We start from the raw sequence: 56,038 nt of genomic DNA, 5'->3' as shown, positions 1-56,038 counted from the left end.
CACCACTCCGAAAAACACCGTTTAGCGGTAAATCAAGGGCTTGCCTGTTTTCTACGGCTGCAATCTCCCTACCAATGCGGCTTAAGGCGCATCGGCGGGGATTTATTCGGGGGATTTATTCGGCTTGGCTGCCGTGGATTTGCGGATAAATCGGCTCGCGTGGATTCACACGCTGATACTGCCAGCCTTTTTCATGGCAATAAGCCATAGCGGCGGCTTCTGCCTGCTCTTCGGTATCGGCGGTAAATGGCCGCCAACCGTTTTGCTGCCAAACGGTATCGGGGCGCAAATGATACGGCGGCAATACGCAAACGGTGTAGCTGGTTTCGATTGCGCCATCATCAGGGAAGTAGCTTTCTTTGCGGCCATAAGCGGGGGCAATTTGATTTTGATTCATGGTTACACCGCCTTTCTTTCGATTTTAAACAGCTCTTTTACCTGCCCGATAATGCGGATTTGATGCGGCTCTACCGTGTGGCTCGGATAGGCGGGGTTATCGTTGATTACCCATAATTTGCCCGTGGTGGCCGCGCCTATGCGGCAGATTGCAGGGGGATAGTTGCCATTGTCGAGTAGATACAGGCCGTCTGAATTTTTGCCGATTCGGGCGGTTTTTTCGTTCATCTCATGCGCTCCCTTAGCTATTGGCGGCTTGTTGTGCCAGCCATTGCTTCACTTCACCAGCCACATAGAAGCGGCATTTCGTGCCTGTGATTTGGCGGCTCTTCGGAAAAATGCCTTGTGCTTCCAATCGGCGGATTTGACTGCCTGACAAGCGCGTAATCCCACGGCGATTTTTCACTTTGCTGGTTTCCAATTCGGCCATTGTTAATTGCGCATCATCGGAAAGATTGTTGAGGTTGATTTGCTGCATGGTTTATCTCCATCCGTTACAGCCAGCGGGTTGCTGGTGTTTCTCATGCGCAAAAAGATACCGCCCTCGTGGGGCGGCTTTTCCGATTTCGGTTTTTAGTTTTCCGATTTCGGTAAATTAAATTGCTGTTTTCTGTTTTCTTGCTATTAAGTCGGGCAATCCATCAAGGTATTTTTTTACTGTTTCAGAATCTATGCTAACTCCAAGCGCTTCAATTTCTCGTACTATTTCAGATGAGACGCCTCTTTTCTTAGGGTCGATTCCTGCTTTTGAACATAATCCAGCAATAATTATTAGCATTGAATTTCTAGTGCTTGAATTTTCAGGGTTAGAATCTCTATGATTTAGCCCTTGTATATATTTTCTGAAATCTATTAAATCGTCCTGCGAGCAAACAAAATTAGCAGCTTGAAAATCATTTATCCCTCCTGATGGATAGTGCCACGGCATACTAATACCACTTTCATTCTCCTTATATCGAGTGGCTTGAACTGAATACAAATCTCCTTTTTCGTCCAGCGCAAAAAAACCATCAATATCTATCAAGTCGGGCGTTTCCATGCCTTTTTCTTGGCAAAGTAGGAAATCTATATCAAGTTTTTCATTGCCATACATCGCCAATTTAAAAATACCACCTACACGGCATTCTTCATCTCGTGCATACACTTTGCCATTAGGTAGAAATAATGCGCTGCTGGTAAATTCGCAAACAGGTAGTTTGCTAAGAAATAATTCAAATGCTGTTTCTTCGTCTTCTTTTCCCAATGCTTTCTCATACTCGGCAAATAGTTCATGTACATAAGGATACTGTTTTGTTCCAAATTGTTTGTCAAGCGATAATCTTAGCATTACAGTTTGAGAGTCAATTAATTGTTTTTTATGACTTTCAACATCATCAATGTTGCAAATATATTTATATTTAATTGCTGTTTCGGGGGCGCTGAATCTTATTGATAATTGTAAATGCCCCTCTAGACAAACCTGATAAACATCTCCTATTGACACGTCATCATCAAAATCCATGCTTAGACTTTTTGCCGTTTCTTCAATAGTTAACCACTTTTTTAATTTAGAAAAATTTATCATTGTTGAACCTTGCATAGGCCGTCTGAAACCTTGTTAACTTGCTTGGTATCCAAATTCAGTAACCATCAATTCTTGGTTACTTGCTTGGATACCACTTGGATACCGCCCATAATTTCCACATTTAAATATCTGCTTGATGCTGTCTGAAAAGCCTGCAAGATTTAATCTCAATCCGCTTTCAGGTAGCCTTACCCTGCATACTCAAACGGATTAAGCAGCTTTGCCCCTGTGCGTTCAAAATCGGCTGTGTTGCGCGTTATCAGCGTGTAGTTGTGCTGTATGGCCGTTGCGGCTATCCAAGCATCGTTATCAGGGGCTTTATCGGGTATGTGCAGCTTGGCGCATATGGCGGCGGTGGCTTCGTCTATGGGCAACACGCGGCCAGCAAATGCGGGTTTGACAACATCATTCAGCCATTGCCGCAATATCGTGCCTTGCTGGCTGTTTTTGCGCTCTATGCCAAGAATGCCCCGCTCTAGTTCCATCATGACAATGGCGCTGGTGTACAGGTTGTTGCTGTCGGTGTGTGCCAGCCATGCGGTCGCGCGCTTGTCGGCTTTATCGGGGCGGCGTGTTTGGCTAATAATGTTGGTGTCGAGCAGATACATATTCAGTCTTCCCCAAACTCAACAGGGCGGCGGTGGGCGGTGCTTCGCGGCGGTATATCCAGCTCTATATCGGCCATTGCTTCGGCAAGGGCGGGGGCGGCTGTAAGCGCTTCTAACGCGCTTTGCGGCTTGCCTGCCAGCTTTTGATAATCGGCATAGCTCAATAGCACATGCACCAGCCTGCCCCTGTTGGTGATAAACACAGGGGCTTTGTCGGCTTCTTTTTGTGCGCGGTTGGTGTGCTGGTTGAATTCGCGGCTGTTCATGGTGTAGGGCATGGCGGCGGCTCCTTTGCTTTGATGTTTCTACATGCCCGATTATTCTACAATATGCCAGCATGTGCAAATGGCAATAAAAACACCAGCGGCGGGGGCTGGTGTCGGCTGATTGATTGGCGTTATGCAATGGCCTGTATGCCTTTGGCCTTTACCAATGAAAGCAGCTTTAAGGCCGCGCCGCTTGGTTTCTTTATGCCCCGCTCCCATTCCGAAACTTGGTTTTTACTGATATTCAGATAAATGGCGAATGCCGCTTGGCTCAATGCTTCTTTTTCGCGTATGGCGCGTATGGCTTCGCCGCTCAATGGTTCGATTTCGGTCAAACAGGATTTATCAAATTCCCGCATGGTGGTTTTGTCGATTACGCCCACTTCGTGAAGCCCCTGCATGGTTTCGTGAAGCATTGCGCTGATTTCGCTTTTGTATTTCATGGCTGAATCTCCGTTAATGTTTCGTTCGATTTGGCGGCGGGGCTGGTGTTGTGCTTTCAGACGGCCTTTTATCGGGCTGTATCGGGGTAGGTGCTAAATTCGTTGTTATCGCCGCTTAAAAGCGCCATTAACCTAGGGTGGATAAACAGCTTGTCACGCCCAATCGTGATTTCATTCAATACGCCGATTTCAGCCAATGCCTGTAAATACCTTGATGCGGTTTGCCGTTTGGCAATGCCTGTTTTTTCAAGGTTGGCAATGCGGGTATAGGGTTGTTCAAACAGCAAGGCCACAAGCTCATGACTGTAAACAGTCGGCAAGGCCGTCTGAATATAATTGCGGGTATGTTCTGCCAGCTTCTTGATGGCTTCGATTTTGGCTATCGTCCATTTTGCAGTATCTTCTACCCCTGCCAGCATGTATAAAATCCATGCTTCCCAATTGCCGTTTTCGGTTACGTCCAGCAAAAGGCGGTAGTAGTCTGTTTTGTGTTCAATGATATAGCGGCTCAAGTATAGAATCGGCAAGCTAAGCAGCCCCTTTTCAATCAACAGCAAACTGTTCAATACGCGGCCTGTACGTCCGTTGCCGTCTGAAAAGGGGTGTATGGCTTCAAACTGGTAATGTGCTATTGCCATAATTATCAGCGGGTCAAGGTCTGTACTTTGGTGTATAAACCGCTCCCAATCGGCTAATTTTTCGCGTATTAACTGCTCGCCTGTAGGCGGGGTGTAAATGGTGTTGCCGCTGCCATCGGCGCGCAAAGCTGTGCCGATTGTTTGGCGGATTTCCATATTACGGCCTTTGATTTCGCTGCATACCAGTTTGGCGGTTTGCGTACATAGCGGCTTAATGTCGAGTGACTGAAAGCCTGAAAACAATGCGCTTCGGTATCGCATGGCTTCCTTGGTTGCAGGGTCTGCTGCTTGGCTTTCTGTTTGCATGTATTGAAACAGTTTATCGGTGGTGGTGATGATATTTTCAATTTCCGAACTTGCCCGTGCTTCCATGGTGGGCAAGGTGTTAATCAACATGCTTTGATTAGGGATTAATTCAGCGGCCTGCTTCAGTTCTGCCAAGGCGGCGCGGGCATTGATGCACTGTTTTAATACAGCCTTGCTTTCAATATCGTGTTTTGGCGGCAAGGGTGGTAAATGGTTGTAGGGCTGTTCTGCATTCCAAGTATTCATGTTTATTAAATGGCAAAAAATAAAGATGTTCCAAGTATATGTTTACCGTGTGTACATGTCTAGAAAACATGTTTAAAAAATGGCAGTTTGTAAACATATGCTGCATTTGCCAAGTGGCGGCTGTTTCAGACGGCCTATTTATTGCCGTCTTTCAAGCTGTCCAAATAATCGGCATAGGCTTGCATCATGGCGGTGCGCTGCTCTAGATATTCCGCTTTGTTGTAGGTTTTGCGTGTTTGGTTTGGGTCTTTGTGGGCAAGCTGCCGTTCTACCCAGTCGCCGTTAAAACCCTGCTCATTCAGGGCGGTGCTGGCAATATGGCGGAAGCCGTGCATAGTCTGCTTGTCTTTGTAACCCAATCTGTGCAGCGCCTTGCTTGCCGCCGCTTCGCTAAATGGTTGCCCTGTGCCCTTATTCCAAAACACATAATCATAATGGCCTGTTATCGGCTTCATCTGCTCAATCAGGGCGGCGGCTTGGCGGCTCAATGGGATAAGGAAGTCAAGCCCGTTCTTCATTCGTTCGCCTTTCCGCTCGCCCTCACCGCTTTTCTCCCAAATGCCATTATCCCAATCCAGCTCTGCCCATTTCATCATGCGCAATTCAGCGGGTCGCGTGAACACATAGGGGGAAAGCTTCAGCAAGATGCGCACTTGCGGCGTGCCTGTGTAGCCGTCTATATCGCGCAATAGCTGCCCGATTTCGGCAGGGTCGGATAAATGATGAAAGCTTTGCTGTTTCACTTGTGCCAGCTCTCTGCGAAGTTCGGCGGCGGGGTTGAATACACATATCCGCAAACGCACGGCATAAGAAAACACCTGATTCACCACGTCATACACTTTGTGGGCGGTGTCGTATTTCCCCGCCGCTTCCAGCCTTTGCAGCAAGCTCAATACTTCCAGCGGCATGATTTCGGCAATTGGCCGCTGCCCTATATCGGGGAATATGTGCAGTTCAAGGCTGCGTAAAAGGCGGTGGGCGTGTTCAGGCATCCACTTATCGGGCTTGGCTTGCTGGTCGGCATGCCATTTTCGGGCAACCGCTTCAAAGCTGTTCAATGCCTGATTGCGCTGTTTGATTTCCTGCTCTTGCTGGTGTTGCTTCGGGTCGATACCTTTTTCAAGCAAGGCGCGTAGTTCTTCACGTTTCACACGGGCTGCTTTCAGGCTTACATCGGGATAGATGCCAAGTCGGATTTCTTCACGCTTTTTGGTGTGGGGGTGGTAGTAGCGAAGCCGCCAGTATTTGCCGCCTTTGCTATCGGCCTGCAACGACAAGCCGTGGCCGTCTGAAAGCTGGTTGATGCCTTTGGCGGGTAGGGCAAGATTTTTGCATTGTGAATCAGTAAGTGGGGTTATGGCTTTCGGCATGGTTTTTCTGCCTTGTTTTTATCGGTTTTAGGGGTAATATTTAAAAACGCTGTAAGCCTTTATCCATCAGGGTTTCAGGCTGTTTTGGGGTGATTTGGCTTTAAAATCGGGCTGTTTTTCAGGCATTTTCAGGGGCTTTTTGCGGGGGTTTTGCCCGATATTACCCCAAGAATTACCCCATGAGCTATGAAAACTACAGCACACGCCAGCACATCATAGGCAATAAAAAACCCCTAAAATCTTTTAATTTCAGGGGTTTATGGTGTGCCAGCATATTGCTGAAAACATAGGTTGGTGGAGGCGGGGGGAATTGAACCCCCGTCCGAAAGTCCTCTACAAAGCGTTCTACATACTTAGTCGGTCTATTTGAAGTCTTGCTTCCATTCCGCCGGCAGACAGGCTGTTTGGAAGCCAGTTACCTTAAATCTTATTCCGTGCCAAGTAACCCGACACGAAACCAGCCCATGTAAATAACGTTGCTGTAGGTTTTACCCTACGCAGCCCATCGGCCAACTGCTGCAACGGCAGGCCTTAAGCGGCCAGTGCGTAAGTTTCGTCGTTTGCGACTATTTAAGTTCAGTGTTTTACGGGAATCTGAGACCCCGGTATGCCCGCATCTGCTTCGCAACCCCCGTCGAAACCAAGATCGCCCCCAGATAGGAATTTTTAATTATACGCGTTTGGCCGGATAAATGCCACCGATACTTTCAGACGGCCTATCGGTTATAATGGCCGTCTGAAAAATAGGGCGGACAAGCTTATGTATGATGTAAACACGCAGGATGTGCGGCGCTTTTTTGCGCAGGTGTGGCAGCAGCGTATGCTGCCTTTGCAGCTGGATGCCTTGCAGCAAAAGGCGTTGCGCATTATCGAGGCGCACCCTGAATACCATCATTATCTGGATAATATTGAAGATTATTTGGAAAAAACGTGGACGCCTGAAGCTGAGGAAACAAACCCTTTTCTGCATATGTCGCTGCATATGTCGATACAGGAGCAGGCGGGCATTGATCAGCCGCCGGGCATACGCGCGGTGCATGAGCAGCTTTGCCGCCGCCATAATGGTGATTGGGTGCGGGCGGAGCATGAGATGATGGAGGCGCTGGCGGAAACGATTTGGGAGGCGCAGCGTTTCGGGCGCGGTTTGGATGTGAATGCATATATTACACGCCTGCGCCGGCTGGTGGGTTTGGGCCAGGAAGACAATGCGCGCATCAATCCGCATGAGGTGGGGCTGTCGGATAAAATCAGCGGGCGCGATTGAAATCGGTTTGGTTTTATAGTTGGTTTGATGATTATTTAAAGGCCGTCTGAAAGATTTGTTTCAGACGGCCTTTGTGTGTTTGTTGTTATGTTTATTGATAGAAATCGGTATCGATACTTGAAATATTAAAGCGCGGCGTTATAATTGTGTTTTACGAATTTTAACAATGAGAGAAGAAAATGTCGGATTTCAGAATTTATGGTGAAAGCGCGCCTGATTTGGTGCCGGATAGCGAGGGCTCGCCCAAGCTTTTGCGCGAGCCGCGCCGCTTGGCTGCATCGGCGGGTGCGGCTTGGATAGGGCAGGCTTGGGGGCTGTTTACCCGACGTTGGGGCCTGTGGGTGGGCATGTCGTTTGTGATGCTTTTGATTACCACCGTGGTGTCTATGCTGCCGCTGGTGGGCTTTTTGAGCAATTTTCTGACTTTGTTTTTTGCGGGCGGCATGATGCTGGCTGCGGCGGCGCTGGCGGAAAATGATGATTTGGAATTTGTGTATTTGTTTGGTGGTTTTCAGCATAAATTCAAAGAATTATTTATTTTGACGCTGCTGTATTTTTTGGTGCTGCTGGTGGTGGTGTTTGTGTTTGTGGTTGTGATGTATTTAACAGGCACAAACATCAGTGATTGGGATTCGGAGCAGCCTTCTGTGGCAGCGATGGCGATGTATGGCGGGATTATATTGGCAGGCTTTGCTGCGCTTGTGCCCGTGTCGATGATGATGTGGTTTGCTACTGTGTTGACGGTGCTGGATGATGTGGCGCCGTGGCAGGCGATGAAAATGAGCTTTCAGGGCTGCGTGCGCAATATTTTGCCTTTTATTGTGTATGGCTTGGTGTGGCTGGGGCTCTCTTTGGTAATCGGTTTGCTGGCGATGGGTTTGGTGATGCTGTTTGATTGGGTTTGGCTGCCGTTGGTGGCGATGTCTGCATTGATGATATTGGTGGTCACGCCGTGGACGATGCTCACGGTTTATACCAGCTATCGTGCGGTGTGGACTGAGCCGCCGTTGTAATACCAATCCAAAAAAATAACCTAACTTCGTTGTCTCGCCTTGCCGTACTAGTTGTACTGTCTGCGGCTCGCCGCCTTGTTAGCTTACTTTTTTGAATTGGTATAAGGTGTGCGGTAAATGATAAAAGGCCGTCTGAAAAAAGTTTCAGACGGCCTTTTTGAATCATGCGTATGGTTGTGTTTGCCATTCAAGCTGCACGATTTTATGCCTGCATTTTCAGCCAGAAAAACTGGCGGCAGGTGTTGGCAAAGGTTTTTTGCTCGGGCGCGATATCGGCTTCGGGCGGGTGCTGCATGATGCGGTAGCTGATCCACATCGGCAGGCAGGCGGGGGCGGCTTCGGGGGTGCCTTCGTAAAGGTCAGTTTCGATGCGGTATTGCAACACGGCACCGTCGCTGAAGTGATACCGTGTTTCGCTGAGCACTTCTTCATCTTCATCGGCCGGCGCGATTTCTTCTTTACGCACCACCACGGCGGGGCTGCTCAGGCCGTGGGCAGCGCGGGCGTAGTCTGCCAGCGGTTTATTCGGCTTCATCTATCCAGGCTTGCTGGATGGCTTCGAGAATGCGCTCGCCGCTGCGGGCGGGGTCGTCATCGAAATCGGGCAGCGCCATCACCAGTTCGCGCAAGTGGGTGAAGCGGATGGTTTTCGGGTCGATGTCGCCGTGGGCATCGTATAGCTCTTCGGCGATGCGTTGGGTGTCGGTCCATTTCATGATGTGCGCTCCTTTTATACTGAATGTTGTTTTTATCTAGGGCATCCTGACATTTCGATTTACGGGTGTATTTCGCCCCTGAAAATACATCTGTTGCGTTAAAAAGCCTCGCAAGATGTTCAACCTTGCTGCGTTTTTTTGCCTTGCATCTGCATTCTCAGGAACAAAATCCCCTCATAAACGAAATGTGAACAGACCCTTAGGCCGTCTGAAAAAGTTTCAGACGGCCTGCGTGTTAATGGTGTTCGCGGGCGTGGTTGATGGTGTATTTGGGGATTTCCACCACCAAATCTTCATCGGCCACTTGGGCTTGGCAGCTCAGGCGCGAATCGGCTTCGAGGCCCCAAGCTTGGTCGAGCAGATCTTCTTCGAGCTCGCTGGGCTCTTCGAGGCTGTCGAAACCCTGGCGCACAATCACATGGCAGGTGGTGCAGGCGCAGGATTTTTCGCAGGCGTGTTCGATTTCGATGTCGTTGTCGAGCAGCAAATCGCAAATGCTTTGGCCGGCGGGGGCGTTTTCAATCACTTTGCCTTCGGGGCAGAGTGTGGCGTGGGGGAGAACGGTTACTTTTGGCATGTTGTGTCTTTTATTGTGAGTGCGGTAAATGGTTTAAATCAATGCGGATAAACCGGCTTGGGTTTACAGGTTTTCCACGCTTTGGCCGGTGAGGGCGCGTTGGATGTTGCGGTTCATGCGTTTGGCGGCAAAATCATCGGTGGCTTGCGCCAGCGCGGTGGTGGCGGCGCGGATCTGCTCGGCGGTGTGGCTGCTCAGGTTGGTTTGCAGCTTGCTGATTAGCGCTTGAATATGGGCAAGCGCGGAGGGCTCCAGCAAATCGCTGTCGAGCGCCAGCGCGGCAGACACGGCGGCAATCAGCCCTTCTGCTTCCACTTGGGCTTCGGCGCGCGCGCGCGCGGCCATGTCTTCACCGGCGTTGTTCATGCCTTCTTTGAGCATGCGGGTGATGGTTTCATCATCGAGGCCGTAAGAAGGTTTCACTTCGATTTGCGCCTGCACGCCGCTGGTTTGCTCGCGGGCAGACACGGAAAGCAGGCCGTCTGCATCCACTTGGAAGGTAACGCGGATGCGTGCGGCGCCCGCCACCATGGGCGGAATGCCGCGCAGGGTGAATTTGGCCAGGCTGCGGCAATCGCTCACCAGCTCGCGCTCGCCTTGCACCACGTGCACGGTCATGGCGGTTTGACCGTCTTTAAAGGTGGTGAAATCTTGCGCGCGTGCGGTGGGCAGCGTGCTGTTGCGCGGAATCACTTTTTCGGCCAGGCCGCCGTAAGTTTCGAGGCCGAGCGAGAGCGGGGTAACGTCGAGCAGCAGCCATTCGTCGTCGTTTTTATTGCCGGCGAGCACATTGGCCTGCATGGCGGCACCGAGTGCCACTACTTGGTCGGGGTTGAGGTTGTTGAGCGGGGTTTGGCCGAAAAACATGGCCACGGTTTGCTGCACATGCGGCATGCGGGTGGCACCGCCCACCATAATCACGCCTTTGATGTCGGCTTTGCCCACGCCGGCATCTTTGAGCGCCTGCTTCACCGGCTCGATGGTTTTGGCCACTAAATGTTGGGTGAGGTTTTGAAACTCCTGGCGGGTGATGTTGCTGCTGATTTGGCGGCCGTCTGAAAGCGTGGCCTGAATGGTGGCGCTGGATTCGGTGGTGAGCGTTTCTTTGGCGGCGCGCACGAGGCTGAGCAAAAGCTGGCTGTCTTGCTCGTTAAGCTGCGAGAGCTGGTTTTGCTCAAGCAGATGGCAGAAGAGGCGGTGGTCGAAATCATCGCCGCCCAGCGCGCTGTTGCCGCCGGTGGCTTTCACTTCAAACAAACCTTTGGTGAGCTGCAACACCGACACATCAAACGTGCCGCCACCCAAATCGTATACCACAAACGTGCCCTCGGCGCGGTTGTCGAGGCCGTAGGCAATGGCGGCGGCGGTGGGCTCGTTGAGCAGGCGCAGCACATTGAGGCCGGCCAGGCGCGCGGCATCTTTGGTGGCTTGGCGTTGGGCATCGTCGAAATAAGCCGGCACGGTAATCACGGCACTGGTGAGCGGGCCGCCCAAACGCTCTTCGGCGCGTGTTTTGAGGGTGCGCAAAATTTCGGCCGACACGTCAATCGGGGTTTTATTGCCTTGGCGGGTGTGCAATTCAATCAGGCGCTCGTTGTTGCCGAAGCGGTAGGGGAAATAATGGTTGTCGGCTTTGAGGTCGGCCAGGGTGCGCCCGATCAGGCGCTTGGCCGAGCTGATGGTGTTGACCGGGTCGATTTTCTGCGCTTTGAGCGCATCATGGCCCACTTCCACGCGCGCATCTTCGCAATAGCGCACCACCGAGGGCAGCGTGGCGCGGCCTTGCTCATCGGTGAGGCAAACGGCGCTGCCGCTTTTGACGGCGGCCACCAAGCTGTTGGTGGTGCCCAAATCGATGCCTGCGGCGAGGCGGTGTTGGTGCGGGGCGGCGGCGAGGCCGGGTTCGGCGATTTGCAATAGTGCCATATTATTGTATGCCTTTGGGTGTTCGGGTTTGTGGGGCATATTCTAGCAGATTTGGCGCGCATAGTTGAGTGGTTTTGTCGGAATTGTGCCCGCGCGTTGGCAGGCCGTCTGAAAATTTGTTGCCGTCGGAAAATCCCGCTACAATCCGATGTTAACAAAACCCGCAGGGAGCCGCTGTGCAGCCACTTGATTATTGCCGCCAAAAAGCCGCCGAAAGCCGCTCGAGCTTTTTGGCTGCGTTTCGTTTTTTGCCGCAGCGCCGGCAAGATGCCATGACGGTGCTGTATGCGTTTTGCCGCGAGCTCGATGATGTGGTGGACGATTGCACCGATATGCAGGTGGCGCAAACCACGCTTAATTGGTGGCGCGCCGATTTGGCCAAGGTGTTTGACGGCGGCGCGCCCGAGCATCCGGTGTGCCGCGCGCTGCAAGGCGTGGTGGCGGAATTTGCGCTGCCGCACGATGAGCTGGCGGAAATCATCGAGGGCATGCAGATGGATTTAACCCGGGCGCGCTACGCAAACTTTGCTGAATTGCAGCTTTACTGCCACCGCGTGGCCGGTGTGGTGGGGCGGTTGATCACGCGCATTTTGGGCTTTAGCCGCCCCGAAACATTGAATTATGCCGATAAAATGGGCTTGGCTTTGCAGCTCACCAATATCATCCGCGATGTGGGCGAAGATGCGCGCAACGGCCGCATTTATCTGCCGATGGAAGATTTGCAGCGCTTTGACGTGCCCGCGCAAACCATTATGCAGGCCGCGCCCACGCCGCAATTTGCCGAATTGATGGCGTTTCAAATCGCGCGTGCGCGCGCCATTTATCGCGAAGCGCTGGCGCTGCTGCCGGCTGCTGATAAAAAGGCCCAAAAAATGGGCTTGATTTTGGCGGCGATTTATTATGCGCTGCTCAACGAAATCGAGCGCGACGGTGCGCAAAACGTGTTGAAATACAAAATTGCCATTCCCGGCCCGCGCAAAAAACGCATCGCCCTGAAAACCTGGCTGTTTGGATTTAAACCATGAATGTTTTAAGCAAGCAACATCAAACCCGCCCGAAAATCGCCGTGATCGGCGCGGGCTGGGCGGGCTTGTCGGCAGCGGTGCATTTGGGCAACAAAGCCGAGGTGCATGTGTTTGAAGCGGGCAAGCAGGCGGGCGGGCGGGCGCGCACGCTGGCGGCCGGGCGCGGTGATTTCAGCTTTTTGGACAACGGCCAGCATATTTTAATCGGCGCTTATCACGGCGTGCGCACGCTGATGCAGCAAATCGGCGTGCCGGAAAACGCGGCTTTTGTGCGCTGCCCGCTGCAATGGCATATGGCCGACGGCATGCAGTTTAAGGCGGCTTCGCTGCCCGCACCGCTGCATTTGTTGGCCGGCATTTTGTGTGCCAAAAAGCTGGGCTTTGCCGATAAACTGCGCCTGCTCGACAGCATGCGCGCTTTGCAGCGGCGCCACGGCTTGAACCCGCCCGACATCAGCGTGGGCGAATGGTTGGGCAAGCGGCACACGCCGCGCCGGCTGGTGGCCGAATTTTGGCAGCCGCTGGTGTGGGGCGCACTCAACACACCGCTTGAGTCGGCCAGCCTGAATATTCTGGCTAATGTGTTGCAAGACGGGGTGTGGGCGCAAAAAAGCGACAGCGATTATCTGCTGCCCAAGCTTGATTTGGGGCGCATTATGGCCGAGCCGGCTTTAGGCCGTCTGAAAAAAAGCGGTGCGGTGGTGCATTTGGAAAGCCGCGTGGGGCGTTTGCAGCCGCTGCCGAGCGGGCAAATCGAAGTAAACGGCGCGGCTTTCGACTGCGCTGTTTTGGCGGTGGCACCTTATCACGCTGCGACGCTCTTGCCGCCTGACACGCCGGCAAACATTCAGACGGCCTATGCCGATATGCAGTATCATGCCATTACTACGGTATATTTGCGTTATGCTGCGCCGCTGAATCTGCCCGCCGCCATGACCGGCCTGGCAAACGGCACGGCGCAATGGCTGATTGGCCGCGCGGCATTGGGCGGCAGTGCATATGAAGTGGCGGCGGTGATCAGCGTGTCGGATATCGTCGGCGGCTTTGCGCCCGATGAATGGGTGGCGCGGGTGAATGCGGATGTGCAAACTTTGTGCCCGGATGCGGGTGCACCCGTTGCCGCGCGCGTGATTACCGAAAAGCGCGCCACCACGGCTGCCGTTGCCCACCGCCGCTTGCCCGATTTGGCCTGGCTGCACCATCAGCATATTTATCCGGCGGGCGATTATCTGCACCCGCGCTATCCGGCCACGCTGGAGGCAGCGGTGCAAACCGGCCAATCGGCCGCCGCTTTGTGTTTGAACGAATGGGCGTTATCAAAACGAACTGCTTAGAACTGCTTAAAGGAAAACAATAAAATGGCTCAACTGCAAGAAAAAATCCTGCTGGTCACCGGCGCATCGCAAGGCATAGGCGAGCAAGTGGCCAAAGCGTATGCCGCTGCCGGCGCCACGGTGGTGTTGGTGGCGCGCCATCAGAAAAAGCTTGAAAAAGTGTATGACGAAATCGTGGCTGCCGGCGGCCCCGAGCCTTTTGCCATCTGCTTTGATTTGCTCAGCGCCGAAGAGGCCGAATTTGAGCGCTTGGCCGCCACCATTGCCGAAGCCACCGGCGGCAGGCTCGACGGCATCGTGCATTGCGCCAGCTATTTCTACGCGCTCTCGCCGCTCGATTTCCAAACCGTGGCCGAATGGGTGAACCAATACCGCATCAACACTGTGGCGCCGATGGGGCTCACCCGCGCCTTTTTGCCGCTGCTGAAACAATCGGCCGATGCTTCGGTGATTTTTGTCGGCGAGAGCCACAGTGAAGACCCGAAAGCTTATTGGGGCGGCTTCGGCGCATCGAAAGCGGCGCTGAATTATTTGTGCAAAGTGGCGGCCGACGAATGGGAGCGCTTTGAAAATCTGCGCGCCAATGTGCTCGTGCCAGGCCCTGTGAATTCGCCCCAACGCATGAAAACCCACCCCGGCGAAGCGCGCAGCGAGCGCAAAGATTATGAAGAAATCATGCCTGATTTCGTGTGGTGGGCGAGCGTGGAGAGCCGCGGGCGCAGCGGCGAGATTGTGTATTTATAGGCCGTCTGAAAAGATTGTCAAAACCATTTATTTTTGAATACGCACAGGCATAGAAGTGTTTGGCGGATAAGCTTGCATCGGTTTTGAAAAACATCAGGCCGTCTGAAACTTTGGTTTCAGACGGCCTGATGTTTTTTGGATGGGTATCATTCAATCTGCTGCGGCCAGCCGCTTGTGTCCACCTCGGGATAAGCCAGATGCAGCTTGCGCAAATGTTCGAGCAAGATGTTGACGATAATCAGGCTGCGGCCGGATTTGGAATCGGCGGGCACGATATACCAAGGTGCGTGGTCGGTGTCGGTGGCGGCAATCACTTGTTGATAAGTTTGCATAAATTGCGGCCACAGCTTGCGGTCTTCGAGATCGCCGGGGTTGAATTTCCAGTGTTTTTCAGGATTATCAAGGCGCTCTTGCAGGCGCTCGCGCTGCGCTTCGTTGGAAATATTGAGGAAAATTTTCACGATGGTGGTGCCGGTTTCGGTCAGCATACGCTCGAAATCGTTGATTTGGCGGATGCGGCGCGCCTGCTCGGCTTCGTCTATCCAGCCGCGCACCCGTGTGACCAACACGTCTTCATAGTGGCTGCGGTTGAAAATCACGATTTCACCGCTTTGGGGCATCACCATGTGCACGCGCCACAGATAATCTCGTGCCCGCTCGGCTTCTGAGGGCGCTTTAAAGGCCTGCACGCGCATGCCCAGCGGATCGGCGGCGCGAAACACGGTGCGGATGGTGCCGTCTTTGCCGGAAGTGTCCATGCCTTGCAGCACCACTAAAAAGCGGTGTTTGGCTTGCGCATAAAGAATATCCTGCAATTGATCGAGCTCGGCGCTCAAGGCTTCGGTGGCGAGCTTGCGGGCTTCTTTGCTATCAGGCAGGCCGGATTTGTCGCCGGCCGGAAAATCGGCAAGTTTGAATTTTTTGCCGCCGGCGCGGTATTTTTCAGTAAAGCTCATCAGAAATGCTCCTTTCCTTTAAGGTTTGGATGCTTTTTGCGTCAGGTTGCGGCCATCGCGGTTGTCGAGGCCGATGAAAATCCAGCTTGAGATAAAGGTGATGGCGCCCAGATAAATAAAGGTGTAGCGAAAAGCGGCGTGCAGATTATCGGTGGCGATGCTGCTTTGGCTTAAAAACTGCAAAATCAGCGCGCCCAAGGCGATGCCGAAGCTCATGGCCAGCTGCTGGTTGACGGCCATCAGGCTGTTGCCGCTGCCGGCTTGAAACGAGCGCAAGTCGGCCACGGTGAGCGTGTTCATGGCGGAAAATTGTAATGAGTTGCCCATGCCCACCACAAACAGCAGCGCTGCCCACAGCCATAAAGGGGTGTGCGCCGAGGGAATGGCCAAACACATTATCAGGCAGCCGAGCAGGCGGGTGTTGGCCACCAGCACCCGGCGGTAGCCGAAATAGCCCATCAAAGGTTTGATGAGCGGCTTAACCAAAATCGAGGCAATGGCAATCGGCGCGAGCAGCCAGCCCGACAGGCTGGCGCTGAAGCCGAAGGCGAGTTGAAACAGCAAAGGCAGCAGAAACGGCACCGAGCTGATGCCCAAGCGGCTGAACAAATTGCCCGCCAGCCCCAGCCGGAAAGTGCGCACCTGAAAAAGATTGCGCGCATAAAGCGGCGCATCATCGCGCTTGGCGTGCTGCCAGTAAAGCCACAGCGCGGCTGCGCCGCTTAGAGCCATCAGCATGGCGAAAAAGCGGGTGCCGGGGTGGGTGACGATTTCTACCGATAAACTCAGCGAGCAGGCGGCTGCGGCAAACAGCAGAAAGCCGACCACATCGAAATGCTCTTTTCCTTCGCCCTTAAGGTCGGGCATCACCTTGAGCGCAAACACCATGCCGGCGATGCCGATGGGCACATTAATCAGGAAAATCCAATGCCAGCTGGCATAGTCTACCAAATAGCCGCCCACCAAAGGCCCCAGCACCGGCCCGATAAGCGCCGGCATCACCGCATAATTGATGGCATTGAGCAGCTGTGATTTATCGTAAACGCGCAAAAGCGTGAGCCGCGGCACCGGCACCAACATCGAGCCGCCTATGCCCTGAATCACCCGTGCCACCAGCAGCATGGAAAGATTGGGCGCGGCGGCGCATAAAACAGAGCCGAGCACGAATATGCCCATCGAAGCGATAAACACCGAACGCGTGCCGAAGCGGTCGGCCAAATAGCCGCTGAGCGGAATCAGAAGCGCCAGCGTGAGCGCATAGGCAATCACGGCCGACTGCATATTGAGCGGCGATTCATTCAAATCGAGCGCCATTTTCGGCAGCGCCGTGTTGAGAATGGTGGTGTCGAGCATCTGCATGAAAATGGCCACCGCCAGCAGAAGCGGCAGCCAGCGCGAGGGCGCAGGCTTGGGAAGGGCGGGCGGTGTGGTCATGGTTGTGTGATGTCCGAATCAAAGAGGCCGTCTGAAAAAAGCCGGCCGCAGTTTGTAAAAATGAATGCAAACATTGTACGTGATATTGGCCGTCTGAAAACAGTTTGATGTGTGCAAAAACGATGTGCTTGGAAATGCACGCTCAAGGATAGGCGGCTAAGAAGATATCTGCATATCATCTTAAAATTTTCTTTTAAGAAAATTAAATCTCTTATACAATAATTACACATCTTTAAAAATATAAATGGAGAGGAAGCAAGATGAAAACAGAAACCGTATCCAAGCGGGTGCTTTGGGCCAGCCTGATCGGCAGTTCGATTGAGTGGTTTGATTATTTTCTTTACGGCACGGTGGCCGCTTTGGTGTTTAACCAGCTGTTTTTCCCCGCTGAAGATCCGGCCGTGGGCACCATGCTGGCTTTTGCTTCTTTTGCGCTCTCTTTCTTTATCCGCCCTTTCGGCGGCATTATTTTCAGCCACATCGGCGATCGGATCGGCCGCAAGAAAACCTTGGTGCTCACTTTGGGCTTGATGGGCGGCGCCACGGTGTTGATGGGCTTGCTGCCGACTTATCAGGCCATCGGTATTGCCGCGCCGATTTTGATGGTGCTGCTGCGCTTGGTGCAGGGCTTGGGCATCGGCGGCGAGTGGGGCGGGGCGATGCTGCTGGCGGTGGAATATGCGCCCAAAGAGCGGCGCGGCTTTTTCGGCAGCGTGCCGCAAATGGGCGTGACCATCGGCATGCTTTTGGCCACGCTGGCGCTCACTGTGATGAGCATGCTGCCTGATGATGTGTTTTTATCGTGGGGCTGGCGGGTGCCTTTTGTGCTGAGCGCGGTGCTGGTGTTTGTGGGCTTGTGGATACGCAAAGGCATTGATGAAACGCCTTCGTTTAAGAAAAACCAAGCGGCCGGCAATGTGGTGGCGGTGCCGCTGCTCGAAACGCTCAAACACCACAAGCGCGAGGTGTTGATTGCGGTGGGGGCGAAATTTGTGGAAACCGCGCCTTTTTACATTATGTCGACTTTTATTGTGTATTACGCCACCAAAGAGCTCGGCTTCAGCCGCACACAGGCGCTCAACGCGGTGACCGTGGCCACGGTGGTGACCACACTGCTCATTCCGCTGATGGGCGCGCTCTCCGACAGAATCGGCCGCAAAACGGTGTATATCGCCGGGGTGTTGATGATGATGGCTTATGCTTTTCCCTATTTCTGGCTCTTGCAAACCCGCTCGTTCAGCATGCTGATTCTGGCTACGGTAATCGGTTTGGGCGTGATTTGGGCGCCGACCACGGCGGTGTTGGGCACGATGTTTTCCGAAATTTTCAAAAGCAATGTGCGCTACACCGGCATCACCCTAGGCTATCAAATCGGCGCGGCGCTGGCCGGCGGCACGGCACCTTTGGTGGCCACTTTTCTGCTGGCAAAATTCGATCACTCTTATGTGCCGATTGCGCTTTATATTATTTTCACCGGGCTGGTGTCGCTGGTGGCGATTGCGGCGGTGAGCGAGCGTTCGGGGCGGCAGTTGGATGAATAATCAAAAGGCCGTCTGAAAACGGTTGCAGGTTTCAGACGGCCTTTTTTAAAAAGGTAAGGTGCGATAGCGATTCAAAATCTAAGTGTTTTGCGTGGAATGGGAAGACACCCACAACACTTGCGCCTCTTCTTCACCGGCCACACAGGCGTGCCCCATGGTGCTGTCGAAATAGCAGGCATCGCCGCAGTTGAGCACGATGGGTTGGTAAAAATCGGTGTGCACGGTGATTTGGCCGGCCAGCACATAAATAAACTCTTCACCCTCGTGCTGCAAGAGCGCCGGAAATTCCCGCAGGCTGCGTGCCTTGATGCGGGTGAGCAGCGGCACGAAGCGCTTGTTGCTCAAATCGGCACACAGCGCCTGATAATCGTATTGCTTGGTGCTGTGGGTTCGGGCGCTGCCGGCGCGGGTAACGGCCAGGCGGCCGTTGGGCGTGTGGGCGCTCTCTTCATGAAAAAGCGCGGCAATCGGCACATCCAGCCCGCGGGCGAGCGACACGATTTTTTCGTAAGTGGGCGAGAGCTGCCCTTTTTCGATTTTGGAAAGGGTAGACACGGAAACATCGCTTTTGCGGCTGAGCTGCTGCAAGGTCAAGCCGGCTTTTTTGCGCAAAGCATGCACTTGGCGCGCCAAAAAAAGGCTGCTGTTTTCTGCCGGCAGGTCGGTGTGGGTGCTTGGATTCATAAGGTTTTCGAGGGCGGAAACAAAAGTATGAAATATCGTTAATACATGATTTTATCACAAGCAAAATAGATTATTTATTCTCTTATCAGAGAAAAATACAGCCGATTGTATAAGCTTGCCGAGCATCAATAAATGAAACGAATTTGAAAACACATTTTGATTAAAGGAGAAATGGATGAAAATTTTTGATTATGAAGCCACCGGTGCCGGGCTGCCTTATCCGGCCTTAATCCAAGCCGTGCACACGATGTTTGTGGAAGGCTGCACCGTGCCGCGCCGCCACATTCATGCGCTTGAGAGCGATGATGCTGCGGCCACATTATTGATTATGCCCGCTTGGCAGAAAAACCGCTTTTTGGGCATCAAGCATGTGACCATTTACCCGGAAAACGGCAGTAAACACGGCCTGCCGGGGCTGCATTCCACTTATACTTTGTTTGACGCGCAAAACGGCGTGCCGGTGGCGGTGCTCGACGGCAACCAAATCACCTGCCGCCGCACGGCCGCCGCTTCGGCGCTGGCCGCCGATTATCTGGCGCGCCAAGATGCACAAAGCCTGCTGATTGTGGGCGCGGGCAATGTGGCGCGCGAAATTGCGCCGGCTTATGCCGCCGTGCGCGACATCAAACACGTGCGCATTTGGAATATTGATTTCAACAAAGCCTGCCGCTTGGCCGAAGATTTGCAGCAGCAGGGCTTTCAAGCCGAAGCCGTGGCCGATTTGGAAGCTGCCGTGCGCAGCAGCGACATCATCAGTTGCGCCACTTTATCCACCGCGCCGCTGGTGCAACGGCAATGGCTGCAAAAAGGCGCGCATCTGGATTTGATCGGCAGCTTCAAGCCCGATATGCGCGAATCGGAGGATGCCGTGTTTGCCGACACTTCGGTGTTTGTCGACACCGACGAGGCGCTCGATAAAGCCGGCGATTTGTTGTCGCCGATGGCCGCGGGCGTATTTGTGCGCGAGCAGGTGCGCTCGGATTTGGCCGGCTTGTGCCGCGGCCTGCACCCGGGGCGCACGCGCGCCGATGAAATCACCGTGTATAAAGCCGTGGGCGCGGCTTCTGAAGATTTGGCGGCAGCCATTTTGGTTTATCAGGGCGGCAGTGAACGCTAAATCGAAATGTTCAGACGGCCTCGTTGGGCGGATAAAGATAAAAATGCAAATTATCTGCCGAATGCTGATATGCTGATGTTAATAAACGAATCGTGCCGAGCACTTTGCCGGCCACGCCGATTTGCACGATGAAAGATGATAGAGGATGAATATGTTTGATTTTTCCCACAGCCAATCCGCATTGCGTGATGCCGTTACCGCCGCCTACCGCCGCGATGAAGCCGAGGCGGTGGCCGATATGCTGGTGCAGGCGCAGATGAGCACCGATGAAAAAGCCGCCGCCGAAAAACTGGCGCGCCGTTTGGTGACGCAGGTGCGTGCTAACCGCAGCAAGGCCAGCGGCGTGGATGCGCTGATGCACGAATTTTCTTTGTCGAGCGAAGAGGGCGTGGCGCTGATGTGTTTGGCCGAAGCGCTGCTGCGCATTCCCGATAATGCCACCCGCAATAAGCTGATTCAGGATAAATTATCCGGCGGCAATTGGCAGAGCCATCTCAACCACAGCCCGTCGTTGTTTGTCAACGCCGCCGCCTGGGGCTTGCTGATCACAGGCAAACTCACCGCGGCCAACAGCGGCCAAAACCTCGGCTCGGCGCTCACACGCGTGGTGGGCAAGGGCGGCGAGCCGTTGATACGCAAAGGCGTGGATTATGCCATGCGCCTTCTCGGCAAGCAGTTTGTGACCGGGCAGACCATTGAAGAAGCGCTGAAAAACGGTAAAGAGCGCGAAAAATCGGGCTACCGTTTTTCATTCGATATGCTTGGCGAAGCGGCGATGACGCAGGCCGATGCCGATCGCTATTATCAGGATTATGTGCACGCCATTCACGCCATCGGCAAAGATGCCGCCGGTGCGGGCGTGTATGAGGGCAACGGCATTTCGGTGAAGCTTTCCGCCATTCATCCGCGCTATGTGCGCGCCCAGCACGAGCGCGTGATGGCAGAGCTGCTGCCGCGCCTGAAAGATTTGTTTTTATTGGCCAAACAATACGATATCGGTTTGAACATCGATGCCGAAGAAGCCAACCGGCTCGAATTGTCGCTCGATTTGATGGAAGCGCTGGTGTCCGACCCCGATTTGGCCGGTTTTAACGGCATCGGTTTTGTGGTGCAGGCTTATCAAAAGCGCTGCCCGTTTGTGATTGATTATCTGGTGGATTTGGCACGGCGCAACAAACAAAAGCTGATGATACGCTTGGTGAAAGGCGCGTATTGGGACAGCGAAGTGAAATGGGCGCAGGTGGACGGCCTTGAGGGCTATCCGGTTTACACCCGCAAAGTGCACACCGATGTTTCCTATCTGGCGTGTGCGCGCAAGCTTTTGGCGGCGCAAGATGCGGTGTTTCCGCAATTTGCCACCCACAATGCCTACACCTTGGCGGCGATTTACCAAATGGGCTTGGGCAAAGATTTCGAGCACCAATGCCTGCACGGCATGGGCGAAACCCTGTATGACCAAGTGGTGGGCGAGCAAAACCTAGGCCGCCGCTGCCGCATTTATGCACCGGTAGGCACGCACGAAACGCTGCTGGCCTATTTGGTGCGCCGCTTGCTCGAAAACGGCGCAAATTCTTCATTTGTAAACCAAATCGTAGACGAAAACGTGAGCATCGATGATTTGGTGCAATGCCCGCTCGATGCCGCTGCGCACACGCAGGGCAAAATGCATGCCGCTTTGCCGCTGCCGCGTCATTTGTATGGCAAAGGCCGTCTGAACGCCAAAGGGCTGGACTTGAGCAATGAAGCGGTGTTGAAGCAGCTGGAAGTGCAAATGAATGCCGCTGTGCAGCAAACCGATGCCGCCGCGCCGCTGCTCGCAACAGATGCGCAGGCGGCCGCGGCGCAAGCGGTGCGCAACCCCGCCGATTTTAGCGATATTGTGGGCACGGCCGCTTTTGTGCGGGCCGAAGATGTGGCTGAAATCGTGGCGGCGGCCAAAAGCGTGGAAGCTTCTTGGGCGGCGGTTACGCCGTTTGAGCGGGCTGAAATTTTACGCAATGTGGCTTTGCGTTTTGAAGCCAATATGGCCGAGCTGATGATGCTTGCCGTGCGCGAAGCGGGCAAAACGCTGCAAAACGCGATTGCCGAAGTGCGCGAGGCGGTGGATTTCTGCCGCTATTATGCCGATGAAGCCGAAACCACTTGCGCCGCGCGCGCGCCGCTGGGCACGGTGGCCGCCATCAGCCCGTGGAATTTCCCGCTGGCGATTTTCACCGGCGAAGTGACGGCGGCATTGGCGGCGGGCAATGTGGTGCTGGCCAAGCCGGCCGAGCAAACCACGCTGATTGCCCATTTTGCCGTGCGGCTGATGCACGAAGCGGGCGTGCCGCGCAACGTGTTGCAGCTCTTGCCCGGCGCGGGCGATGTGGGCGCGGCGCTCACGCAAGATGCGCGCATCAACGGCGTGATTTTCACCGGCTCCACCGAAGTGGCGCAGCTGATTAACTGCAATCTTGCCGCCCGTGAAGACAGCCCCGTATTAATCGCCGAAACCGGCGGCATGAATGCGATGATTGTCGATTCCACCGCGCTGGCCGAGCAAGTGTGCGCCGATGTGCTCAATTCCGCTTTCGATTCCGCCGGCCAACGCTGCTCAGCCTTGCGCGTGTTGTGTGTGCAGGAAGAAGTGGCCGATCACATGATTGCCATGATTAAAGGCGCGATGGATGAATGGCGTGTGGGCAATCCTGCGTTGTTAAACACCGATATCGGCCCGGTGATTGATGCCGAGTCGCAGCAAAACCTGCTTGCGCACATCGAGAAAATGAAAAGCGTGGCGCGGGCGCATCATGAAATCGCGCTGCCCGAGGGCGCAGAGCAGGGCACGTTTGTGGCGCCGGTGCTGTTTGAATTGAACAATCTTGATGAATTGCAGCGTGAAGTGTTCGGCCCGGTGCTGCATGTGGTGCGCTATGCGGCCGGCGCGCTGGATGAATTGATTGATCAGATCAACGCCAAAGGTTTTGCGCTCACCCACGGCATCCACAGCCGCATCGACAGCACTGTGGCACACATCTGCCGCCGCATCGAAGCGGGTAATGTGTATGTCAACCGCAATATTGTCGGCGCGGTGGTGGGCGTGCAGCCTTTCGGCGGCCACGGCCTCTCCGGCACCGGCCCCAAAGCCGGCGGCTCTTTTTATCTGCAACGTTTGAGCGCCGGCGCGCCGTGGCAGATGCCTCCGCTTAGCAAAACGGGCGAAGCGGATGAAGCGGCTTTGCAAACCATGGCAAGCCTGCTGGCGCAAATGGGCTTTGGGCACGATGCCAAAGTGCGCTTGTCCGCTGTGCTGGGCGAGAGCCGCGTGCACACTTTGCGGCAGGCCGAAATGCCTTTGCCCGGCCCCACCGGCGAGCGCAACAGCTTGAGCTGGCATGCGCCGCAGCGCGTGTGGCTTTACGGCGGTGATTTGGAAACGGCGTTTGCCGCGCTGATCCGCCTGGCTGCATCAGGCATACGCGTGCAGGTGCTGCCTGTGCATCCGCTGGCCATTTGGCAGGAGCATGCCGGCCAATGGCTGGAAGTGAGCGAAACGCCGTTTGCGGGTGCAAGCCATGTGGTGGCGCTGGAAAATCTGCCCGCCAATATCAAAATGCAGCTCTCGGCGCAGCGCGGTGCGCTGGTGAAAGTGCTGCTGATGCCCGATGGCGTGGATGTGTTGCCGCTGTTTGACGAAATCAGCCGCAGCGTCAACACCACCGCAGCCGGCGGCAACGCCAGCCTGATGGCGATGGCGGAAGGGTGAAACTCGCGCAGTTTGAAACGTGATAAAACGTTATAATGAAAGGCCGTCTGAAAGCGTTCAGACGGCCTTTGCCGATAATGGAATCTGCCGATGACTGTTCATTCAGATGCTGATTTAAACCAGGCCGCCGCCGATGCGGCCTGCTCGTTTTTGCAACACTATGCGCCCGCAGCGGCGCCACTGGCCGTGCCTTATGTGCCGCGCCTGTTTGCCGCTTTGGCGGACGGGCATTCGTTTATTTGGCTGAGCGCGGCAGAAGCAGCGGCTTTGGCCGAAGCGGCGCCGTTGGTGAGCCGTGGCGGCAACACGCCGCTGGTGCTGCTGGAGCGGCGTTTGTTTTTGGGGCGCATGTGGCAGCTCGAGCGTGATTTGGCCGCCCAAATCGCGCGGTTGGCGCAAGCTAAGCTGCCGGCGCCCGATTGGTTGCAGGCGGGGCAGGATTTGCACGATTGGTTTGCACAGGCGGGCAGCGAAGGGCAGAGGGATGCGGCGGCGCTCGCGCTGCTGCAAGCGTTTATGCTCATCAGCGGCGGCCCCGGCACCGGCAAAACCACCACCGTGGCCAAGCTTTTGGCGCTGCTGTGCAACCAAAGCGCCGAACTGCCGCGCATCGCGCTGGCCGCGCCCACCGGCAAAGCGGCGGCGCATATGGCGCGCGCGCTGCATCGGGCGCTGGGCACTTTTGATGCACCCGCTGCGGTGAAGCAGCATTTGTTGCAGCTGCAAGGCCAAACCGTGCACCGGCTCTTAAAGTTGCGTGCGCCGCAAATGCGCCCGCAATTTAATGAAGAGCAGCCGCTGCCTTTGGATATTCTGATTATTGATGAAGCTTCGATGCTGGATATTGCCTTGCTGTTGCAGCTTTTGCGTGCCGTGCCCGATGGCTGCCGCGTGGTATTGCTCGGTGATGAAAACCAGCTGCCTTCGGTGGGCGCAGGTGCGGTGTTGGCGGCGTTGGCGCAGCCCACTTTATTGAGTGAAAACGCGGCAGCGCAATTGCAGGCTATGTTGCCGCAACACGGTTTTCAGACGGCCTTATCGCCGCCGCCTATGTCGCAAAACGTGGCGCGCCTTGTGGTGAGCCACCGCTTTGATGATCAAAGCGGTATAGGCTCGCTGGCGCGCGCGGTGGTGGCGGAAGATGCGGCGCTGGCTTGGGCGCAGTTTGCGCGCTTTCCCGAAGCGCTGGGCGTGTGGCAGGGCAGCCGCCGCGAGCAGGCCGAGGCTTTGTATGCTTTGCACGCGGATTATTGGCAGGCGGTGGCCGGCGGCGATGTGGCAGCGGCTTTTGCCCATCAGGCCGATGCGGTGGTGCTGGCGGCTTGGCGCGATGATGCGGCGGCGTTTAACGAGGCCTATCGGCAATGCCTGCAACGCCACGGCCGCGCCCGTGCCGATGTGCCGTGGTTTGCCGGGCAGATGGTGATGATAGAGCGCAACGATTATGCGCTCAATGTGTTCAACGGCGACATCGGCTTGGTGCTACCGGATAAAGAGAATGCGGGCGCACTTGCCGCCTGGTTTGCCGCAGCCGAGGGCTACCGCAGCATTCCGCTGAGCCGCTTGAGCGCACACAGCCCGGCTTTTGCGATTACCGTGCACAAAAGCCAAGGCTCGGAATACCGTGAAGTGTGGCTGCTGCCGCCGTCGGTGGAAATGCCGCCCGAAAGCGGCGCAGGCTTGAACAAGGCGCTGCTCTACACCGCCATCACCCGCGCGCGCGAACGCTTTGTGTTTTGCGGCAGCCAAGCCGTGTTTCAGACGGCCTGCGGCTTGAATGCGCAACGGCGCAGCGCTTTGCGCGAAATGATGATGCAGCGTTTTGAATGAGGTGCGAGGCCGTCTGAAAGCTTTCAGACGGCCTCTGTGTGTTTGCAGCAGGCGTTACCCAACAAAACCCAAACAGCTCTACATAGTGAAATGCATAGAAAAGTGATACGGCGGGTAGGTTGGGTTGTAAACCCAACAAATCCACAGGCCGTCTGAAACTCTGAGTTTATCAATCCAACCTGCGCTGTGGCAGCATGCCGTTTCGTGTCGCTTTTCTTGTATGCCACTATAAAATCAATTGCTTGGAAAAACTTTGGCTTATACCAATTCAAAAAAATAATATACAAACGGGCAGCCTGTAGGTCGGATTCTCGAATCCGACACTTGTTCGCAGAACAAGACACGCACATTGCTTTGGCCGATGGCCAAACGTCGGATTCGAGAATCCGACCTACGCGGATGATGCTGCCGAACTGCTTTTATTTTGTAAGGTTATTTTTTTGAATTGGCATTACAACCTTGGCGGCCTGGCTCAACCTGCCCATCTGAAAAAAATGCGGGTAATGCTGAAATTTGCAATTGTGCACATAAGCAAATGGCTTAAAAATAAAGCAGGCCGTCTGAAAGGTTTCAGACGGCCTGCTTTATTTTTTCAGACGGCCTCACTCACGTTAAGGCGCCGATGCAGCTTCGGCCGGCGGCGCAGCAAGCTCTTGCTCGGGCAGCAAATCGGCTTCGCTGAATTCGGGCTCGGGCTCGGTTTCAAACACTTTGCCGTTGAGCTTGAGCGTGTTGCCGGCCAAATCGAGCAGGGTGTGGACATTGCCGTTTTTCACATCAACATAGCCATCGGCCTGCATGCTGTTGATGGTGCTTTGCACCATCAGGCGCAAGGTGTCGTTGATGTCTTCCATGCTGGCGCGGCCGGCGGCGGCGTCTTCGGGATTCACGCTGAAAATGCTGCCGGCCTGGCTGATGGCCAGCTGCTCGAGCAATTGTTGCGGCACCTGCATATCGAGCGTGGCGCTGGTTTTTTGAATCATGGCGTTGAAGTCGTTCATATCGGCGGCGCTGAGGCCGTTGAAGCTCAATTGCCCTTTCACCTCCACCGTGCCTTGCGGCATTTTGAAGCTGAAGGTGTTGATTTTCAGCACCGGGTTGTTGGTAAAGAGGCTGGAGGCTTCGTTTTTGGCGGTGTGAATCAGCTCGGCCTGAATGGCTTCGTCGCTCATTTCGGTGCCGGCGATTTGGGCGAGCTTGTCTTTAATCGCTAAAAGGCCTTTGGCATCGAGGTGCTCGGCGGCGATGTGGATATCGAGCGGGCCGTAGTGCTCGTTGCCGTAGGTGAGGTTTTGGAAGCGGAAGCGGCCTTCGCTGTTGATCCATTCGCCGGCTTCGCCGGTTTGGGTGTCAAACTGCAATTGCTCCACCACGATTTGCGAGGGGGCGATGGTGCCGGTGGGGTTGATAAAGGCGCCGATTTGCAGATTGGTGACCAAATTCACCAATTCGTTGAGCTTTACGTTGTAATCGATGCCTTCTTTCCATTGCACCGAGAATTTGCCCAGCGTGAAGCTGCTGTCGCCCAATGACAGGCGGTTGCTGCCGTCGGCGGTGTGGCTGCGGATGTGCAGCTTTTCCAGCACCACATCGCCTTGGTCGGCCAGCTTGGCATGCACCAGCGGGGCGCTGTAGTCGTGGCTGTAGGCGGAAAAGCCGTTTTCATAAGCGGTGGTGCCGCTCAGGCCTTGCCACACGAGCTTGATGCCGGAGAGCTCTTCGTAATCGAAAGCGGGCACGCTCAATTCGATTTCGCCCGCGCCATTGAGATAAACGGTGTTGTTCATCTGCACGGGCGCTTGTGCGCCGAAAAAGCGCGCCAGCACTTTGGCCGCTTCAGGCTGATATTGGAATTCGGTGCGCACACGAGCGCGCACGGGCGTGAGGCTGCCGGCAAACGGGCCGTGGCTGACGTGGTTGATGATGGTGATCGGCTCTTGCAATACCGTTTTGAGGTTGTCGGGCAGATATTGCTGCATATTGTGCAGCAGGCTGGGCTTCAGGCGCACCACGGTGGTTTCGGTGGCACTGAACCAACCGCGCTCGTAGCGGTGCGATTCCACGGTGAGAAAGCTGGCTTGGCTGAGCAGCTTTTGTTGCTCTGCCAAGCTCTCTTCGGCTTTTTTGCCCAGATAATCGGGCAACACGAGCAACACGGCAGCCAAGGCGGCAATCACAATGGCGGCAAGGGCAATCAGGAGCTTTTTCATTGCATCAAACAGGGTAGAAATAAAGCGGCAAGCATAGCATTATTTCGCCGCTTTGTCTTTGCGTGTGCTTTTCAGACGGCCTTGATGCGGCAGGCCGTCTGAAAAATGATAGCCATCCCAAAAAGTCAGTTTGCAAGGCGGGATAACGTTTTGGGTTGTTTTTTTAGGTGTGGTATGCAAGGTGGCGGGCTGCTGGCAGCATGGCAAACGCAGGCGCGATTCGCTTTGTGAAAACAAAATATTATCGTGCGCATCACAAACCAATGCCGTCTGAAACATTTTTTCAGACGGCATTGGTTTGTTTTCCGTATTCTAGGATCTGTTCACAATTCATCTCGTGGCAATCTTTTGGCTCAAAAACGCGCCTGCCGCGTTGAAAATGCTCGCAAGGTGTCCGACCTTGCTGTGCTTTTCGCTTTGCAAGCGCGCTTTTGCGCTCAAAATCTTACGCACGGATGAAATGTGAACAGATCCTAGGCGAGATAACACAGCAAGCTTATCTTTGGGGATGGATATTACTGAAGCTCGCGGATATCGCGCCAGCCTTGGTTGGTTTGCACCAGCGTGGCGGTTTGGGTGCGGGTGTTATCGACTTGCGGCCAATACTCACCGCCTTTTTCCAGCAGCTTTTCCGCCCATTTTTCCGGCCTGAACTCAGCCTCGTAGGAAACTTTGGAAAGGGTCACGCCGTTGGCCGGTGTCGGCTCGGTATACCAATTGATTTTTTCCACGCTCAGGCGGCCGATGCAGAAAAGCGGCCCGCGTGCGCCGGCACGGCTTTGGGCGCTGCCTTTTTCGGTGAGCTCATAGGCGCTGATTTTGATTTTGCCTTTGCCATCGGGCAGGGGCAGGTTTTCGCTGCCGCTGCGTTTGTAGAAACCTTCTTTATCGAGCACACGCATCTGCGCCAACACGTTTTGATTGATGCGTTCACCGTTAAAATCCTGCTCGGCAATCAAAATTTGCGGCGCGCCCAAGCGCACATCGATTTGTGCGCCGCCATCGTGCGGGCTTTGCACGCTGAGCGCCAAGGGCAGGCACACGCCGTTTTCTTCGGCATATTGGTTGATGGCTTTTTTGAATTGCGCGTCACCGGCCTGATTGCCGTTGGAGCAGGCGGCCAAAAGCAGGGCGGCGGCCAGCGCGATGGGGGCGGAACGGGGCATGGTTTTCTCCATAATCTTAAAGTGGGATAGCTGGGTTTCGCTGCCAAAAGCATAGCCTTTTTCAGGCGCGTTTCCAAGCTTTTTACACGAAGCCATGACAAACCTTGCCGCTGCCCTTACAATAGGCCGTCTGAAAGAATAAAGCGCAAAACATGACCACGATTTACGGCATTCCCAATTGCGACACGGTGAAAAAAGCCCGCAATTGGCTGGCAGAGCACGGCATAGCCGCCGAATTTGTCGATTTCAAGAAAGCGCCGCCTGCGCCTGATCTGATTGAAGCCTGGTTGGGCGATATCGATGTGGCGGTGCTGCTCAATAAGCGCGGCACCACTTGGCGCAAGTTGGATGAGGCGCAGCAAGCGCAAGCTGCCACGCGCGAGGGCGCGGTGGCGCTGATGGCGGCGCAACCGAGCCTGATTAAGCGCCCGGTGCTCTCGCAAAACGGCCGCTTTTATGCAGGCTTTCAAGCGGCTCTTTATGAATCTGTTTTTAAAAAATAAACCATGAACACACAAACCATTTTTATTTCTGATCTGCATTTGTCGGCCGATGTGCCGCAATTGAATGCTTTGTTTTTCCAATCGCTGCAAGATTGGCGCGGTAAAATCGATGCGCTTTATATTTTGGGCGATTTTTTCGATGTGTGGGTGGGCGACGACGACGACGGGCCGTTTATCCAAAGCATTAAGGCGGCGCTGGCGGATTTTGCGCAGGCCACGCCGGTGTTTGTGCAGCACGGCAACCGCGATTTTCTGTTGGGTGAAAAATTTGCCGCCGAAAGCGGCATCCGCCTGCTGCCCGAGCAATTTGTGGCCGAGCTTTACGGCAAACCTTATTTATTGGTGCATGGCGATGAATTGTGCAGCGATGATGTGGCTTATCAGCAATTTCGTGCTCAATCGCGCAATCCGATGTGGCAGGCGGCTGTGTTGATGAAGCCTTTGGCCGAGCGGCGCATACTGGCGGGGCAGATCCGCATGATGAGCGAAACCAAAAAAAACGCCGAGGGCAAAAGCGAAATTTCCGATGCCACCGAAGCCGGTGTGCAGGCGCTGTTGGGCAAATACGCCGGCCAAAATATCGAGGTGCTGATTCACGGCCACACCCACCGCCCGGCGGTGCACACGCATGAAATCGACGGTCGCACCCTCACGCGCTATGTGCTGCAAGATTGGGAAGGCGAAACCGGCGGCTATTTGAGCGTGCATGCCGACGGCCGCATCGAAACGGCGCTTTTGCATGCCTGATTCTGTTTGAGCCATCAGCTATAAAAAAACCACCCGATAATCACTCGGGTGGTTTTTTACGCTATTTTTACAGAAAATTTAAGAAAATATTGCACAAATTAAGAAACTACCGCTAGTCAAGTTATTTAACCGCTTTTCTTGTGGCGGGCTGATTTTATTCCAACTGAATTAAACTGGGCGCGATTCGGAAAGGGTTGGTCTTTCCGTGATGGCGATGGTTGTTTATTCTTAATTTGGAGAGATATCATGTTTTATTTCAGCGCGAAGTCGTTTTCCTTTGGCGGCGGCTCGAAGTTTTCTTCGGGCGGCATTTCCTACCCCTCGGGTGGCAGCTATTCTTATGGCGGCGGCAGCTCATGGTGCCCGCCTAAAAAGCCGGTGGTGGTGAATTGCCCGCCGAAAAAATTCGGCTTTGATTTCGGTGCCTTGTTCAAATGCTTTCTGCCGGTTTATTTGTGCCCGCCGACCAAACCGAAACCTGATCCCAAACCTGAACCTAAACCCGATCCGAAACCCTGCGTGGATTGCACCGATGACAATCCGGACAACAGCTTTGGCGGTGTTGATAAAGATCCGGGCAATGTAATCAGAAATCCCAAACCCGATGAATTGGGCGCGATTTACGGCACTAAAGTAAAAGACACCATCTACGGCACCGATGGCGCCGACATCATTTACGGCTTGGAAGGCGCTGATGTGATTTATGCCGGTAACGGCAACGATATTGTGTATGGCGGCGCCAACGGCGACACCATTTACGGTGGCTACGGCAACGATACGCTTTATGGCCAAGACGGCAATGATTACCTCAATGGCAATCAAGGTCACGATAAACTTTATGGCGGCAAGGGCGATGATATCTACATGATTCAGTTTGAGCCTGATGAAATCATCGAATTGCCCGGTGAAGGCACCGACACCGTGCGCTCTTTCCTTGACTATACTTTGCCCGACAATGTTGAAAATCTGATTTTGATGAGCGATCAAAATCTCAATGGTACCGGTAATGAGCTGAACAACGTGATTACCGGCAACAGCGGCAACAATACGCTCAAAGGCATGGACGGCAACGATATGCTGTTTGGCAAAGATGGCAACGACAAGCTCTACGGCGGCAACGGTGATGATTACCTCGACGGCGGCAATGGCAACGATTACCTCAACGGCGGCGAGGGCAGCGACACTTATGTGTTTGACCTGTGCGACAGCCGCGACATCATCTGCGATTACGACAGCACCGGCAAGAGCCATGATGTGTTGCAGTTTGGCGAAGGTATCAAAGCTTCCGATTTGGGCTTCAGCCGCAGCGGCAGCGATTTGCTGATTACTGTGGATTCGAAAAACAGCGTAACCGTGGAAAACTGGTTTAAAGGCAGCGCCTACCGCCTGGAAGAATTCTCGTTTACCGAAACCAACACTTCTTGGGACAGCTCGGCTATTTCCAAAGCCATCCAAGAGCAAATTCCGCAAACCCACGGCTTGATTTAATCTGCCCGGTTTGATGCGAGAGGCCGTCTGAATATTCAGACGGCCTTTTTTTCTTTAAGGATATTTGCGGCATTTGATCTCGCGGTCGGTGCAAAACATGGCGTTTTGCTCGGCTGCGCAAGCCTTGCGGGCCTGTTGGCGGGCCAGGCCTTCGTTGGTGGCGGTGCCCTCGTAATTGTGGCCGAACACTGACACATTGCAGGCATACACCGGCGCTTTGCTTTGACGGTTTTCAATAATAATGTGTTGCGCCCGGGTTTGCTGCTCGAGCTGGCGCACACGTTCGCTCAATTCGGCTACTTGGCGTTCGAGCCGCTCGATGCGGCTGTCGGCCGATGCGGCCATGGGAAAAGAGGCGGCCATTGCCGCCATCAGCAGGATGGGCAGATATTTTTTCATGGCAGTGAATCCGTTTAGAAATGTTACATCATAACATTATATTGACTTGATTTGGCGGCCATATAACCAAACACCATAAACAAAGCAAAAACGATTCTTTTTGTTTTCTTTCAGACGGCCTTACTATCCTTGCTATCTCAACAAGGAAACCATCATGAGCCATTATCCGATTTTTGCCGATTTAAACCGCCGCGCCGTGTTGCTGGCAGGCGCGGGGCAGGTGGCTGAGCGCAAGGCCGAGAGTTTGCTGCATGCAGGCGCTGCGCTGCGGGTGGTGGCGGCAGAATTAAACCCGCGCTTTCAGGGCTGGTTGCAGCAAGGCCGCATCGAATGGTTGGGCAAAGATTTTCAGACGGCCTTTTTAAACGATGTGTTTCTCGTGGTGGCGGCTACTGACGATGAAGCTTTAAACCGGCGCATTTTCCAGGCTGCGGAAAAGCAGGGCAAATTGTGCAACACGGTCGACAATCAGGCTTTGTGTTCGTTTATCGTGCCGGCCGTGATCGACCGCAGCCCGATACAGATTGCGGTGTCGAGCGGCGGTGCATCGCCGGTGCTGGCGCGTTTGTGGCGACAGAAAATCGAAACCTTGATTCCGGCGTACACCGGCAAAATGGCCGCCCTGGCCGGCGCTTGGCGCACGCGCGTGAAGGCCGGCATCAAAGGGCTGAGCAATCGGCGGCGCTTTTGGGAACAATTATTTGCCAGCCGCTTCGATACTTTGGTGGCGCAGGGCAACGAAGCGGCCGCTGAGGCGGAATTTGCCCGCCAATTGGCAGGCTATCGGCCGCAGCAGGGCGAAGTGGTGCTGGTGGGGGCGGGGCCGGGCGACGCCGGTTTGCTGACGCTGCACGCCCTGCAAGCGATGCAGGCGGCCGATGTGGTGCTGTATGACGCTTTGGTGTCGGACGAAATTCTGGCCTTGGTGCGCAAAGATGCCGATAAAATCAGCGTGGGCAAGCGCGCCGGTGCGCATCATGTGCAGCAGGAAGAAACCAACCGCCTGCTGCTGCATTATGCACAACAGGGCAAGCGCGTGGTGCGGCTCAAGGGCGGCGATCCGTTTGTGTTCGGGCGCGGCGGCGAAGAGGCGCAGGCCTTGGCGGCGGCCGAGGTGCCGTTTCGCATCGTGCCGGGCATCACCGCCGCGCTGGGCGCCACCGCTTATGCGGGCATACCGCTCACCCATCGCGATTATGCGCAAACTGCGCTCTTTATCACCGGCCACTGCCGCCCCGACGGCGATGGTCTGCAATGGCAAACGCTGGCGCGCGGCAAACAAACGCTGGTGATTTATATGGGCACGGTGAAGGCCGGCGAAATCGCGGCGCAATTGATGGCACACGGCCGCGCCGCCGACACGCCGGTGGCGGTGGTGTCCAACGGCACGCTGGCCAAACAAAGCGTGCAAATCGGCCGCCTCGCCGATTTGGCCGCCATGGCCGAGCGCGCGCCGCGCCCGGCGCTGATGATTATCGGCGAAGTGGTGGCCTTGCGTGATGAATTGCGCTGGTTTAGTGAGGGTTTGATCGAAACAGCGGTGAAAGCAGCTTGAAGCGTATTCAAAAGATAAGCTTATTGCGATCCGCTCTTTGAATGCGGTACGCAAATGCCGTCTGAAAAAAGGGTTTCAGACGGCATTTGTGTGCCATGCGTACGATTACGCTTTGTTTTGACAAAGCTAATCGTACCTACGGTTTGCTGAAATGTGCAAAACAATGCCGTTTGAAAAAGGGCTTCAGACGGCATTTGTGTGGCATGCGTACGATTACGCTTTGCTTTGGCAAAGCTAATCGTACCTACGGTTTGCTACGGTTTGCTTGAATGTGCAAAACAAAACAATGCCGTCTGAAACGTTCAGACGGCATTGATAAAATAATAGAATCAGCCTGGAAGCATCAGCTTTGCACGTTGATGCCGGCGGTGATCTGATTTTGGCTGGTGCTGTTTAAAAATGAGGAAGCCAAATCGCTGCAGCAGCCGCAGCAGGTGGCCACGCCCAATTGGGCTTGCAAATCACCCAGCGTGCTGGCGCCGGCGGCAACGGTTTCTTGAATTTGGCGGTCGGTGATCGCATTGCAGATGCAGACAAACATCATGTGCTCCTTTTGCTCTCGAATAGGAATGAGAGTAAATATTATTTGTTTGTGCGAATATAAATGCAAACCGTTTCTATTGCAAGCATTAAAAATGTAAATAATGCGATAAGGATGAGAAATTTACATTTGCAAACGATTCTTTTTCAAGGGCGCGGCAAAATGCGTGAAAAAGGCCGTCTGAAATGTTCAGACGGCCTCTTGTTAATGTGCAAGAGCGGGCATTATGCGCGTTTGCGGAATTCGCCGGTGCGGGTATCGATTTCGATTTTGTCGCCGTTTTCCACATAAGACATCACTTGCACTTCGGTGCCGCCGATCAGGCGGGCGGTTTTCATCACTTTGCCCGAAGTGTCGCCTTTTACCGCAGGCTCGGTGTATTCCACTTCGCGCACGATGATGGTGGGCAGCTCCACAGAAATGGGGTTGCCTTCGTAGAAGGTTACTTCGCAGATGTCTTCCATGCCGTCTACGATGAATTTCAGGCTATCGCCGATGTTTTCGGCTTCGATTTCGTATTGGTTGAATTCTTCATCCATAAAGACATACATCGGGTCGGCAAAATAGCTGTAGGTGCAGTTTTTGCGCGCCAAAATCACCACGTCGAATTTGTCGTCGGCTTTGTAGATTGATTCGGTGGCCGCGCCGGTGAGCAGGTTTTTCAGCTTCATGCTCACTTTGGCTGAGCTGCGGCCGCCTTTGAGGTATTCGGTTTTCTGCACCACCATCGGGTCGCTGCCCACCATAAATACGTTGCCTGAGCGTAATTCTTGTGCCGTTTTCATTTGTGTGTTTCCAATCAAAAAAGTGTCGTTAAAATAAACGCGTTATTTTAGCTTATCTTGGATAAAGTTGGCTAGTTTTTCGGTGGCGGCCGGCTGGGTGCGCAAGCTTTGCTGCCAGCCCTCAGCGGCTTGCTGCCAGGCGGGCAAATGGTTTTGTAGGGCTTGCCAGGCGGCCAGGCGCGCGGCGACATCAAGCGCGGCGGCACCGTTTAATTCATCCGACAAAGCGCGGTGGGCGGCGCGCACTTGGGGCGGATAGTGCGTATAGGCGCGTTGCCAAAAAGCATGCAGCTTATCCAGATGCGCCATTTCGTCTTGCGGGTAGATGTGCCAGAAAAAAGGCTTGGCGGCCCATTGCGCGCGCACAAAGCTGTCTTCGCCGCGGATAATTAAGCCATCTGCCAGCGCGAGCAGGCGGTCGAAATCGTGTTGCGGCACAAAAGGCAACCGCACCAGCTCAACGCAGGCCGTCTGAAAGCAATCGCCGGGCTGTTGCAGCGCATCAGCGGGAATCACGCGGGCTTGTTGCAGACTCTCGATGATTTCTTTGCCGGCCACAAGCAGCCGGATGGGCGCGCCGGCCTGCTGCCACATTTCAAACCATTGCGCCCATATCGGGCTGCGGTAGCCGAACAGCAGCCATTCGGGGCGGTTTTTTTGCGGCAGGCCGAGGCGGCGGCGCAGCTCGGGTAGGCCGCTCTGGCTGCGTTCGGCATAATCGGCTTCGCGCAAGAGGCCGCCGCTTTTTTCGCTGAAGCCCATAAACCAGAAATATTTCTGCAAACCGTCGGCTTGCAGTGAGGGGCGGGCGTGCAGCGCTTCGTGGGCGGCTTCGGCGCTGAGGTATTCCCAGTTGAGCCACAAAGGCTGCGTTTGACGCATTATCTCCACCACATCGGCGGATAGATCGCAGCCAAAGGTTTCGATCACAATTTGCGGCGCGGGTGCGCGCGCTAAGCCTTCGGCCTGCCTGCCTGCCTGCCAACGGCGCACCACAATGTTTTCATGTGTGCAGGGCGGGGAGGGCAGGCCGGGGCTGAGCGCACGCAGCGCGGCTTCATCGTCGAGCCACAAATGCACTTGCCAGCCGAGCTCGCGTTGCAGGATTTGCGCCAGCCGCCACGACACGCCGATGTCGCCATAGTTGTCGATTACGCTGCAAAACAGCCAGCATATCGGTGCGGTTTTTCTTTCAGACGGCCTTTTCATTTGATGGGATTCCGTTAAATCTTTGACGGGCAAGGTTTTACGCCAAGCTTGGGTTTTGTCAAGCCCGAAAGTTGAAAAATTATTTGCTTATCCACATTGACAAAAAACAAAAATCCGACAGTCATAAAACATACTCATATTTTGCTTGACAAGCCTGTCTATCATTTAAGTGGTTGATTTTTATTTATTTTAATAAAAGGCTTGATTTTTGTGCAATAAAACTGCAATGCCTGATTTTACGGGGAAAACGGCAGCAGTTCACATGCTGTCCACAATGTTATCCACAGCTTTTGTGGGTAAGCGCGGGAAGGGTTGTATTGCTTGAATTTAGTTGTTTGTCATGTTGAAAATAGGGTTAAGGCTCTAATTATAGCGTGCGGAAAACGGCGGCAGGTGTGATGGTTTCTGAGCAGCCCGGGTGGGTTGGAAAGGTTGCTGCCGGCAGGCGGGTTTTGCATTTTCCTGTGCGGATGAAAAAAGCCGGGGTGCGTTGCATATTGCATTGCACCCCGGTTGCCGTTTTCAATTTTGTGCCGCTTTGGCGAAGCCGGCCGGCTTATTCAGGCCGAAATCAGTCGGCCGCTGCCAATTTCTGCACACCGCCCAGATAAGGTTGCAGCGCGGCGGGGATATTGATGCTGCCATCGGCATTTTGGTGGTTTTCCAGCACCGCCACCAAGGTGCGGCCCACCGCCAGGCCGGAGCCGTTGAGCGTGTGCAGCAGGCGGTTTTTGCCCTCTTCGTCTTTAAAGCGCGCCCTCATGCGGCGGGCTTGGAAATCTTCGCAGTTGGAGCAGCTGGAAATTTCGCGGTAGGTGTGTTGCGCAGGCACCCACACTTCTAAATCGTAGGTTTTGGTTGCGCCAAAGCCCATGTCGCCGGTGCACAAGGTTATTACGCGATAGGGCAATTCGAGCAGCTGGAGGATTTTTTCGGCATGCCCCACCATTTCTTCGAGCGCATCGTAAGATTGCTCGGGGCGCACGATTTGCACCATTTCCACTTTGTCAAACTGATGCTGGCGGATGAGGCCGCGCACGTCTTTGCCGTAGGCGCCGGCTTCGGAGCGAAAGCAAGGCGAGTGGGCGGTGAGCTTGAGCGGCAATTCGGCGGCAGCCAAAATGCGCTCGCGCACGGTGTTGGTGAGGGTAACTTCCGCCGTGGGAATCAGGTATTGGGTGAGCTTGCTCTCATCGCCGCCACGGGTAACGTGAAACAGATCTTCGCCGAATTTGGGCAGCTGGCCGGTGCCGAAAAGGGTGTTGTCGTTGACGATATAAGGGGTGTAGTGCTCGAGATAGCCGTGTTGCAACGTGTGGGTGTCGAGCATAAATTGCGCCAGCGCGCGGTGCAGGCGGGCGATTTGGCCTTTCATCACGGTGAAGCGCGCGCCGGAGAGCGCGGCGCCGGTTTCGAAATCCAGCCCCAAGGGCGCGCCCAAATCCACATGGTCTTTCACTTCGAAATCGAAATCGCGCGGTGCGCCCACTTTGCGCACTTCCACATTGTCGGTTTCGTCTTTGCCCAGCGGCACGCTTTCGTGCGGCAGATTGGGTATGCCCATCAGCCATTCGTCGAGATCGGCCTGCACGGCTTGGTATTCGGCTTCGGTTTGCTCGAGGCGGCTTTTGATTTGCGCCACTTCGGCCATGGCCGCTTCGGCTTCTGCGTGTTTGCCCTGGCCTTTGAGCTGGCCGATTTGCTTGGAGGCGCTGTTGCGCGCGGCTTGAAGGGTTTCGGTTTGAACTTGCAGCGCTTTGCGTGCGGTTTCGATTTGTTCGAAACGTGCGCTGTCGAATGTATAGCCGCGTGCAGCCAGGCGCGCGGCCACGGCGGCGGTGTCGTTGCGGAGAAGTTGGATGTCTAGCATGGTGGTTTCCGTGTGGATAAAGGTTGCAATCAGAATGGCGCTATTGTAAACCAAATCGGCAGATTTTAGGCCGTCTGAACGCGTTCAGACGGCCTAAAATCCATTAGGGTCTGTTCACAATTCATCTCGTGGCAATCTTTTGGCTCAAAAACGCGCCTGCCGCGTTGAAAATGCTCGCAAGGTGTCCAACCTTGCTGCGCTTTTCGCCTTGCAAACGCGCTTTTTCGCTCAAAATCTTACGCACGGATGAAATGTGAACAGACCCTAAGGTTGAAATGTGAACTGCTTTCTTATGCCTGATTAATCGATTTTCACCCGCTTCAGGCGCATGGCATTGCCCAATACCGAAATCGAACTGAGCGCCATGGCCGCGCCGGCAAGCACGGGGCTGAGCAGGCCGAAGGCGGCCAGCGGAATGCCCAATGTGTTGTAGAAAAAGGCGAAAAAGAGGTTTTGCTTGATGTTTTTCATGGTGGCTTGCGACACCAGCAAAGCATCGACCATTTGGTTGACCGAATGCTGCATCAGCGTGGCCGAGGCGGTGTGTTCGGCCACATCGGCACCGCCTTTCATGGCAAAGCTCACATCGGCGGCGGCCAGCGCGGGCGCATCGTTGATGCCGTCGCCCACCATGGCCACCACTTTGCCCTCGCTTTTGAGCGCGGCCACGGCGGCGGCTTTGTCGCGCGGGCTCATATTGCCTTGGGCATGCTCGATGCCGAGCTTGCCGGCGATATATTGCACCACGCCTTGATGGTCGCCGCTCATCACATACACATCGATATGGTGCGCTTTCAGACGGCTTATCGCTTGGGCGCTGTCGGCTTTCAATTCATCGGCCAGTGCAAAAGCGCCGATGGGCACATCATCGGCCGACACGGCCACAATGCTGGCAATCTGCCACACTTCGCCCAAATCGTCGGGCAGCTGCACATGGCAATAATCGGGCTTGCCCACTTTCACGCGGCCGATGCCGGCCACATCGGCATACACGCCCGCGCCGGGCTCGGTTTGCGCCTCTTCGGCGGCCGGAATATCGAGCTTGCGCGCAAACGCGGCCTGCACAATGGCGTTGGCCAGCGGGTGGGTGGCGTTCATTTCCACCGCTGCGGCGGCGGCGAGCAAGGCGTTTTCATCAAACGTGCCGTTTTCAGGCAGCCAGATAGCAGCCACTTGGGGCTTGCCCTCGGTGAGCGTGCCGGTTTTGTCGAGAATCACCGTGTTTACCTTGCTGGCGCGCTCCATTGCGGCGGCATCTTTAAACCAAATGCCGCGTTTCACCGCCTGCCCCATGCCCACCATAATCGCCGCCGGCGTGGCCAGCCCCAGCGCACACGGGCAGGCAATCACCAGCACCGCCACAGCATGCATCAAGCCGCTGCTCCAGCTGCCGGTGACAAGCCAAGTGATGGCAAATGTGGCCAGCGCAATCACCACCACCACCGGCACAAACACACCGGCCACTTTGTCGGCAATGCGCGCAATCGGCGCTTTGCTGCCTTGCGCTTCGGAGAGCGCGGCCATCATGTCGCCGAGCAAGGTATGGCTGCCCAGCTGCTCGGCCCGATATTGCACGCTGCCATCGGTGATCATCGCGCCGGCGAGCACTTGGCTGCCTTCGCGCTTGCTTTGCGGCTGCGATTCGCCGGTGAGGTGGCTTTCATCTGCCCAGCCGCTGCCGGTGATCACCATGCCGTCGGCAGCAATGCGCTCGCCGTGGTTGGCGCGCAAAATATCGCCGATTTGCACTTGGTCCAGCGGCAGATTTTGCCAATGGCCGTCGCGCTGCACGCTCACTTGCGCAGGGGTGAGCTTGAGCAGCAGCCCCAAGCTGTTGAGGCTTTGCTTTTTAGCCCGCTGCTCCAAGTATTTGCCGAGGCTCACAAAGCCGATAATCATCACGCCGGCTTCGAAATACACATGCGACATGCCGTCGTGGCCTAAGTTTTGGTGGTAAAACATCATAAACGCCGAATAAGCGTAAATCGACACCGTGCCCAGCGTGACCAGCACATCCATATTGGCCAGGCCGCCTTTTATCGAGGCCCACGCGCCTTTGTAAAACGGCCACGCCAGCCACAATTGCACCACGCTGGCGAGTGCAAACTGCACCATGGCCGGCATCATCCATTCGTGATGCCCGCTCATCATGCCGACCATGCCGATTAAAAACGGGATATTGATGAGAATGAGCAACCACAAGCGCCAGCCCAATTGGGTGCTCGAGGTGATGTCGGGCTGCGCGCCATCGGTGTGCAGGGTGGCTTTATAGCCGGTTTTCTCGATGATTTGGGCGATTGCTTCGGGCGAGGTTTTGCTGCTGTCGAATGTGATCTGCGCATCTTCGCTGGCAAAGTTCACACCGGCTTCGCTGATGAAATCTTTTTTGTTGAGCACTTTTTCAATGCGGCTGGCACAGGCCTGGCAAGTCATGCCTTCGATATCGAAACGGGCTTTTTGCTGCATGACGGTTTTCCTTTCACATAAATGTTTCAGACGGCCTGCAATAAAATGAAGGCCGTCTGAAAAGCGTTTGCTCGGTTTGATGCTTGGCTTGAAAAGTGTTGGCTTTACAAAGAAGCATCGTAGCCGGCATCTTCCACGGCTTCGAGTAGGGCGGCGGCATCGGTTTTGCTCGAGTCAAAGCGGATTTCAGCGTTTTTGTTTTCCAAGCTGACCTTGGCATCAATCACGCCGTTTACCGCCAAAAGCGCATTAGTGGCGCTTTTAACGCAGCCGCCGCAAGTCATGCCGTCGATGTGGAGGGTGAGGGTTTGCATGGTTGTGCTCCTGAAAAATTTGAACGATGCTGCCACTATAAACCTTGACGCGGGGTGAAGGTCAAGCCTTGTTGCGGATGATTGTGCAAGAGGCCGTCTGAACGCTTTCAGGCTTTCATACCAATCCAAAAAAATAACCTGACTTCGTTGTCTCGCCTTGCCGTACGTTTGTACTGTCTGCGGCTCGCCGCCTTGTTAGCTTACTTTTTTGAATGGGTATCAGACGGCCTGACATCACACGCTCAATTGCTCAAACAAAGCCTGCTTCAAGGCGAGCTGCTTTTTCGGGTTGTCGAGCTCGGGGCTGTAGAGCACGAAGCTGTCTTCCACGCGCTCGTCGAGCGTGGCGATTTTGGCGTAGCGCAGGCTGATGTTTTTATCGGAAAACACTTCGGCGATGTTGGCCAGCAGATAGGGGCGGTTAACCGCCACCAATTCGAGCGTATACCAGCCCGGGCGGTCTTCTTCGGGCATTAGCACAATGCGCGGCGAAATCGGCAGATGGCGGCTGCGCCGGCTGCGTATGCCGCAAGTGGCGCCGTCTTCGGCGTGGTGGCCGTGGATGAAATTGTTGAGCTCGGCCTCAAGCGCGCTTTGGATATAGGCATAGTCGGTGCGGTGGTGGCGGGCGGGAATCTGCACGATAAAGGTGTCGAGAATGTAGTTATTCTCGGTGATGTAGGCGCGGGCAGAGAGAATATTGAGCTCGTGATGGCCGAAAATGCGGCACAGGCGGGCGAATAATTTATCGGCATTGGGCATAAACACCATCACCTGCAAGGTGTTGGTGTCGGGCAGCAGGCGGCTGCGTGCCTGTGCGCGCTCGGTGTTGTGCACCAGATTGGCGGTGTGCCAGAGCACTTCCTGCAATTCGTGGCGCACGAAATAAGCCGGCCCCAAAGCCTGCCACAATTGCTTTTGCGGCTTTTCGGGCGTGCCGGTGTGGTGCAGCAATTCGAGCGCGCTTTGCTGGCGGCGGCTCACCACCACGGCGCGGTTGCTGCCTTCGCCGGCCAGATAGCGGCCGGCGGCGTGAAAAAGGTTTTGCAGCAGGTTGGCTTTCCAGTCGTTCCACAATTTGGGGTTGGTGCCGCGGATATCGGCCACGGTGAGCAGGTAAAGCGCGGTGAGCCGCTCTTGCGTTTGCACGCGTGCGCAAAAGCGCTCGATCACAACCGGGTCTTGAATGTCTTCTTTTTGGGCGGTTGAGGACATCAATAAATGGTCTTCCACCAGCCAAGCGAGCAGGTTTTGCTCTTCATCGCTCAAAAAATGATCGGCGGCAAAGCGGCGCGCATCTTCAATGCCTTGCACGGCATGGTCGCCGCCGCGGCCTTTGGCGATGTCGTGAAAGAGGGCGGCCAGATAGAGAATATAGGGCTTGTCAAACGAATGCATTAGTGCTGCGGCCACCGGCAATTCGTGGCTGTGGGCATCCATCGCCAGCCGGCGCATATTGCGCAACACCATCAAAATATGGTCGTCCACCGGGTAAATGTGGAATAAATCGTGTTGCAGCAGGCCGACGATTTTGCCCCAGGCCGGCAGATAGCGGCCGAGCACGCCATAAAGGTTGAGAAAGCGCGCCACATGGGTGAGCCCGCTGCCTTGTTTGAAAAAGCCGATGAAATATTCGCGGTTGGCCGGGTTGTCGTAAAAAGCGCGGTTGATTTTTTGCGAAGCGGCCCACCAGGCGCGCAGCGTTTGCGGCGCGAGCGCGGTGAGGTCGTTGCGGCTTTGCAAAAGGGCGATCACCTTGAAAATATGCGTGGGCGATTCGATAAACAGTTTTTTATTTTTGGCGGCGATTTGGTCACCCACTTGGTAATAATCGTCATCAATATCATACACAATGCGCGGCAGCCGCGAATACACGCGCCCGCGCAGCATGGGCAGCAAAATGCCGTTGAGCTGCTTCACGGTTTTGGTGGCGCGATAGAGCGCGCGCATCAGCTTTTCGCTTTTGATGTGTTGCTTGTCGCTGTGCATGCCCATGTTTTCGGCCACCTGGCTTTGCAGGTCGAAAATCAGCCGGTCTTCTGCGCGGCCGGCGGTGAGGTGCAGATCAATGCGGATTTTGGCCAATTGTTTGTGGCTGTTCATCAGCAATCCGGCTTCGGCGCGGGTGATGATGCGCTGCTGGATAAGCGTGTGCACATCGGCTTCAAGCCCTTGCGCTTTGGCCAGCCACAGCATGGTGTGGATGTCGCGCAGGCCGCCGGGGCAGGTTTTCACATTCGGCTCAAGCACCGCGCCCGAGCCTTGCGCTTTGGCATGGCGCTGCTGCATTTCCACAAGCTTGGCTTCCACAAAAGCCGCAGTGTCGCGCTGCAGGCTCAAGCGGCGCAGCATCTGCTCGGCCACCACATGGCTGCCGCAGATAAAGCGCGCTTCGAGAAAAGCGGTGTCGCCGGTGATGTCGTCTGCCGCGCTGGCGCACAATTCTTCGATGCTGCCCACTTTAACCGCCGGCGCCAACTGCATATCCCACAGGCTTTGCACAAAAAGCGCGATTTGCTCCTGCTCGAGCTCATCCAGCGGCTCGGGCGACACAATGGCCAAATCCAAATCGGAATAAGGATACATTTCATCGCGCCCGAAGCCGCCGGTGGCCAAGAGGCATAGGCGGCCGGCACCGAATATTTCCAGCCACAGCGCACCCAACGCGGTTTCGATGGCTCTGCCGTAGGCATCGAAAAACACCATCGGCTGGCGGTGGACGCGGTAGGCGGCGATGGCTTGCTGCTTTTTGAAGCGCAAATCTTGTGCGGCAGACTGAATAAGGGTTTGCATGGTGAATCCTGTTTGAAATAGGCAAAACAGACAACAAAACAAGGCGCGGTTGCACAATGTTGCAACTTTGTTTCAGACGGCCTTGATTATAGGTATTTACACAGCATTACAATAGACGCTTTTTTGTAAATTTGATATGGTGCACCGAGATTGTTATCAATCTTCAGCCCTTGCATTATTCCAATTCATTTTCGGTCAGATTCAGGAACACAAAATGAGCCACACCGCCGCGCAGCCGCAGCTGCGCAATAATCCTTATAAAGTTGCTGTTGCCTCTATGGTGGGCACGGCTATCGAATTTTACGACTATTATATCTATGCCGCTGCGGCGGTGCTGGTGTTCAACACCCAATTTTTCGATAAAAGCAATCCTTCGGTGGCGATTTTGCTGTCGCTCTCCACGCTGGCGCTGGCTTTTTTCGCCCGGCCGTTGGGTTCGGCGCTGTTTGGCCATTTCGGCGACAAAATCGGCCGCAAAAAAACGCTGGTGGCCTCTTTGCTGACCATGGGGGTGTCTACAGTAGCGATCGGCCTTTTGCCCACCTATCAGAGCATAGGCATATGGGCGCCGATATTGTTGTGCGTCTGCCGTATCGGCCAAGGGCTGGGCTTGGGCGGCGAATGGGGCGGCGCGGCGCTGGTGGCCACGGAAAACGCGCCCGAAGGCAAGCGTGCATGGTTCGGCACTTTTCCCCAATTGGGTGCGCCCATCGGTTTATTGATGGCCAATGGCGCATTTTTCGGCGTGAGCGCAATATTCGGTGCCGATGCGCTGGTGGAATGGGCTTGGCGCATTCCGTTTGTGGCTTCCATCGTGCTGGTGCTGGTCGGCCTTTATATGCGCCTGAGCCTGCACGAGAGCCATGTGTTTAAAGAAGCGGAAGATAAAGGGCTGAAAGTGGATGCGCCGGTGAAAGAAGTGCTCACGCGCCATATCAAGCCGATTGTGCAGGGCACGTTTATCATGACCGCCACTTATGTGCTTTTTTATGTGATGACGGCATTTGTGCAGGTGTTTTCCAAAAGTGCGCCCGCATTATCGGCTGCCGGCCATCCGTTGGGGCTGGGCATTGCGGCCAACACATTCACCGGCTTTTTGATGATAGGCGCGGTGGTATTCGGCATTTTTACCAGCATTTCGGGCATTTTTGCCGATAAAATCGGTCGCCGCCAATGGCTGATTTGGGTGACGCTGGGCATTATTGCTTTCGGCTTGGCGATGCCGGCTTTTCTGCACAACGGCACGCCGGAGATGGTGTTGGCGTTTATTTTGGCGGGCATGATGCTGATGGGCTGCACTTTCGGGCCGATGGCCGCCCTGCTGCCCGAATTGTTTCCCACCGAAGTGCGCTATTCGGGCGCTTCGCTGGCGTATAATTTCGCCGCCATTGTGGGCGCTTCTATTGCCACCATTGTGGCATTGAAGCTGAATGAAAATTTCGGTTTGTTCGGCGTGGGGCTTTATCTGGCGGCCAACGGCATCTTATCGTTGCTGGCTCTGTGGAGCGTGCACGAAACCAAGAATGTCAATCTGATGCAGCTGGATATTTACGAGCCTTGAGCACGGCCGGAATCCGTAAGCAAAAAAAGGAACCTGAAAAGGTTCCTTTTTTCAACCGTATTCTGCTTTCAGACGGCCTGCATCATGCCGACATGATTTCCAAACGCGCCTGCGGCGGCAGCAGCAGCTGATACGCCGGCACGCCCAGCGCCAGTGCGATTTTTTCGATGTTGGATAAGGCGATATTCCAGCGCTTGCGTTCGATGGCCGACACATAAGTGCGGTCCAGCCCGCATTGGCGCGCCAGCTCTTCTTGCGACCAGCCTTTGTTTACCCGAAACAGGCGCATATTATAGGCCAACACGGCACGCAAATCGCCCTCATCGGGCAGCTCGGCCGGCGCACTCAGCTTTTTTACCATCATCATTCCTTCTTATCGTTTCGCGGATTTTACTTCACTATACGATAAGAATACAGGCCGTCTGAAAAGTTTCAGACGGCCTGTAAAATAGCAGTTTATGCCCATTTAAAAAGCAAGCTTATTTGGGATAGGCATTATTTTTTGCTTTTGCCCGCCCACCAAGAAGCCAGCAGCGAGCCGGAAATATTGTGCCACACACTGAAAATCGCGCTGGGCACGGCAGAGAGCGGCGAGAAATAAGCCGAAGCCAGCGCCGCGCCCAAGCCGGAATTCTGCATGCCCACTTCAATTGCCAGCGTTTTTTGCGCATCATAAGGCAGGCGGCAGATTTTGGCGGCGAGAAAGCCCAAGAGATAGCCGATGCCGTTGTGCAAAATCACCACGCCCAAAATCAGCAGCCCGCTTTGGGCGATTTGCGCCTTGCTGGCTGCCACCACCGCGCCCACAATCAACACAATGGCCGCCACCGACACCAAAGGCAGCACCGCCGCCGCCGCTTCGGTTTGCTTTTTAAACAAAGTGTGCGCCAACACGCCGAGCACCACCGGCAGCAACACCATTTTCAAAATCGACCAAAACATCGCCACCGCCGAAATTTCCAGCCATTGGTTGGCCAAGAGGTAAAACACCGTGGGCGTGAGCACCGGTGCGAGCAGGGTGGAAACCGAGGTAACGGCCACCGACAAAGCCACATTGCCGCGCGCCAGATAAGTCATCACATTTGAGGCGGTGCCGCCCGGGCAGCAGCCGACCAAAATCACACCCACCGCGATTTCGGGCGGCAGCTGCAAAAGCGTGGCCAGCGCATAAGCCACCAGCGGCATAATGATAAATTGCGCCGCCACGCCGGCTAGCACCGCTTTGGGATGGCGGGCGAGAATATTGAAATCTGCAGGCGAGAGCGTGATGCCCATGCCGAACATAATCAGGCCTAAGAGCCACGGAATCAGCGGCAGCACCCATTTAAAGGCTTCGGGTGCGAAAAAAGCGGCGGCAGCAAAGAGCAGCACCCACACGGTAAAAGTTTTGCCGACAAAGCGGCTCAGTTGGCGCAGAGTATTTTTCATGGGCGATTTAAGTTAAGTGAATATATGTAAAGAGGCTAAGCATACCTGCAACAAGCGCAAAATAAAAGGCCGTCTGAAACAATCTTTCAGACGGCCTTTAAGTTTTCCGTAGTGTGTCGCCAAAACGCAATCATCTTGTGTTGAACACATATCAGATTCAATAACTCGGGCTAAGTTTTAAACTTTATTTTCGCCCGCACAGAAACAATAAAGCCGGGTTTTAAAACAAAGCCGGGCTTTAAAAAGAAAAAGGCCGTCTGAAAATTTTTTCAGACGGCCTTTAATGTTTAATCAAATGCAATCATTCAATCAAACGCAATCAGGCAAAACGCTTGGCCACGGCATCCCAATCCACGATTTCCCAAAAGCCTTTCAGGTAATTGGGGCGGCTGTTGCGGTAATCGATGTAATAAGCGTGCTCCCACACATCGCAAGTCAAAAGCGGGGTGGCGTCGGTGGTGAGCGGGGTGGCGGCATTGCTGGTGGAAACCAAATCAAGCGAGCCGTCGGCATTTTTCACGAGCCAAGCCCAGCCTGATCCGAAAGTGCCGGCGGCCACGGTGTTGAAGGCTTCCTGGAATTTTTCAAAGCTGCCCCATTTGGCATCGATGGCCGCAGCCAGCGCACCGGCCGGCTTGCCTTGGCCTTTGGGCGTGAAGCCCAGCCAGTAGAACGTGTGGTTCCAAGTTTGCGCTGCATTGTTAAACAGGCCGCCTGAAGATTTTTTCACGATTTCTTCCAAAGGCGCGTTTTCAAATTCGGTGCCTTTGATCAAATTATTCAGGTTGGTGATATAGGTTTGGTGGTGTTTGCCGTAGTGGTATTCCAGCGTTTCTTTGGAAAGGTGCGGCTCCAGCGCATCCAGAGCATAGGGCAGTTCGGGCAGTTTGTGTTCCATAATGTCACTCCTGTTGGTTTGGTGTGTGGTTTGAAGCCGATGGCGCAAGCGGCCATCAGATACGCTCTGAATTCTACCCTCTCCCTGCCCAAAAGACCAATAAAAGTTATCTTCGTCGGGCAGAGCCGCTATAATGCAAAATTAACCGCCGAGGAAGCCCATTATGGATGATTTTGCCGAAAATATGCCGCCTGAAGACCGCGAAGTGAGCGCTTTGTCGCTGCCGCCGCATTCGATGGAAGCAGAGCAATCGGTGCTCGGCGGCCTGTTGCTGGAAAATTCCGCGTGGGACCGCATTGCCGATGTGGTGATGGGCGAAGATTTCTACCGCCACGAGCACCGGGTGATTTTTCGCACCATCTCGCGCCTGATCAACGAGAGCCGTCCGGCCGATGTGATCACGGTGCAAGAAGCGCTTGAGCGCAACGACGAGCTCGAAGCGGCCGGCGGTTTCAATTACCTGATTACCTTGGCGCAAAACACGCCCTCGGCCGCCAATATCCGCCGCTATGCCGAAATCGTGCGCGAGCGCTCGATTATGCGCCAGCTGGCCGAGGTGGGCACCGAAATCGCCCGCAGCGCCTATAATCCGCAGGGGCGCGATGCCGGCCAGCTTTTGGACGAAGCAGAAAACAAAGTGTTTCAAATCGCCGAGAGCACGGCCAAATCCAAGCAGGGTTTTTTGGAAATGCCGGCGTTGTTGAAAGAAGTGGTCGAGCGCATCGATATGCTTTATTCGCGCGATAATCCTGATGAAGTCACCGGCGTGGCCACCGGCTTTATCGATTTGGATAAAAAAACCTCCGGCCTGCAGCCGGGCGATCTGATTATCGTGGCTGGCCGCCCTTCGATGGGCAAAACCGCTTTTTCCATCAATATCGCCGAGCATGTGGCGGTGGAATCGAAATTGCCGGTGGCGGTGTTTTCTATGGAAATGGGCGGCGCGCAGCTGGTGATGCGTATGCTCGGCTCGGTGGGGCGGCTCGACCAGCATGTGCTGAAAACCGGCGCGCTGCAAGACGAGCATTGGGGGCGCTTGAATGAAGCGGTGGTGAAATTATCGGATGCGCCGATGTTTATCGACGAAACCCCCGGCCTCACCGCGCTGGAATTGCGCGCCCGCGCCCGCCGCTTGGCGCGCCAATTCGGCGGCAAGCTCGGTCTGATTGTGATCGATTACCTGCAATTGATGTCGGGCTCTTCCGGCCGCAGCGACAACCGCACCGCCGAATTGGGCGAAATCTCGCGCTCGCTCAAAGCGCTGGCCAAAGAGCTGCAAGTGCCGGTGATTGCGCTCTCGCAATTGAGCCGTGCGGTGGAATCGCGCACCGACAAGCGCCCGATGATGAGCGATTTGCGCGAATCGGGCGCCATTGAGCAAGATGCCGATTTGATTATGTTTATGTATCGTGATGAATATTATAATCACGACACCCAATTCAAAGGTTTGGCTGAATGCATTATCGGCAAACACCGTAACGGCCCCACCGGCAAAGTGTTTCTCACCTTTATGGGCCAGTTTACCAAATTTGACAATGCGGCCTATGTTCCAGAAGCCGCCATGATGGAAGATTGACACAAATTAGCACAGATGCGCACCAAAGCGCATATTTTATTAGGCGCATCGGCGCTTAATCGTTTAGAATGGCATAACAAAAAATTGATAAAACTTTTCACATTACTTTAAGGGTCTGTTCACATTCCATTCGCAGATGAAATGCAGGCAGACCCTGGAACAACGTCATCAGGCTCTCTTATGCGTTTCAAACCCAAAGGCTTCACGCTGATCGAATTGCTGGTGGTAATCACCATCATGGCCATCATGGCGCTAATCGCGCTGCCCAATATGAGCCAATGGCTCGCCGCGCGCCGTGTGAGCGGGCAGGCCGAGCAGGTGGCTAATCTTTTGCGCTTCGCGCGCGCCGAAGCTGTGCGCATCAATGCGCCGGTGTATGTTTGCCCGGTGCAAATCAAATCCGACGGCAATCCCGATAATTATTGCCTCACCACCAACAACGGCCAAGGCTTGGCTGCTTTTGCAGATATCAATAAAGATGGTGAGTACACCCGCAAGACCGATATCGCCTTGCGCGCCGTGATTATCAACAACCCAGCCCACACCGCCATCACCTACCAAGCCAGCACCGTGCCGCTCACCGGCAGCCGCGGCAACCAGCATGTGTGGGGTTTTCTGCCCAACGGCACCTTCGGCTACGGCACGAGCCCCGGCCTCAATAATCTGAGCCCGGCCTCGGGCAGCGTGCGCATTTTTATGACCGATGCCAAGGCCGACACCGATGAAGCCAAACAAGCCCGCTCCAGCACGCTCTTAATCGACAGCGGCGGCAGGGTGAGCTTTTGCCTGAAAAAAGATGAAAAACGCACCGCCTGTGCCGAGCCGGCCAAGGAGAAATAATATGCAGCCGAGCATTTTCAATTCCTTTTGCATCGATGGCCGAGGCCGTCTGAAAAGCACGCACGCGCAGCAAGGCATGACTTTGCTGGAAGTGTTGGTGTCTATCATTATCTTAACCTTGGGTGTGCTGGCCTTGCTGGCCACCCAGCTCAAAACCGTATCCGGCGTGCGCGAAGCCGAGCAGCAAACCATCGTGGCGCAGGCGGCGCAAAACCTGATCGAAGGCATGCTCATCAACCCCAGGCTTTCATCCGCCACCGCCAGCGGTGTAGAGAGTGGTTGGACGCTAAAATCTTATCCTGACTATGTCACCTCAAGCTCGAAAAAAATCGAAAAAGACGAAGGTGAAATCAAATACGTCAACCAAGGTGCCATTTCCAAAAGAGATTTGGCCAATAAGCAGAAGGCTCAATTTTCTAATGAGTTGTGGCACGGCTTGGGCGGCATTCCGGTGCATTTCATCATTTGCCGCGATACCTCCGGCAAAGCGCCTGTGATCAAAGGCGGCAAAATGGAAGCCAACTGCACCAGCGGCAATAATGCGCCTACTTATATCAAAGTGGCCTGGCTGGTGGAAAAAGAAGGCGGCGATGCCTTAACCGCTGTGAATGCAGACGGCGACTATATCGTTTATACCTATCAGGCGCAGGTAACAGAATGAATCGATCACAACAAAAATATTCCAAAAAGCACAGCGCCGGCTTCAGCCTGATTGAGTTTCTGGTGGCCAGCGTGTTGAGCATGATTGTGCTGATTGCCATCGGCTCGGGCTATTTTGCCGCGCGCAAAATCAACGATGTGGCGCTCGGCCGCTTGGGCGTGCAGCAAGACATGCGCAACGCCGCCAACCTGATTGTGCGCGATGCGCGCATGGCAGGCAGCTTCGGCTGCTTCAATATGGCCAATAAAGAGCCGGCCACTGTAGGCAGCGATGGCAGCGCTTCATCGAACACCCCCCGTAATTTGATCGCAGCAGGGCAAACCACAGGCCTTGTGCCGGTGAAAAGCTTTGCCGGCTCCACCTTTAATGTGACAGGATTCACCGCCAGCGGTGATGCGCTGGTGTTTCAATACGGCATCGGTTCGGCTTCCATCACAGGCAATAACAACGGCACCATGACCATGCAGATGCCGGCTGACGACCCTTTGCAAAACATCAGCAGCAAAATGCCTTTGGTGGTCAGCAGCTGCAATGTGATCGACCGGCCCACTTCATTCACCGCCACCCGCAGCGGCACAGGCGTAACCATCAACAACATCAACCCCGCTTTGAACACAGGCCATGTGGTGGCTGAAATGAGCATTTTGCGCTATGCGGTCAACGCCTATGTGATCGGCACCACCACCGCCGGCGAGCAAGGGCTTTACCGCATTCAGCTGGGCGATGACAACAACTGGCAAAGCCCGCAATTGCTGCTGCCCGGCATCACCGCCATGAATATTTCCTACGGCTATGTGAACAATTGCGCCCCTTCCGGCGCAGCCGCCTCTGATGTCAGCCGCGAAACCTTCACCTTTACCAATGCCTTGGACGACAAGCAAAACCCGCCCACGCCGGCCTTGATCCGCATCACGCTCAATGGCAACACTTTGGCCGCGCAGGGTAAAGATATGGAAAGCGCTGCCTCGCGCACCGATGCGGGCAATGTTTATGTTTACAATATTGAAGCAACCTTACGCGGAGGAAACACATGCGCCGACCGCTCCATTTAAGCCGCGCCCCGCGCCGCGAGCAAGGCGGCTTTGCCTTTTTTATCGTGCTGATTATGATGATTGTGATTGCCTTTTTGGTGGTGGCAGCCACGCAATCGTACAACACTGAAATGCGCATCGGCAGCAACGATGCCGACCGCAAAATGGCCATGGCCACGGCCGAAGCCGCTTTGCGGCAGGGTGAAGGCGACATCAGCACACTGAAAGACCCCACCTTTGCCAGCAATTGCGCAGGCGGCCTGTGCGCGGCAGCGGCAGACAAAGCTCCCACCCCTAATACTATTAAAGACACACCCCAAGGCACGATAACCATCACGGGGGAAGGCAGCGCCATCGCCGCATGGGAGCGCACTTCGTGCACCAATGGCTCTTGCCTGGAAAACAGCGGACGCACGTTTGCGGTGCCCGGCACCGCCAAAGCGCCCCGTTATATCATTGAATTTATCAACCACACCGCCGCCACCAACACCAGCATCTACCGCGTTACTGCCCGTGCGTGGGGTAAAAATGCCAATACCGTGGTAACGGTGCAATCGTATGTGCAGGCATCGGATAACTGAGGGAACAGCATGCAGCAGCGAAACCAGCAAGGCTTCACGCTCGCCGAAGTGATGATAGCCATTGCCATTTTGGGCATATTGAGCGTGATTGCCGTGCCCTCTTATCTGGCCTATGTAGAACGTGGCCATTTGGCCAACGCGCGGGCGGAATTGCTGAAAATCAATATGCAGATTAAAACCGAGCGCGTGAAAAATCCCAAGCTCACGCAAGCCGATCTCGACACCAAAATCAAAAATTTCACCGGCGCGGCCGATAAAACCGTTAGCGATCATTACGAAATCAGCCTAGCGCGCCCGGATAAAAACAGCACGTTTTACTATCTGCTGGCCTTGCCGACAAACGAGCAGCACACAAAAGCCCTGCTGGTCGACAGCGCCGGCAGCACCTATCAATGCAGCAATAAAAAAGCGGCTGAAGACGCCGCCAAAGAGCGAGCCACGCCCGGCAGCGACTGCAAAAAGGTGTGAAGCGGCGCTCAGCCGATATACAGAGAAAGTGCCCAAAAGGCCGTCTGAAAGATTCATCTTTCAGACGGCCTTTGTTATTGCATGGAAAAACAAGGGCTTGCATGAAAAACACGGACAGTAGGCAGGCGCGCCGCCCAAAGGCGGCGTGATTGTGCGCATGAAACTTGTGCCAACACCCAAAACCAAACAGGCCGTCTGAACACCAAAACTTCAGACGGCCTGCACGTTTTATCCCTATTCAAAAAGATAATCTTACAGAATAAGGGTGTTGTGGCGTTGTCGGCGCAGCTTGAGTTAACGATAGTGGAATGCAAGAAAAATCGATACAAAATCACGCTTTATAACGGAGTAGGTTAGGTTGCTAAACCCCCAAGGTTTAAGACGGCCTGTGGCTTGTTGGGTTTTCAACCCAACCTGCCGGTCAAATGCGCCAATGCATTATAAATAAGCATTTGGTTTTCTTTTACTTTATAAGAAGTTTTTTTATAGATGCGGCAATTGATTATTGAATATTCATATCCTCTTACCCGCAGCAGAAACCTGTTCCCTCTCCCGTGGGAGAGGGCTAGGGAGAGGGCAACAAGCCAAAGGCTTGTTTGCCGGCATCTGAAAATGTTCAATATTTAATTGCCGAATCAATAAATCAGTATCAGCCGTTGCTGTGAATGGTTTTGGCAGCGGCATTTTGATGATTTCCAGATTGTTTTTCAATCCGGTATCGCTTTTTAAGCTGAGTTTTGCCACGCATGCTTGTTATTCAAACCAAACTTCAGTATATTGGACACCTGTCCAATACTTTTCAGACGGCCTTACACCATGTCGGACACACGTTCCCAATTTATTGCCGCCGGTTTCAAGCTTTATCCGCAGCACGGCTACCGCAAGCTTTCTGTGCGCATGTTGGCCGCAGAAGCGGGCTTGAGCGCGGGCATGTTTCACCATTTGTTTGCCGATAAAGATGCGTTTGTGGGCGAGGTATTGCAAAGCCATCACGAGCGCTCGTTTGGTTTGCTGGATTTCGATGCCGCAGCAAAGGGCGATGCGGTGGCGCAATTGCGCCATGCGGTGTGGCTGCTGGCAACATGTTTCCGCGACAATTTGGCCTGGGTGCACCGCGCTTATGCCGACAGCGCCGATGGGGTGGAAGTGGTGAATGCTTTTATGCGCCGCAATTTCGAGCTAACGTTTGAGCGCCTGCAAGCTTTGCTCGAAGCCTGCCCGGGGCAAAGCAGCCCGGCCGAGCAGGTGCAGCGTTTGTCGTATTTGAGCGGAGCGGTGCTGGCGCCGATGGCATTGGGCACACGCTTTGATGAAATGGGCGTGCTGCCGGCGGCGATGAGCCATCATATTGGCGAAATCGTGAGCGATGCGGCCATTGCCCGGCGCATCGATTGGGCTTTTGCGGCTTTGTTTCCCGCGCAAGAGGCCGTCTGAATGCTTTATCTCAATTAATCACAGCAGGAAAAAATGATGAAGAAAATCTGGATTGTGCCTGTGGCGGCCGCGCTGGCGGCGGGGGGCTGGTATTACTGGCAGCAGCATCATCAAAGCGGCCTGCCCGAGGGCTTTGCCCAAAGCAACGGCCGGCTCGAGCTCAAGCGCTTCGATGTGGCCAGCCTTTATGCCGGCCGCGTGAAAGCCATGTTGGTAGACGAGGGCAGCCGGGTGGAAGAGGGCGATGTGTTGGCCGAATTATCGTCCGACACCAGCGCGAGCCAGCTTGACGGCGCACGGGCGCAAAAGCAGCGTGCGCAAGAAGCGGTGGCGCGCGCCGAGGCAGAAATCAAGGCTTACGAGCAGCAGCAAAAAGTGGCGCAGCTTGATTTTACCAACACGCAAAACCTCAGGCGCGATGATTTGGTGTCGGATGCCGAGCTGAGCAAGCGCCGCGCCGCGCGCGACAGCGCAGCCGCTTCGGTGAGCGCCGCCCGTGCCGCCCGCGCCGAAGCGGCTGCTGCTGTGGCCGCCGCGCAGGCGCAAATCGACCAAGCCGCTTCGGTGAACGATGATATGGCCATCCGCGCGCCGATTGCGGGGCGGGTGGAATACACCATTGCCGAAGTGGGCAATGTGATTGGCGCGGGCAGCAAAGTGGTGAGCCTGCTCGATCCGAACGATGTGTCGATGGCGGTTTTCCTGCCCACCACCCAAATCAGCCGCCTGAAAGTGGGCGATGAAGCGCGCATTGTGCTCGACGGCATGGATGCGGTGTGGCCGGCAAGCATTACCTTTATCGCCACCGATGCGCAATTCACCCCGAAATCGGTGGAAACGCAGAGCGAGCGCGAAAAATTGATGTTTAAAGTGAAGCTGCAAGTGCCGGCGGCCACCGCTGCAAAATACAACGGCTTGCTCAAAGGCGGCCTCACCGGCAACGGCTATGTGCGGCTCGACAATCAGGCGGCATGGCCGGCAGATTTGGCGCTGAAGCTGCCGCATTGATATCTTTCAGACGGCACCTGCAACAGAAGAAACACAGGCTGTTTAACGGCAAGGAATATATAGTGGAATGCATAAAAAAGGGATACGGCGGGTAGCTTGGGTTGTAAACCCAACAAATCTGCAAGCCGTCTGAAACGTTGGGTTTATCAACCCAAGGTTCATCAAAGCCACCGCCAAACCGAGCAATATCCGGCTCAAGCGAGCTGTTCAGATGATTTTTCAGACGGCCTGAAGCCGTAATGTCATCTAAACACAATATATTCAAGCTTCCCTTGTCTTGTTTGGAGAAACACATGAAAGCCAAATTAAAAGCCTATTTGGAAACGGTTTACAGCGAAAGCCGCGCACACGATGAAACCCAAACCGAACGTGCCGCCTGTTGGCGCAATCTGCACCCCGGCAGCGCCGCCTTGATTGCCTTGCTGGTGCGCACCAAGCAGGCGCGCAAGGTGTTGGAAGTGGGCACTTCAAACGGTTATTCCACGCTGTGGCTGGCCGATGCCGTGCGCGACACCGGCGGCTCGCTGCGCACGCTCGAAATCGACAAAGCGCGCAAAAAGGCCGCGCGGCAAAACCTGCGCGAAACCAAACTCGAAGACTTTGTGCGCATGGAAGTGTGCGATGCCGGCGAATTTTTGCGCGATTATCCAAAATATTTCGATGTGGTGCTGCTTGATGCCGACCGCAGTCAATACACCGCCTATTGGCCGCATTTGCAGCGCATTCTCACCAAGCCCGGCAGCCTTTTGGTGGTAGACAATGT

At 54.7% G+C, this 56,038-nt stretch carries 54 protein-coding genes and 1 other RNA gene (1 of these 55 running past the window's edge); 23 read left to right on the top strand and 32 right to left on the bottom strand.

What is annotated here, in order from left to right; translation table 11 throughout:
* Window positions 1-115 precede the first annotated feature (115 nt).
* The 10 genes from EV680_RS01435 to ssrA form a co-directional block, all read right to left on the bottom strand.
* On the bottom strand, window positions 116-397 hold the full coding sequence (locus EV680_RS01435) for a hypothetical protein (RefSeq protein WP_132952458.1): 282 nt from the start codon (window positions 395-397) through the stop codon (window positions 116-118).
* 2 nt (window positions 398-399) lie between these two features.
* Window positions 400-624, bottom strand: a complete 225-nt coding sequence (locus EV680_RS01430) for a hypothetical protein (RefSeq protein WP_132952455.1) — start codon at window positions 622-624, stop codon at window positions 400-402.
* A 13-nt stretch (window positions 625-637) separates the two neighbouring features.
* Window positions 638-874, bottom strand: a complete 237-nt coding sequence (locus EV680_RS01425) for a helix-turn-helix transcriptional regulator (protein WP_132952453.1) — start codon at window positions 872-874, stop codon at window positions 638-640.
* Window positions 875-991: 117 nt separating this feature from the next.
* A complete protein-coding gene (locus EV680_RS01420; RefSeq protein WP_132952451.1) occupies window positions 992-1,960 on the bottom strand; it encodes a hypothetical protein in 969 nt (322 codons plus the stop codon).
* Window positions 1,961-2,148: 188 nt separating this feature from the next.
* Entirely contained in the window at window positions 2,149-2,568 is a 420-nt protein-coding gene (locus EV680_RS01415) for a type II toxin-antitoxin system VapC family toxin (RefSeq protein ID WP_132952449.1), read from the bottom strand.
* 2 nt (window positions 2,569-2,570) lie between these two features.
* On the bottom strand, window positions 2,571-2,846 hold the full coding sequence (locus tag EV680_RS01410) for a type II toxin-antitoxin system prevent-host-death family antitoxin (protein ID WP_132952447.1): 276 nt from the start codon (window positions 2,844-2,846) through the stop codon (window positions 2,571-2,573).
* Window positions 2,847-2,965: 119 nt separating this feature from the next.
* A complete protein-coding gene (locus tag EV680_RS01405) occupies window positions 2,966-3,277 on the bottom strand; it encodes a helix-turn-helix domain-containing protein (RefSeq protein ID WP_132952445.1) in 312 nt (103 codons plus the stop codon).
* Between the two features lie 68 nt (window positions 3,278-3,345).
* Entirely contained in the window at window positions 3,346-4,467 is a 1,122-nt protein-coding gene (gene fic, locus EV680_RS01400; RefSeq protein ID WP_132952442.1) for a protein adenylyltransferase Fic, read from the bottom strand.
* Window positions 4,468-4,601: 134 nt separating this feature from the next.
* A complete protein-coding gene (locus tag EV680_RS01395) occupies window positions 4,602-5,837 on the bottom strand; it encodes a tyrosine-type recombinase/integrase (protein WP_132952440.1) in 1,236 nt (411 codons plus the stop codon).
* 292 nt (window positions 5,838-6,129) lie between these two features.
* Window positions 6,130-6,491: a transfer-messenger RNA gene (ssrA, locus tag EV680_RS01390) on the bottom strand.
* A 106-nt stretch (window positions 6,492-6,597) separates the two neighbouring features.
* Between ssrA and EV680_RS01385 the strand changes: the two genes are divergently transcribed.
* Together EV680_RS01385 and EV680_RS01380 are read left to right on the top strand one after the other, a co-directional pair.
* Entirely contained in the window at window positions 6,598-7,101 is a 504-nt protein-coding gene (locus EV680_RS01385) for a DUF1841 family protein (protein WP_132952439.1), read from the top strand.
* A gap of 179 nt (window positions 7,102-7,280) precedes the next feature.
* Window positions 7,281-8,114, top strand: coding sequence for a BPSS1780 family membrane protein (locus EV680_RS01380; protein WP_132952437.1), 834 nt, complete (start codon window positions 7,281-7,283; stop codon window positions 8,112-8,114).
* Between the two features lie 202 nt (window positions 8,115-8,316).
* Here EV680_RS01380 and EV680_RS01375 read toward each other — a convergent pair whose 3' ends face one another.
* The 4 genes from EV680_RS01375 to hscA form a co-directional block, all read right to left on the bottom strand.
* Window positions 8,317-8,649, bottom strand: coding sequence for a hypothetical protein (locus EV680_RS01375; RefSeq protein WP_132952435.1), 333 nt, complete (start codon window positions 8,647-8,649; stop codon window positions 8,317-8,319).
* A complete protein-coding gene (gene iscX / locus EV680_RS01370; RefSeq protein ID WP_132952433.1) occupies window positions 8,636-8,830 on the bottom strand; it encodes a Fe-S cluster assembly protein IscX in 195 nt (64 codons plus the stop codon). The genes EV680_RS01375 and iscX overlap by 14 nt, the downstream gene beginning before the upstream one ends.
* A gap of 235 nt (window positions 8,831-9,065) precedes the next feature.
* Complete coding sequence (fdx, locus tag EV680_RS01365) at window positions 9,066-9,407, bottom strand: ISC system 2Fe-2S type ferredoxin (protein WP_132952431.1); 342 nt, start codon at window positions 9,405-9,407, stop codon at window positions 9,066-9,068.
* 63 nt (window positions 9,408-9,470) lie between these two features.
* On the bottom strand, window positions 9,471-11,333 hold the full coding sequence (gene hscA, locus EV680_RS01360; protein WP_132952429.1) for a Fe-S protein assembly chaperone HscA: 1,863 nt from the start codon (window positions 11,331-11,333) through the stop codon (window positions 9,471-9,473).
* A gap of 176 nt (window positions 11,334-11,509) precedes the next feature.
* Here hscA and hpnD point away from each other — a divergent pair, with 176 nt between their 5' ends.
* The 3 genes from hpnD to EV680_RS01345 are packed head-to-tail and all read left to right on the top strand — an operon-like array spanning window position 11,510 to window position 14,436.
* Complete coding sequence (gene hpnD / locus EV680_RS01355; protein WP_132952427.1) at window positions 11,510-12,358, top strand: presqualene diphosphate synthase HpnD; 849 nt, start codon at window positions 11,510-11,512, stop codon at window positions 12,356-12,358.
* Window positions 12,355-13,692: a hydroxysqualene dehydroxylase HpnE gene (gene hpnE, locus EV680_RS01350; protein ID WP_132952425.1), complete on the top strand. Its 1,338-nt coding sequence runs from the start codon at window positions 12,355-12,357 to the stop codon at window positions 13,690-13,692. Before hpnD ends, hpnE begins: the two co-directional genes overlap by 4 nt.
* 24 nt (window positions 13,693-13,716) lie before the next feature.
* The gene (locus tag EV680_RS01345; protein WP_132952423.1) at window positions 13,717-14,436 is read left to right on the top strand and encodes an SDR family oxidoreductase; all 720 of its coding nucleotides are present in this window, start codon (window positions 13,717-13,719) and stop codon (window positions 14,434-14,436) included.
* Between the two features lie 146 nt (window positions 14,437-14,582).
* Here the strand turns inward: EV680_RS01345 and EV680_RS01340 are convergent, their stop codons facing one another.
* Together EV680_RS01340 and EV680_RS01335 are read right to left on the bottom strand one after the other, a co-directional pair.
* Window positions 14,583-15,392 (bottom strand): PPK2 family polyphosphate kinase, encoded by an 810-nt coding sequence (locus tag EV680_RS01340; protein ID WP_132952421.1) that lies wholly within the window; start codon window positions 15,390-15,392, stop codon window positions 14,583-14,585.
* 18 nt (window positions 15,393-15,410) lie between these two features.
* Window positions 15,411-16,826: a DHA2 family efflux MFS transporter permease subunit gene (locus tag EV680_RS01335; protein ID WP_132952419.1), complete on the bottom strand. Its 1,416-nt coding sequence runs from the start codon at window positions 16,824-16,826 to the stop codon at window positions 15,411-15,413.
* 260 nt (window positions 16,827-17,086) lie between these two features.
* On the opposite strand from EV680_RS01335, the gene EV680_RS01330 reads away from it, so the two are divergent.
* The gene (locus tag EV680_RS01330; protein ID WP_132952417.1) at window positions 17,087-18,367 is read left to right on the top strand and encodes an MFS transporter; all 1,281 of its coding nucleotides are present in this window, start codon (window positions 17,087-17,089) and stop codon (window positions 18,365-18,367) included.
* A 78-nt stretch (window positions 18,368-18,445) separates the two neighbouring features.
* Here EV680_RS01330 and EV680_RS01325 read toward each other — a convergent pair whose 3' ends face one another.
* Window positions 18,446-19,051, bottom strand: a complete 606-nt coding sequence (locus tag EV680_RS01325) for a helix-turn-helix domain-containing protein (protein WP_132952415.1) — start codon at window positions 19,049-19,051, stop codon at window positions 18,446-18,448.
* Window positions 19,052-19,226: 175 nt separating this feature from the next.
* Between EV680_RS01325 and lhpI the strand changes: the two genes are divergently transcribed.
* The 3 genes from lhpI to recD all read left to right on the top strand — a co-directional run bounded on the left by lhpI (window position 19,227) and on the right by recD (window position 25,743).
* Window positions 19,227-20,168: a bifunctional Delta(1)-pyrroline-2-carboxylate/Delta(1)-piperideine-2-carboxylate reductase gene (lhpI, locus tag EV680_RS01320; RefSeq protein ID WP_132952413.1), complete on the top strand. Its 942-nt coding sequence runs from the start codon at window positions 19,227-19,229 to the stop codon at window positions 20,166-20,168.
* A 151-nt stretch (window positions 20,169-20,319) separates the two neighbouring features.
* On the top strand, window positions 20,320-23,913 hold the full coding sequence (gene putA, locus EV680_RS01315; RefSeq protein ID WP_132952411.1) for a bifunctional proline dehydrogenase/L-glutamate gamma-semialdehyde dehydrogenase PutA: 3,594 nt from the start codon (window positions 20,320-20,322) through the stop codon (window positions 23,911-23,913).
* Window positions 23,914-24,003: 90 nt separating this feature from the next.
* The gene (gene recD / locus EV680_RS01310) at window positions 24,004-25,743 is read left to right on the top strand and encodes an exodeoxyribonuclease V subunit alpha (RefSeq protein WP_132952409.1); all 1,740 of its coding nucleotides are present in this window, start codon (window positions 24,004-24,006) and stop codon (window positions 25,741-25,743) included.
* Between the two features lie 611 nt (window positions 25,744-26,354).
* On the opposite strand, the gene EV680_RS01305 is transcribed toward recD, so the two are convergent.
* From EV680_RS01305 to EV680_RS01295, 3 genes are all read right to left on the bottom strand, one after another.
* The gene (locus EV680_RS01305; protein ID WP_132952407.1) at window positions 26,355-27,953 is read right to left on the bottom strand and encodes a YdgA family protein; all 1,599 of its coding nucleotides are present in this window, start codon (window positions 27,951-27,953) and stop codon (window positions 26,355-26,357) included.
* Between the two features lie 39 nt (window positions 27,954-27,992).
* Entirely contained in the window at window positions 27,993-28,247 is a 255-nt protein-coding gene (locus EV680_RS01300) for a hypothetical protein (protein WP_132952405.1), read from the bottom strand.
* A 221-nt stretch (window positions 28,248-28,468) separates the two neighbouring features.
* Window positions 28,469-29,119 carry a hypothetical protein gene (locus EV680_RS01295; protein ID WP_132952403.1) on the bottom strand — a complete coding sequence of 217 codons (651 nt, stop codon included), beginning with the start codon at window positions 29,117-29,119 and terminating at the stop codon, window positions 28,469-28,471.
* Between the two features lie 152 nt (window positions 29,120-29,271).
* Between EV680_RS01295 and EV680_RS01290 the strand changes: the two genes are divergently transcribed.
* The 3 genes from EV680_RS01290 (at window position 29,272) to EV680_RS01280 (ending at window position 31,857) form a co-directional block, all read left to right on the top strand.
* Window positions 29,272-29,622: an arsenate reductase gene (locus tag EV680_RS01290; protein WP_132952401.1), complete on the top strand. Its 351-nt coding sequence runs from the start codon at window positions 29,272-29,274 to the stop codon at window positions 29,620-29,622.
* 3 nt (window positions 29,623-29,625) lie between these two features.
* Window positions 29,626-30,369, top strand: coding sequence for a UDP-2,3-diacylglucosamine diphosphatase (locus tag EV680_RS01285; RefSeq protein WP_132952399.1), 744 nt, complete (start codon window positions 29,626-29,628; stop codon window positions 30,367-30,369).
* Window positions 30,370-30,615: 246 nt separating this feature from the next.
* Window positions 30,616-31,857: a calcium-binding protein gene (locus EV680_RS01280; protein ID WP_132952397.1), complete on the top strand. Its 1,242-nt coding sequence runs from the start codon at window positions 30,616-30,618 to the stop codon at window positions 31,855-31,857.
* Between the two features lie 54 nt (window positions 31,858-31,911).
* Here EV680_RS01280 and EV680_RS01275 read toward each other — a convergent pair whose 3' ends face one another.
* Window positions 31,912-32,256, bottom strand: coding sequence for a hypothetical protein (locus EV680_RS01275; RefSeq protein WP_132952394.1), 345 nt, complete (start codon window positions 32,254-32,256; stop codon window positions 31,912-31,914).
* A 154-nt stretch (window positions 32,257-32,410) separates the two neighbouring features.
* On the opposite strand from EV680_RS01275, the gene cysG reads away from it, so the two are divergent.
* Entirely contained in the window at window positions 32,411-33,811 is a 1,401-nt protein-coding gene (cysG, locus tag EV680_RS01270) for a siroheme synthase CysG (RefSeq protein WP_132952392.1), read from the top strand.
* Between the two features lie 343 nt (window positions 33,812-34,154).
* Here the strand turns inward: cysG and EV680_RS01265 are convergent, their stop codons facing one another.
* From EV680_RS01265 to glnD, 7 genes are all read right to left on the bottom strand, one after another.
* The gene (locus EV680_RS01265; protein ID WP_132952537.1) at window positions 34,155-34,352 is read right to left on the bottom strand and encodes a (2Fe-2S)-binding protein; all 198 of its coding nucleotides are present in this window, start codon (window positions 34,350-34,352) and stop codon (window positions 34,155-34,157) included.
* 224 nt (window positions 34,353-34,576) lie between these two features.
* Window positions 34,577-35,137, bottom strand: a complete 561-nt coding sequence (efp, locus tag EV680_RS01260) for an elongation factor P (protein ID WP_132952390.1) — start codon at window positions 35,135-35,137, stop codon at window positions 34,577-34,579.
* Window positions 35,138-35,179: 42 nt separating this feature from the next.
* A complete protein-coding gene (gene earP / locus EV680_RS01255) occupies window positions 35,180-36,346 on the bottom strand; it encodes an elongation factor P maturation arginine rhamnosyltransferase EarP (RefSeq protein ID WP_132952388.1) in 1,167 nt (388 codons plus the stop codon).
* Window positions 36,347-36,917: 571 nt separating this feature from the next.
* A complete protein-coding gene (serS, locus tag EV680_RS01250; protein ID WP_132952386.1) occupies window positions 36,918-38,216 on the bottom strand; it encodes a serine--tRNA ligase in 1,299 nt (432 codons plus the stop codon).
* Between the two features lie 300 nt (window positions 38,217-38,516).
* Complete coding sequence (locus EV680_RS01245) at window positions 38,517-40,682, bottom strand: heavy metal translocating P-type ATPase (protein WP_132952384.1); 2,166 nt, start codon at window positions 40,680-40,682, stop codon at window positions 38,517-38,519.
* 104 nt (window positions 40,683-40,786) lie between these two features.
* A complete protein-coding gene (locus EV680_RS01240) occupies window positions 40,787-40,996 on the bottom strand; it encodes a heavy-metal-associated domain-containing protein (protein ID WP_132952382.1) in 210 nt (69 codons plus the stop codon).
* Between the two features lie 234 nt (window positions 40,997-41,230).
* Entirely contained in the window at window positions 41,231-43,789 is a 2,559-nt protein-coding gene (gene glnD / locus EV680_RS01235) for a [protein-PII] uridylyltransferase (RefSeq protein ID WP_132952380.1), read from the bottom strand.
* Between the two features lie 214 nt (window positions 43,790-44,003).
* Here glnD and EV680_RS01230 point away from each other — a divergent pair, with 214 nt between their 5' ends.
* Entirely contained in the window at window positions 44,004-45,350 is a 1,347-nt protein-coding gene (locus tag EV680_RS01230; protein ID WP_132952378.1) for an MFS transporter, read from the top strand.
* 82 nt (window positions 45,351-45,432) lie between these two features.
* Here EV680_RS01230 and EV680_RS01225 read toward each other — a convergent pair whose 3' ends face one another.
* The 3 genes from EV680_RS01225 to EV680_RS01215 all read right to left on the bottom strand — a co-directional run bounded on the left by EV680_RS01225 (window position 45,433) and on the right by EV680_RS01215 (window position 47,676).
* On the bottom strand, window positions 45,433-45,714 hold the full coding sequence (locus EV680_RS01225; RefSeq protein ID WP_132952535.1) for a helix-turn-helix domain-containing protein: 282 nt from the start codon (window positions 45,712-45,714) through the stop codon (window positions 45,433-45,435).
* 131 nt (window positions 45,715-45,845) lie between these two features.
* Complete coding sequence (locus tag EV680_RS01220) at window positions 45,846-46,778, bottom strand: bile acid:sodium symporter family protein (protein WP_132952376.1); 933 nt, start codon at window positions 46,776-46,778, stop codon at window positions 45,846-45,848.
* A gap of 319 nt (window positions 46,779-47,097) precedes the next feature.
* On the bottom strand, window positions 47,098-47,676 hold the full coding sequence (locus EV680_RS01215; RefSeq protein WP_132952374.1) for a superoxide dismutase: 579 nt from the start codon (window positions 47,674-47,676) through the stop codon (window positions 47,098-47,100).
* 163 nt (window positions 47,677-47,839) lie between these two features.
* Here EV680_RS01215 and dnaB point away from each other — a divergent pair, with 163 nt between their 5' ends.
* From dnaB to EV680_RS01185, 6 genes are all read left to right on the top strand, one after another.
* Window positions 47,840-49,252 (top strand): replicative DNA helicase, encoded by a 1,413-nt coding sequence (dnaB, locus tag EV680_RS01210; RefSeq protein ID WP_132952372.1) that lies wholly within the window; start codon window positions 47,840-47,842, stop codon window positions 49,250-49,252.
* Window positions 49,253-49,432: 180 nt separating this feature from the next.
* Window positions 49,433-50,092 carry a GspH/FimT family pseudopilin gene (locus EV680_RS01205; RefSeq protein ID WP_132952370.1) on the top strand — a complete coding sequence of 220 codons (660 nt, stop codon included), beginning with the start codon at window positions 49,433-49,435 and terminating at the stop codon, window positions 50,090-50,092.
* 1 nt (window position 50,093) lies between these two features.
* Entirely contained in the window at window positions 50,094-50,753 is a 660-nt protein-coding gene (gene pilV / locus EV680_RS01200; RefSeq protein WP_165870885.1) for a type IV pilus modification protein PilV, read from the top strand.
* On the top strand, window positions 50,750-51,805 hold the full coding sequence (locus tag EV680_RS01195; RefSeq protein ID WP_132952366.1) for a PilW family protein: 1,056 nt from the start codon (window positions 50,750-50,752) through the stop codon (window positions 51,803-51,805). Before pilV ends, EV680_RS01195 begins: the two co-directional genes overlap by 4 nt.
* Complete coding sequence (locus tag EV680_RS01190; RefSeq protein ID WP_132952364.1) at window positions 51,784-52,365, top strand: pilus assembly PilX family protein; 582 nt, start codon at window positions 51,784-51,786, stop codon at window positions 52,363-52,365. Before EV680_RS01195 ends, EV680_RS01190 begins: the two co-directional genes overlap by 22 nt.
* Before the next feature lie 9 nt (window positions 52,366-52,374).
* Window positions 52,375-52,833 carry a type IV pilin protein gene (locus EV680_RS01185; RefSeq protein WP_132952362.1) on the top strand — a complete coding sequence of 153 codons (459 nt, stop codon included), beginning with the start codon at window positions 52,375-52,377 and terminating at the stop codon, window positions 52,831-52,833.
* 513 nt (window positions 52,834-53,346) lie between these two features.
* Here the strand turns inward: EV680_RS01185 and EV680_RS01180 are convergent.
* Window positions 53,347-53,577, bottom strand: coding sequence for a hypothetical protein (locus EV680_RS01180; protein WP_132952360.1), 231 nt, complete (start codon window positions 53,575-53,577; stop codon window positions 53,347-53,349).
* Window positions 53,578-53,649: 72 nt separating this feature from the next.
* On the opposite strand from EV680_RS01180, the gene EV680_RS01175 reads away from it, so the two are divergent.
* The 3 genes from EV680_RS01175 to EV680_RS01165 all read left to right on the top strand — a co-directional run.
* Window positions 53,650-54,267 (top strand): TetR/AcrR family transcriptional regulator, encoded by a 618-nt coding sequence (locus EV680_RS01175; RefSeq protein ID WP_132952358.1) that lies wholly within the window; start codon window positions 53,650-53,652, stop codon window positions 54,265-54,267.
* 36 nt (window positions 54,268-54,303) lie between these two features.
* A complete protein-coding gene (locus EV680_RS01170; RefSeq protein ID WP_132952533.1) occupies window positions 54,304-55,275 on the top strand; it encodes an HlyD family secretion protein in 972 nt (323 codons plus the stop codon).
* A 293-nt stretch (window positions 55,276-55,568) separates the two neighbouring features.
* Window positions 55,569-56,038, top strand: partial view of an O-methyltransferase gene (locus EV680_RS01165; protein WP_165870884.1) — the 5' portion only. 115 nt of this gene lie beyond the right edge of the window; 470 of the gene's 585 nt are visible here — the first part of the coding sequence; its start codon is at window positions 55,569-55,571; its stop codon lies beyond the right edge, outside the window.

This window comes from Uruburuella suis (assembly GCF_004341385.1).
Classification (GTDB): Bacteria; Pseudomonadota; Gammaproteobacteria; order Burkholderiales; family Neisseriaceae; genus Neisseria; species Neisseria suis.
Note: the sequence above shows the minus strand (reverse complement) of the source record. Positions and strands in the feature narration are given on the sequence as shown.

What these genes read in the sequence shown, in the direction of transcription:
- EV680_RS01435 (WP_132952458.1), bottom strand. Translation starts at nt 397, where the DNA reads ATGAATCAAAATCAAATTGCCCCCGCTTATGGCCGCAAAGAAAGCTAC.
- EV680_RS01430 (WP_132952455.1), bottom strand. Translation starts at nt 624, where the DNA reads ATGAACGAAAAAACCGCCCGAATCGGCAAAAATTCAGACGGCCTGTAT.
- EV680_RS01425 (WP_132952453.1), bottom strand. Translation starts at nt 874, where the DNA reads ATGCAGCAAATCAACCTCAACAATCTTTCCGATGATGCGCAATTAACA.
- EV680_RS01420 (WP_132952451.1), bottom strand. Translation starts at nt 1,960, where the DNA reads ATGATAAATTTTTCTAAATTAAAAAAGTGGTTAACTATTGAAGAAACG.
- EV680_RS01415 (WP_132952449.1), bottom strand. Translation starts at nt 2,568, where the DNA reads ATGTATCTGCTCGACACCAACATTATTAGCCAAACACGCCGCCCCGAT.
- EV680_RS01410 (WP_132952447.1), bottom strand. Translation starts at nt 2,846, where the DNA reads ATGCCCTACACCATGAACAGCCGCGAATTCAACCAGCACACCAACCGC.
- EV680_RS01405 (WP_132952445.1), bottom strand. Translation starts at nt 3,277, where the DNA reads ATGAAATACAAAAGCGAAATCAGCGCAATGCTTCACGAAACCATGCAG.
- fic (WP_132952442.1), bottom strand. Translation starts at nt 4,467, where the DNA reads ATGAATACTTGGAATGCAGAACAGCCCTACAACCATTTACCACCCTTG.
- EV680_RS01395 (WP_132952440.1), bottom strand. Translation starts at nt 5,837, where the DNA reads ATGCCGAAAGCCATAACCCCACTTACTGATTCACAATGCAAAAATCTT.
- EV680_RS01385 (WP_132952439.1), top strand. Translation starts at nt 6,598, where the DNA reads ATGTATGATGTAAACACGCAGGATGTGCGGCGCTTTTTTGCGCAGGTG.
- EV680_RS01380 (WP_132952437.1), top strand. Translation starts at nt 7,281, where the DNA reads ATGTCGGATTTCAGAATTTATGGTGAAAGCGCGCCTGATTTGGTGCCG.
- EV680_RS01375 (WP_132952435.1), bottom strand. Translation starts at nt 8,649, where the DNA reads ATGAAGCCGAATAAACCGCTGGCAGACTACGCCCGCGCTGCCCACGGC.
- iscX (WP_132952433.1), bottom strand. Translation starts at nt 8,830, where the DNA reads ATGAAATGGACCGACACCCAACGCATCGCCGAAGAGCTATACGATGCC.
- fdx (WP_132952431.1), bottom strand. Translation starts at nt 9,407, where the DNA reads ATGCCAAAAGTAACCGTTCTCCCCCACGCCACACTCTGCCCCGAAGGC.
- hscA (WP_132952429.1), bottom strand. Translation starts at nt 11,333, where the DNA reads ATGGCACTATTGCAAATCGCCGAACCCGGCCTCGCCGCCGCCCCGCAC.
- hpnE (WP_132952425.1), top strand. Translation starts at nt 12,355, where the DNA reads ATGAATGTTTTAAGCAAGCAACATCAAACCCGCCCGAAAATCGCCGTG.
- EV680_RS01345 (WP_132952423.1), top strand. Translation starts at nt 13,717, where the DNA reads ATGGCTCAACTGCAAGAAAAAATCCTGCTGGTCACCGGCGCATCGCAA.
- EV680_RS01340 (WP_132952421.1), bottom strand. Translation starts at nt 15,392, where the DNA reads ATGAGCTTTACTGAAAAATACCGCGCCGGCGGCAAAAAATTCAAACTT.
- EV680_RS01335 (WP_132952419.1), bottom strand. Translation starts at nt 16,826, where the DNA reads ATGACCACACCGCCCGCCCTTCCCAAGCCTGCGCCCTCGCGCTGGCTG.
- EV680_RS01330 (WP_132952417.1), top strand. Translation starts at nt 17,087, where the DNA reads ATGAAAACAGAAACCGTATCCAAGCGGGTGCTTTGGGCCAGCCTGATC.
- EV680_RS01325 (WP_132952415.1), bottom strand. Translation starts at nt 19,051, where the DNA reads ATGAATCCAAGCACCCACACCGACCTGCCGGCAGAAAACAGCAGCCTT.
- lhpI (WP_132952413.1), top strand. Translation starts at nt 19,227, where the DNA reads ATGAAAATTTTTGATTATGAAGCCACCGGTGCCGGGCTGCCTTATCCG.
- putA (WP_132952411.1), top strand. Translation starts at nt 20,320, where the DNA reads ATGTTTGATTTTTCCCACAGCCAATCCGCATTGCGTGATGCCGTTACC.
- recD (WP_132952409.1), top strand. Translation starts at nt 24,004, where the DNA reads ATGACTGTTCATTCAGATGCTGATTTAAACCAGGCCGCCGCCGATGCG.
- EV680_RS01305 (WP_132952407.1), bottom strand. Translation starts at nt 27,953, where the DNA reads ATGAAAAAGCTCCTGATTGCCCTTGCCGCCATTGTGATTGCCGCCTTG.
- EV680_RS01300 (WP_132952405.1), bottom strand. Translation starts at nt 28,247, where the DNA reads ATGCCGTCTGAAAAAATGTTTCAGACGGCATTGGTTTGTGATGCGCAC.
- EV680_RS01295 (WP_132952403.1), bottom strand. Translation starts at nt 29,119, where the DNA reads ATGCCCCGTTCCGCCCCCATCGCGCTGGCCGCCGCCCTGCTTTTGGCC.
- EV680_RS01290 (WP_132952401.1), top strand. Translation starts at nt 29,272, where the DNA reads ATGACCACGATTTACGGCATTCCCAATTGCGACACGGTGAAAAAAGCC.
- EV680_RS01285 (WP_132952399.1), top strand. Translation starts at nt 29,626, where the DNA reads ATGAACACACAAACCATTTTTATTTCTGATCTGCATTTGTCGGCCGAT.
- EV680_RS01280 (WP_132952397.1), top strand. Translation starts at nt 30,616, where the DNA reads ATGTTTTATTTCAGCGCGAAGTCGTTTTCCTTTGGCGGCGGCTCGAAG.
- EV680_RS01275 (WP_132952394.1), bottom strand. Translation starts at nt 32,256, where the DNA reads ATGAAAAAATATCTGCCCATCCTGCTGATGGCGGCAATGGCCGCCTCT.
- cysG (WP_132952392.1), top strand. Translation starts at nt 32,411, where the DNA reads ATGAGCCATTATCCGATTTTTGCCGATTTAAACCGCCGCGCCGTGTTG.
- EV680_RS01265 (WP_132952537.1), bottom strand. Translation starts at nt 34,352, where the DNA reads ATGTTTGTCTGCATCTGCAATGCGATCACCGACCGCCAAATTCAAGAA.
- efp (WP_132952390.1), bottom strand. Translation starts at nt 35,137, where the DNA reads ATGAAAACGGCACAAGAATTACGCTCAGGCAACGTATTTATGGTGGGC.
- earP (WP_132952388.1), bottom strand. Translation starts at nt 36,346, where the DNA reads ATGAAAAGGCCGTCTGAAAGAAAAACCGCACCGATATGCTGGCTGTTT.
- serS (WP_132952386.1), bottom strand. Translation starts at nt 38,216, where the DNA reads ATGCTAGACATCCAACTTCTCCGCAACGACACCGCCGCCGTGGCCGCG.
- EV680_RS01245 (WP_132952384.1), bottom strand. Translation starts at nt 40,682, where the DNA reads ATGCAGCAAAAAGCCCGTTTCGATATCGAAGGCATGACTTGCCAGGCC.
- EV680_RS01240 (WP_132952382.1), bottom strand. Translation starts at nt 40,996, where the DNA reads ATGCAAACCCTCACCCTCCACATCGACGGCATGACTTGCGGCGGCTGC.
- glnD (WP_132952380.1), bottom strand. Translation starts at nt 43,789, where the DNA reads ATGCAAACCCTTATTCAGTCTGCCGCACAAGATTTGCGCTTCAAAAAG.
- EV680_RS01230 (WP_132952378.1), top strand. Translation starts at nt 44,004, where the DNA reads ATGAGCCACACCGCCGCGCAGCCGCAGCTGCGCAATAATCCTTATAAA.
- EV680_RS01225 (WP_132952535.1), bottom strand. Translation starts at nt 45,714, where the DNA reads ATGATGGTAAAAAAGCTGAGTGCGCCGGCCGAGCTGCCCGATGAGGGC.
- EV680_RS01220 (WP_132952376.1), bottom strand. Translation starts at nt 46,778, where the DNA reads ATGAAAAATACTCTGCGCCAACTGAGCCGCTTTGTCGGCAAAACTTTT.
- EV680_RS01215 (WP_132952374.1), bottom strand. Translation starts at nt 47,676, where the DNA reads ATGGAACACAAACTGCCCGAACTGCCCTATGCTCTGGATGCGCTGGAG.
- dnaB (WP_132952372.1), top strand. Translation starts at nt 47,840, where the DNA reads ATGGATGATTTTGCCGAAAATATGCCGCCTGAAGACCGCGAAGTGAGC.
- EV680_RS01205 (WP_132952370.1), top strand. Translation starts at nt 49,433, where the DNA reads ATGCGTTTCAAACCCAAAGGCTTCACGCTGATCGAATTGCTGGTGGTA.
- pilV (WP_165870885.1), top strand. Translation starts at nt 50,094, where the DNA reads ATGCAGCCGAGCATTTTCAATTCCTTTTGCATCGATGGCCGAGGCCGT.
- EV680_RS01195 (WP_132952366.1), top strand. Translation starts at nt 50,750, where the DNA reads ATGAATCGATCACAACAAAAATATTCCAAAAAGCACAGCGCCGGCTTC.
- EV680_RS01190 (WP_132952364.1), top strand. Translation starts at nt 51,784, where the DNA reads ATGCGCCGACCGCTCCATTTAAGCCGCGCCCCGCGCCGCGAGCAAGGC.
- EV680_RS01185 (WP_132952362.1), top strand. Translation starts at nt 52,375, where the DNA reads ATGCAGCAGCGAAACCAGCAAGGCTTCACGCTCGCCGAAGTGATGATA.
- EV680_RS01175 (WP_132952358.1), top strand. Translation starts at nt 53,650, where the DNA reads ATGTCGGACACACGTTCCCAATTTATTGCCGCCGGTTTCAAGCTTTAT.
- EV680_RS01170 (WP_132952533.1), top strand. Translation starts at nt 54,304, where the DNA reads ATGAAGAAAATCTGGATTGTGCCTGTGGCGGCCGCGCTGGCGGCGGGG.